General features: G+C 40.8%; 40 protein-coding genes and 1 rRNA gene. 21 read left to right on the top strand and 20 right to left on the bottom strand.

Translation table 11 applies throughout. The features are described 5' to 3' along the window. From ACJAZP_RS15310 to ACJAZP_RS15285, 6 genes are all read left to right on the top strand, one after another. A partial coding sequence (locus ACJAZP_RS15310; RefSeq protein ID WP_415231613.1) for a TRAP transporter small permease occupies positions 1 to 337 on the top strand: 337 nt, incomplete at its 5' end. Positions 338 to 345: 8 nt separating this feature from the next. Further along, on the top strand, positions 346 to 1,629 hold the full coding sequence (locus ACJAZP_RS15305) for a TRAP transporter large permease (RefSeq protein WP_415231612.1): 1,284 nt from the start codon (positions 346 to 348) through the stop codon (positions 1,627 to 1,629). A 15-nt stretch (positions 1,630 to 1,644) separates the two neighbouring features. Then, complete coding sequence (locus ACJAZP_RS15300) at positions 1,645 to 2,448, top strand: HAD-IIB family hydrolase (RefSeq protein WP_415231611.1); 804 nt, start codon at positions 1,645 to 1,647, stop codon at positions 2,446 to 2,448. 215 nt (positions 2,449 to 2,663) lie between these two features. Continuing rightward, complete coding sequence (locus tag ACJAZP_RS15295) at positions 2,664 to 3,056, top strand: DNA polymerase III subunit psi (protein WP_415231610.1); 393 nt, start codon at positions 2,664 to 2,666, stop codon at positions 3,054 to 3,056. A gap of 105 nt (positions 3,057 to 3,161) precedes the next feature. After that, positions 3,162 to 3,635 (top strand): ribosomal protein S18-alanine N-acetyltransferase, encoded by a 474-nt coding sequence (gene rimI / locus ACJAZP_RS15290; RefSeq protein ID WP_415231609.1) that lies wholly within the window; start codon positions 3,162 to 3,164, stop codon positions 3,633 to 3,635. Positions 3,636 to 3,652: 17 nt separating this feature from the next. After that, complete coding sequence (locus ACJAZP_RS15285; RefSeq protein ID WP_415231608.1) at positions 3,653 to 4,396, top strand: RNA methyltransferase; 744 nt, start codon at positions 3,653 to 3,655, stop codon at positions 4,394 to 4,396. Positions 4,397 to 4,431: 35 nt separating this feature from the next. On the opposite strand, the gene ACJAZP_RS15280 is transcribed toward ACJAZP_RS15285, so the two are convergent. Both ACJAZP_RS15280 and metK read right to left on the bottom strand, forming a co-directional pair. After that, complete coding sequence (locus tag ACJAZP_RS15280) at positions 4,432 to 4,920, bottom strand: SprT family zinc-dependent metalloprotease (RefSeq protein ID WP_415231607.1); 489 nt, start codon at positions 4,918 to 4,920, stop codon at positions 4,432 to 4,434. An 18-nt stretch (positions 4,921 to 4,938) separates the two neighbouring features. Beyond that, positions 4,939 to 6,087, bottom strand: coding sequence for a methionine adenosyltransferase (gene metK / locus ACJAZP_RS15275; protein ID WP_415231606.1), 1,149 nt, complete (start codon positions 6,085 to 6,087; stop codon positions 4,939 to 4,941). A gap of 582 nt (positions 6,088 to 6,669) precedes the next feature. Here metK and ACJAZP_RS15270 point away from each other — a divergent pair. Then, positions 6,670 to 8,004 (top strand): peptidoglycan DD-metalloendopeptidase family protein, encoded by a 1,335-nt coding sequence (locus tag ACJAZP_RS15270; RefSeq protein WP_415231605.1) that lies wholly within the window; start codon positions 6,670 to 6,672, stop codon positions 8,002 to 8,004. Positions 8,005 to 8,218: 214 nt separating this feature from the next. Here the strand turns inward: ACJAZP_RS15270 and rsd are convergent, their stop codons facing one another. Then, positions 8,219 to 8,692, bottom strand: coding sequence for a sigma D regulator (gene rsd / locus ACJAZP_RS15265; protein ID WP_415231604.1), 474 nt, complete (start codon positions 8,690 to 8,692; stop codon positions 8,219 to 8,221). 160 nt (positions 8,693 to 8,852) lie between these two features. On the opposite strand from rsd, the gene nudC reads away from it, so the two are divergent. From nudC to purD, 5 genes are all read left to right on the top strand, one after another. After that, positions 8,853 to 9,674, top strand: a complete 822-nt coding sequence (gene nudC / locus ACJAZP_RS15260) for an NAD(+) diphosphatase (protein WP_415231603.1) — start codon at positions 8,853 to 8,855, stop codon at positions 9,672 to 9,674. A gap of 96 nt (positions 9,675 to 9,770) precedes the next feature. Beyond that, entirely contained in the window at positions 9,771 to 10,835 is a 1,065-nt protein-coding gene (gene hemE / locus ACJAZP_RS15255; RefSeq protein ID WP_415231602.1) for a uroporphyrinogen decarboxylase, read from the top strand. A 163-nt stretch (positions 10,836 to 10,998) separates the two neighbouring features. Continuing rightward, positions 10,999 to 11,508, top strand: a complete 510-nt coding sequence (locus ACJAZP_RS15250; RefSeq protein WP_415231601.1) for a GNAT family N-acetyltransferase — start codon at positions 10,999 to 11,001, stop codon at positions 11,506 to 11,508. A gap of 175 nt (positions 11,509 to 11,683) precedes the next feature. Next, positions 11,684 to 13,276, top strand: coding sequence for a bifunctional phosphoribosylaminoimidazolecarboxamide formyltransferase/IMP cyclohydrolase (gene purH, locus ACJAZP_RS15245; RefSeq protein WP_415231600.1), 1,593 nt, complete (start codon positions 11,684 to 11,686; stop codon positions 13,274 to 13,276). Positions 13,277 to 13,490: 214 nt separating this feature from the next. Further along, the gene (gene purD, locus ACJAZP_RS15240) at positions 13,491 to 14,783 is read left to right on the top strand and encodes a phosphoribosylamine--glycine ligase (protein ID WP_415231599.1); all 1,293 of its coding nucleotides are present in this window, start codon (positions 13,491 to 13,493) and stop codon (positions 14,781 to 14,783) included. 76 nt (positions 14,784 to 14,859) lie between these two features. On the opposite strand, the gene ACJAZP_RS15235 is transcribed toward purD, so the two are convergent. From ACJAZP_RS15235 to gpmM, 10 genes are all read right to left on the bottom strand, one after another. Further along, positions 14,860 to 15,882 carry a 2Fe-2S iron-sulfur cluster-binding protein gene (locus ACJAZP_RS15235; protein WP_415231598.1) on the bottom strand — a complete coding sequence of 341 codons (1,023 nt, stop codon included), beginning with the start codon at positions 15,880 to 15,882 and terminating at the stop codon, positions 14,860 to 14,862. Positions 15,883 to 15,949: 67 nt separating this feature from the next. Then, positions 15,950 to 17,611, bottom strand: coding sequence for a hydroxylamine reductase (gene hcp / locus ACJAZP_RS15230; protein ID WP_415231597.1), 1,662 nt, complete (start codon positions 17,609 to 17,611; stop codon positions 15,950 to 15,952). Positions 17,612 to 17,968: 357 nt separating this feature from the next. Continuing rightward, positions 17,969 to 18,244, bottom strand: a complete 276-nt coding sequence (locus ACJAZP_RS15225) for an HU family DNA-binding protein (RefSeq protein ID WP_415231596.1) — start codon at positions 18,242 to 18,244, stop codon at positions 17,969 to 17,971. A 274-nt stretch (positions 18,245 to 18,518) separates the two neighbouring features. Next, positions 18,519 to 19,100 (bottom strand): YjaG family protein, encoded by a 582-nt coding sequence (locus tag ACJAZP_RS15220; protein ID WP_415231595.1) that lies wholly within the window; start codon positions 19,098 to 19,100, stop codon positions 18,519 to 18,521. A 126-nt stretch (positions 19,101 to 19,226) separates the two neighbouring features. Further along, the gene (fis, locus tag ACJAZP_RS15215) at positions 19,227 to 19,526 is read right to left on the bottom strand and encodes a DNA-binding transcriptional regulator Fis (RefSeq protein WP_415231594.1); all 300 of its coding nucleotides are present in this window, start codon (positions 19,524 to 19,526) and stop codon (positions 19,227 to 19,229) included. 13 nt (positions 19,527 to 19,539) lie between these two features. After that, a complete protein-coding gene (gene dusB, locus ACJAZP_RS15210) occupies positions 19,540 to 20,499 on the bottom strand; it encodes a tRNA dihydrouridine synthase DusB (RefSeq protein ID WP_415231593.1) in 960 nt (319 codons plus the stop codon). A 274-nt stretch (positions 20,500 to 20,773) separates the two neighbouring features. Beyond that, positions 20,774 to 21,673, bottom strand: coding sequence for a 50S ribosomal protein L11 methyltransferase (prmA, locus tag ACJAZP_RS15205; protein ID WP_415231592.1), 900 nt, complete (start codon positions 21,671 to 21,673; stop codon positions 20,774 to 20,776). Positions 21,674 to 21,972: 299 nt separating this feature from the next. Then, positions 21,973 to 22,395, bottom strand: coding sequence for an aspartate 1-decarboxylase autocleavage activator PanM (panM, locus tag ACJAZP_RS15200; RefSeq protein WP_415231591.1), 423 nt, complete (start codon positions 22,393 to 22,395; stop codon positions 21,973 to 21,975). Between the two features lie 241 nt (positions 22,396 to 22,636). Further along, positions 22,637 to 23,848, bottom strand: a complete 1,212-nt coding sequence (locus ACJAZP_RS15195; RefSeq protein WP_415231590.1) for a murein hydrolase activator EnvC family protein — start codon at positions 23,846 to 23,848, stop codon at positions 22,637 to 22,639. Between the two features lie 109 nt (positions 23,849 to 23,957). Then, a complete protein-coding gene (gene gpmM / locus ACJAZP_RS15190; RefSeq protein WP_415231589.1) occupies positions 23,958 to 25,487 on the bottom strand; it encodes a 2,3-bisphosphoglycerate-independent phosphoglycerate mutase in 1,530 nt (509 codons plus the stop codon). A 363-nt stretch (positions 25,488 to 25,850) separates the two neighbouring features. Here gpmM and ACJAZP_RS15185 point away from each other — a divergent pair, with 363 nt between their 5' ends. The 4 genes from ACJAZP_RS15185 (at position 25,851) to gpsA (ending at position 28,272) form a co-directional block, all read left to right on the top strand. Next, entirely contained in the window at positions 25,851 to 26,279 is a 429-nt protein-coding gene (locus ACJAZP_RS15185; RefSeq protein ID WP_415231588.1) for a rhodanese-like domain-containing protein, read from the top strand. A gap of 3 nt (positions 26,280 to 26,282) precedes the next feature. Beyond that, on the top strand, positions 26,283 to 26,534 hold the full coding sequence (gene grxC / locus ACJAZP_RS15180; RefSeq protein ID WP_415231587.1) for a glutaredoxin 3: 252 nt from the start codon (positions 26,283 to 26,285) through the stop codon (positions 26,532 to 26,534). Positions 26,535 to 26,614: 80 nt separating this feature from the next. Continuing rightward, entirely contained in the window at positions 26,615 to 27,100 is a 486-nt protein-coding gene (gene secB, locus ACJAZP_RS15175) for a protein-export chaperone SecB (protein WP_415231586.1), read from the top strand. Between the two features lie 164 nt (positions 27,101 to 27,264). Continuing rightward, positions 27,265 to 28,272, top strand: a complete 1,008-nt coding sequence (gene gpsA, locus ACJAZP_RS15170; RefSeq protein ID WP_415231585.1) for an NAD(P)H-dependent glycerol-3-phosphate dehydrogenase — start codon at positions 27,265 to 27,267, stop codon at positions 28,270 to 28,272. 80 nt (positions 28,273 to 28,352) lie between these two features. Here the strand turns inward: gpsA and asd are convergent, their stop codons facing one another. Together asd and nadE are read right to left on the bottom strand one after the other, a co-directional pair. After that, positions 28,353 to 29,465 (bottom strand): aspartate-semialdehyde dehydrogenase, encoded by a 1,113-nt coding sequence (asd, locus tag ACJAZP_RS15165; protein ID WP_415231584.1) that lies wholly within the window; start codon positions 29,463 to 29,465, stop codon positions 28,353 to 28,355. Between the two features lie 169 nt (positions 29,466 to 29,634). Further along, positions 29,635 to 30,462, bottom strand: coding sequence for an ammonia-dependent NAD(+) synthetase (gene nadE, locus ACJAZP_RS15160; RefSeq protein ID WP_415231583.1), 828 nt, complete (start codon positions 30,460 to 30,462; stop codon positions 29,635 to 29,637). 325 nt (positions 30,463 to 30,787) lie between these two features. On the opposite strand from nadE, the gene glmU reads away from it, so the two are divergent. Beyond that, the gene (glmU, locus tag ACJAZP_RS15155) at positions 30,788 to 32,146 is read left to right on the top strand and encodes a bifunctional UDP-N-acetylglucosamine diphosphorylase/glucosamine-1-phosphate N-acetyltransferase GlmU (RefSeq protein WP_415231582.1); all 1,359 of its coding nucleotides are present in this window, start codon (positions 30,788 to 30,790) and stop codon (positions 32,144 to 32,146) included. Positions 32,147 to 32,473: 327 nt separating this feature from the next. Here the strand turns inward: glmU and ACJAZP_RS15150 are convergent, their stop codons facing one another. The 3 genes from ACJAZP_RS15150 to ACJAZP_RS15140 form a co-directional block, all read right to left on the bottom strand. Next, positions 32,474 to 34,222 (bottom strand): DEAD/DEAH box helicase, encoded by a 1,749-nt coding sequence (locus tag ACJAZP_RS15150; RefSeq protein ID WP_415231581.1) that lies wholly within the window; start codon positions 34,220 to 34,222, stop codon positions 32,474 to 32,476. 477 nt (positions 34,223 to 34,699) lie between these two features. After that, a complete protein-coding gene (nfuA, locus tag ACJAZP_RS15145; RefSeq protein WP_415231580.1) occupies positions 34,700 to 35,281 on the bottom strand; it encodes a Fe-S biogenesis protein NfuA in 582 nt (193 codons plus the stop codon). Positions 35,282 to 35,597: 316 nt separating this feature from the next. Beyond that, complete coding sequence (locus tag ACJAZP_RS15140) at positions 35,598 to 36,350, bottom strand: ComF family protein (protein ID WP_415231579.1); 753 nt, start codon at positions 36,348 to 36,350, stop codon at positions 35,598 to 35,600. Between the two features lie 30 nt (positions 36,351 to 36,380). On the opposite strand from ACJAZP_RS15140, the gene bioH reads away from it, so the two are divergent. Beyond that, positions 36,381 to 37,160, top strand: coding sequence for a pimeloyl-ACP methyl ester esterase BioH (gene bioH / locus ACJAZP_RS15135; protein WP_415231578.1), 780 nt, complete (start codon positions 36,381 to 36,383; stop codon positions 37,158 to 37,160). Positions 37,161 to 37,331: 171 nt separating this feature from the next. Here the strand turns inward: bioH and slyD are convergent, their stop codons facing one another. Together slyD and ACJAZP_RS15125 are read right to left on the bottom strand one after the other, a co-directional pair. Further along, a complete protein-coding gene (slyD, locus tag ACJAZP_RS15130; RefSeq protein ID WP_415231577.1) occupies positions 37,332 to 37,949 on the bottom strand; it encodes a peptidylprolyl isomerase in 618 nt (205 codons plus the stop codon). Positions 37,950 to 37,975: 26 nt separating this feature from the next. Continuing rightward, positions 37,976 to 38,191 carry a YheV family putative zinc ribbon protein gene (locus tag ACJAZP_RS15125; RefSeq protein ID WP_415231576.1) on the bottom strand — a complete coding sequence of 72 codons (216 nt, stop codon included), beginning with the start codon at positions 38,189 to 38,191 and terminating at the stop codon, positions 37,976 to 37,978. Positions 38,192 to 38,328: 137 nt separating this feature from the next. On the opposite strand from ACJAZP_RS15125, the gene ACJAZP_RS15120 reads away from it, so the two are divergent. From ACJAZP_RS15120 to ACJAZP_RS15110, 3 genes are all read left to right on the top strand, one after another. After that, positions 38,329 to 40,245: an ABC transporter ATP-binding protein gene (locus tag ACJAZP_RS15120; protein ID WP_415231575.1), complete on the top strand. Its 1,917-nt coding sequence runs from the start codon at positions 38,329 to 38,331 to the stop codon at positions 40,243 to 40,245. A gap of 67 nt (positions 40,246 to 40,312) precedes the next feature. After that, the gene (locus tag ACJAZP_RS15115) at positions 40,313 to 40,600 is read left to right on the top strand and encodes a pyrimidine/purine nucleoside phosphorylase (protein WP_415231574.1); all 288 of its coding nucleotides are present in this window, start codon (positions 40,313 to 40,315) and stop codon (positions 40,598 to 40,600) included. Between the two features lie 678 nt (positions 40,601 to 41,278). Then, a 16S ribosomal RNA gene (locus ACJAZP_RS15110) occupies positions 41,279 to 41,349 on the top strand; the annotation flags it as partial.

The raw sequence follows: 41,349 nt of genomic DNA, 5'->3' as shown, positions 1-41,349 counted from the left end.
TTGTTTTATTTGGTCCGTCTATTTTGGTATCAGTTCATGCTACAAGCATAAGTTACATATGGGTGTTGATGTGGTTATTGCATTATTACCTGAAAAAGCAAAAGTGCCATTTAACCTGGTGATTTCACTTTTCTTGCTGGCGATAAATTTGGTTTTAACTTACCTAAGTTACGATTACATGATGTTGTCTAACAAAGTCACACCGGTGATGGGAATGTCTTATTTCACCATTAACGGCGTTTTGTTTGTTTGTTTTTTCCTGATGTCTATTCACACCGTGAATTTCATTCGAAGTGATTTAAAGCTGCTGCGTAGCAAGTCGCTAAATACTATATAGGTGACACAGTGGAAATCTATCTTCCAATTATTATTTTATTCGTTTTATTTTTGTTAAATGTACCGATTGCATTTTCTTTAATATCTTCCTCGTTGGTTTATTTTTTATTTATTAATACTTCAATTCCAGTGACCTTAGTGATGCAGCGCTTTATTTCATCGGCCTCATCATTCCCATTATTGGCGATACCCTTCTTTATTATGGTTGGCTCGGTGATGAACTATTCCGGGATAAGTCGTAGCCTACTGTCTCTTGCGGATTCATTAATTGGCCATAAATCCGGTGGACTTGCGCATGTTAATGTTGCATTAAGTACTTTAATGGGCGGAATTTCAGGTTCAGCTAATGCTGATGCTGCAATGCAATCTAAAATTCTTGCTCCTGAAATGACCAAAAGAGGTTATGACTTGCCTTTTACCGCTGCAGTTACAGCGGCATCATCAAGTATTAGCCCGGTCATTCCACCGGGTATTAACCTTATTATCTATGCATTATTAGCCAATGTATCGGTACATGAAATGTTCATTGCAGGTTATGTTCCTGCTTTTATGATGGCGTTGTCTTTAATGATAACCATCGCTTTCATTGCTAAACGTCGAAACTATGCACCTTCAAGATCTGCAGCTGCACCGGCAAAAGAACGTCTGCATTATTTAGGCAAAGCGGTGCCCGCATTATTCATCCCGTTTGGTATTATTTTAGGGATGCGTTTCGGCCTGTTTACACCAACAGAAGCCGGTGCTATCGCTGTCTTATTATGTTCTATTATTGGTTTATTTATCTATCGCGAATTAAAGATCCATCACTTTCCTGCTATTTTAAAAGAAACCATTCAGGGTACTAGCAGCGTCATGTTTATTATTATCGGTGCGATGATTTTTGGCTATTACATGACCCTGGAGCAAATACCACAAAATGTAGCATCAGCATTAATCTTGGTAACAGATAACAAAATAGTGCTATTAATGCTTATAAACTTATTGTTATTAATTGTGGGCATGTTTATCGAAGGTGGGGCTGCGATGATAATATTAACGCCGCTACTATTGCCTGCGGTGCTTAACCTCGGAGTGAACCCTATTCATTTTGGTATTATTGTTATCGTTAATATTATGATTGGTGGAGTAACCCCTCCATTTGGTTCAATGATGTTTACGGTTTGCTCGATACTTAAAGTTAAATTGATCGATTTTGTGCGTGAAGTGATGCCTTTATTATTTGCACTGCTGGTGGTGTTAATGATTTTAACTTATTCGGAAGGTTTAGTGATGTTCTTACCTAACTTATTATAAATACAAAGGGATAAAATGAAGCAAATAAAAAGCACCTTAAGCAATGATTGGAAAGAGGTGCAATGGGTATTAACTGATGTTGATGACACCTTAACCTGGCAGGGAAAGTTACCACCGGAAACATTAATCGCACTGGCCGCGTTACAACAAGCAGGTTTGAAAGTTGTTGCTGTGACTGGGGCTTGTGCAGGTTGGTGTGATCACATTGCACAACTTTGGCCCGTTGATGCTGTTATTGGCGAAAATGGGGCATTTATCATGGAGAAAAAAGAGGGGTATTTAACACTCAACGCTGATGCTCCAATGCCAACCATTGCGCAAAATCAAGCTAAGTTAAAAGCACAGGTCATTGACGTTTTAGCAGATTACCCTGAGCTGCATTTAACCCTGGATCAGTCTTATCGTTTGTGCGAAGTGGCCATTGATATCGGCCAGAATCGTGCTCCTGTCTCATCGGAGATCATTGCGGAAGTGGTCTCTAAACTTAACAAGTTGGGTGCTAATGCAACGGCAAGCTCAATTCATATTAATAGCTGGTACGGTGATCACTCCAAAAAAACAACCTCGCTGAAGTTTTTAAAAGAGAAAGGTTTATCACCGGCTGAAATAGTCTCACAAGCTTGTTATGTAGGGGATTCGGTGAATGATCAATTTATGTTTGCTACGCTACCGAAAAGTGTTGGTGTTGCGAATATTAAACACTATTGGGATAAACTACTGCATCACCCGGAATTTGTAATGACCGAGCCCGGTGGCTATGGCTTTGCCCAGTTTGCTAAACAGTTATTAGCCATTAAAGCAGCGGGAACTATCAACTAATAGCAAGGGGGTGAAAAAAGGATTGATGAATTTTTGCTACGCAATGCAAGATCAGATCTTTAATACATTTAGTCTGACAATAGAGAGTTTATATTTTCTAAATTTTTTCCCCGTGGGTTATTGACCATTGATTATTGGTTATTGCTTCGACTGACCTTCATTCAATGTTATTATTTGTTTTATTTTTAGACCTCAGATAATTGATTGGATTTTCAATGAAAGATCAACAAGCACTTTATTTACAGGAGATGGGCATAACCCGTTGGCAAGTCCGTAAACCTGAATTATTCCCCTTCTCATTTAATTGCGCTATTGATTTAAGTCATTATAAATTGCTGCTGGTGGCCTCGACAGCCGACTTTGCACACCCTCTTTTACTGAGCATAGTAAATGCCTTTAACCTAAAATTAAGTGAAGTATATTGCTGCTCAATGGCGCAATTTAAAAACCTGCAGGGACAGTTACCCGAGCTTATCTGGTCAACTCAGGGGGAAATAAATCAACCCCAGGGGCATAAGTTATTAACCTCAGTAACCATTGATCAACTTGTTAACGATGCAAAAGCAAAAAAATCATTATGGAAACAGTTTTGTGCTTTTAATCAATAGGATTGAGACTCGAAGGCTCGAAGGCTCGAAGGCTCGAAGCTCGAAGCTCGAAGCTCGAAAGTTATGAGTCACGAGTATGAAAATGAAATCAATATGGAAACCGTTATGCCTACACCTTTAATCGATAAAGAAAAATTACAAATAGTGCCCATGGGCCTGGCTGATTTAGAGAGTGTTTTTAACATTGAATCCCGTTGCCATAGTCATCCCTGGTCAAAAAAATTATTTTTAAGTAACTTTGGCAGCCGTTATTTCAGTCACTTGTTACTCGCTGATGAGCAAGTGATCGGTTATTTTGTTGCCAGCTCGGTCGCCGGAGAGGTAACCTTGATGAATATTGCTATTGCACCCGAAGCGCAGGGGCAGGGGTTAGGAGGGGTTTTATTAAAGTTTCTAAAAGACTACTCAAAGGCAAAGGATGAAGAGCAGATCTGGTTAGAGGTTCGCGCTTCTAATACTTATGCATTAAAACTTTATCAAAAATTGGGTTTTGTTGAGGTCGACAGGCGTAAAGATTATTACCCTTGCGAAAAGGGCAGAGAAGATGCTGTTATTATGTGTTGTTACCTTTCACTTTAAAGAACGAGAAATAAATTATGATCTCAAAAAATCAGTTAAAACTTATTCATGCACTTGAGCAAAAAAAACAGCGTAAAAAAAATGGTCTGTTTTTAGTGCAGGGTGAAAAAAATGTGGGTGAATTGTTTAATTCTGATTTCACGGTAAAACAACTTTTCGCAACCAGCAGTTATATCAATAAAAATAGTCAGACACTTAATGAGTTTGGCCTTGTCAGTATTACCACTGAAGCAACGCAAGAAGAGTTAAAAAAAGCCGGGACTTTATTATCAAATAACAGCGTGCTTGCAGTTGCCGAATGTAAAATAATGGCGCTTCCGCAAATCCAAGAAAATGAGTTGATTCTGGTACTGGATCAGGTGGGTGACCCCGGAAATTTAGGCACTATTATTCGCGTTGCTGACTGGTACGGTATTAAACATATTATTTGCAGCCCGGACTGTGCTGATTTTTATAATCCTAAAGTGATCGCCGCCAGTATGGGATCATTTGCACGAGTACAAGTGAGCCATACGGACTTATCCGAATACCTGAGTCAACAATCAACGGCGATTTATGGGGCTTTTTTGGAAGGGGAGAATATCCATAAAACAACTTTAAATAAGAGTGCCTTTATTGTTATGGGCAGTGAATCTCAGGGGATTTCACCAGAGATTGCCAAATTTATCAGCAATAAAATTACTATCCCCAGTTTTGGAGGTGCAGAGTCATTAAATGTGGCCATGGCAACGGGTATTATTTTAGATAATTTTAAACGTTGAACTTAGTTTAGGTTTGCTATTAGTGCCTGGGTCCATTATGTATTCTTAATTTTCAATTCTACCCGGCACTTTTTACACGAATATTTAACCCCTTTTAAAATCTTATTATGACGTCTTATGGTTAGCTGGTGGGTGGTGCAGTCACATTGATAAGCAAACTGTTTACCCATAACATCACTGATATCTAATGAATGGGTGGTATCAGCGGGGCAGTTGAATATGTTCTGCATTACGTATTGCCACTCTTTACCATGCGGGCGCACTTTTCCGTAATGTTGGTAGGTTATCAGATGGGCAACTTCGTGGGGTACTACCTGGGCAAAAAAATCAGCTGAATTTTGGCTAAACAAGGTAGAATTATATTTAATCAGATTCAGCTGTAAATGTGCGCTACCGGCACTTCTTCCCCTTTGGTTAAAAAGGTAAGTCGGGCGTTTGAAAGCGCGATCAAAAAAGCACTCGGCCAAAATGAAACATTCTTCACTTCGGCTAATGAGTGCTTTTTTATGTGCATTACTTAGCATGGTTAATTTAACAAAGTGTTAAAATGCGCTGGCTTTTAACGCTTCGACTTTATCTAACGCTTCCCATGGAAATTCATCACGGCCAAAGTGCCCGTAAGCTGCTGTTGATTGGTAAATCGGCTGAATAAGATTCAACATCTCGATCAGGCCATAGGGGCGCAAATCAAAATGTTCACGAATCAATTGAATGATTAAGTCTTTTTGAACTTTTTCTGTGCCAAATGTTTCGACGCTGATAGAAGTTGGCTCTGCAACGCCAATGGCATAAGAAACCTGAATCTCACAACGATCCGCAAGACCTGCTGCCACTAAATTTTTTGCCACGTAACGTGCTGCATATGCTGCGCTGCGATCCACTTTTGACGGATCTTTACCGGAGAAAGCACCACCACCATGGCGCGCTGAACCGCCGTAAGTATCAACAATAATTTTACGCCCGGTAAGGCCACAATCACCAACTGGCCCGCCAATGACGAAGCGGCCGGTTGGATTGATAAAGTATTTAGTGTGCTCAGACAACCACTCGGCCGGTAATACGGGCTTGATGATTTCTTCCATTACCGCTTCAACCAAATCTTCCTGTTTGATCTCATCGGAATGCTGGGTTGACAGTACGACCGCATCAATACCGACAATTTTGCCGTGATCATAGGCAAAGGTTACTTGACTCTTTGCATCGGGGCGTAACCATGGAAGGGTCTTATTTTTACGCATTTGTGCCTGTCGTTTAACCAGGCGGTGTGCATAAGTGATCGGGGCCGGCATGAAAACTTCTGTTTCATTCGTGGCGTAACCGAACATTAAACCCTGGTCACCAGCGCCCTGCTCGCGAGGGTCGCTACGGTCAACACCCTGGTTAATGTCGGGTGATTGTTTGCCGATAACATTTAAAATGGCGCATGAATCAGCGTCAAAGCCCATTTCTGAACTGGTGTAACCGATGTTGCGCACGGTATCACGGGTGATTTCTTCGATATCAACCCAGGCATCGGTGGTAATTTCACCGCCGACCATGACCATACCGGTTTTTACGTAAGTCTCACAAGCAACGCGTGCTTTTGTATCTTGTTTTAAAATTGCATCAAGTACCGCATCAGAAATTTGATCGGCGATTTTATCTGGATGACCTTCAGATACTGATTCTGAAGTAAATAAGTCACGTGACATGTGAGCTCCTAACTAGTTACAGGTTTAAAATGTTTGGATGTTTTTACATCTAGACGTCTATCTTACATTTATTTGTGACGGAAAACACCTTAATTATTTAAGCATTCAGGATAAACAAACAAAAAAGAATGTATTTTTCTTTTAAAAATAAGCGCTGTTTTTTATAAATAAAAGGAAAAGCTTGATATACTTTCTATTTTATTTTTATTGATTTCTTTTCTCCGTCTAAGTTGTATTAAGTTATGCCATTTTTGTTACGTTTAAAGGCGCTTTTTAAAACGCCCATTGATTTTGTAAATAATCTTCCCCGAAAACATTTTTTCGCCCTAATTCTATTATCTGTCTTTCTGCTGGTTGTGTCCTTAGTTCCCATGCAGCCGGAAACCGGAGAAAAAATTTACCGCTCATTGGAACTACCTGAGAGAGTTGTTGTCAAAGATGAGCATGTGGTCACGGACCCTCTTGATGTCATAAAAACGAATTAAAATGAGATCTTTTTTTTATAATAATAATAAAAAACTTGATATACTTTTCTATTTTATTTTCATTGCTCCCTTTTCCCTGTCTGAGTTATATTAAGTTATGCTATTTTTGTTACGTTTAAAGGCGTTTTTTAAATCGTCCATCGCTGTTGTCAATAATCTTCCTCGAAAACATTTTTTCGCCCTGATCCTCTTATTTGTATTTCTGTTGGTTGTCTCTCTTGTTCCCCTGCAGCCAAAAACCAAAAAAACAGTTTACCGTTCATTAGAGCTACCTGAGAGAGTTGTCATTCACAATGAGCGTGCTAGCGCAGAGCCTCTTACTGCAATAAAAGACGAATACGGCAAACTATTTCCTGACTTTTCAGGAAATAGAGAAGTAGAATTTGAGGTTGGCGAAGGTGATTCCCTAAGCAATATTTTTGAAAAAGAGAGCTTGTCGGCAGCTGCATTACAGAATTTGTTAGAAGCCGATACAGAATATCTACGCCTCGGCAACCTGATCCCCGGGCAAAGCATTAAGTTATTGATTGGTCCCGACAACAACCTGCTCTCCTTAAAAGTATTTTTAGATATTGCGAATACCTTAACTTATACCCTGAAAGAGGATCACTATGATGCTCTTTTAGAAACCAAAAAGGGGCAATGGCGTACCAGTTTATATAAAGGCCGTATTATTGGCAGCTTCTATAATACAGCCAAAGCTTCAGGTCTTACGGCAGCGCAGATTCAGCAGGTATCCGTGACGCTGCAGGATAAAATTGATTTTAATCGTCAGCTCTATGCCGGAGATACTTTCCGCGTATTAGTGTCCAAACAATATATTGATGGACAATACAGTTCGGAAAGTGATGTGCTGGCCATCCTGATTAAAAGTCGTAATAAAAGTTATACGGCTTTCCTTCATGAAGACGGGCGCTATTATGATATAAACAGACAAGGGTTAAGCAAAGCTTATCGACGCTACCCGGTCAATGGAAGGCCTCGGATCAGCTCTCCTTTTAATCCAAGGCGACTGCATCCGATCACCAAAAGAATTAGTCCTCATAACGGCACTGATTTTGCTGTCTCAACGGGCACAAAAGTTTATTCTGTTGGTGATGGTGTTGTTTTACGGGCAGGTTATCACCCTGCCGCCGGTAACTACATTGTTATTCAAAATAGTCGGAAGTACACCACGCGCTTTTTACATCTAAGTAAAATTTTGGTCCGTAAGGGGCAGAGAGTCTCAAGGGGCGATTTGATTGCTAGAAGTGGTAATACCGGACGTTCAACTGGTGCGCATCTTCATTATGAATTTCAAATAAATAACCGCGCGGTAGACGCAATGAAAGTGTCGTTGCCTCTTTCAACTGCCGTATCTAAAAAAGAGCAGGGTAGTTTTGATAAAAGACGCGATCTTTACCTGAAGGAGATGGGGGTTAACGATATATAATAGGCATTTAGTGATAAGGCGAGCAAGCGGTCTCGATTTTAAAGCGCTGTTCGCGGCCTACAATGTTTTTCAGAAAAATACTTTTCAGAACAATATTTTATAACTCATATTGTTCAATTATTTAATTGCTCAATTAAGTATTGTGCAATTAAATAATGAAGGTTTTATTCAGGATAAGTAAAGCAGCGCTATAAATTAATAGCGCTGTCAGTTTTTATGCCAGAGTGTGGTGCAGATGAACAACTTCAAGCAACTGATCTTCGCGTTCAAAACGCGCTTCCATTACTTGCCCCAAGTTAGAAAGATCTCTGTCAAAATCAAGTAAGGCTTGATCATTTGCTGATTCTGCATACTTATCATTAAAATTCAAAGCCGCATCTGTTGTGGTGGTGATACGTGAATATAACTCCTGGGCAATTTTCAAATTATTTTCCCCGTCTAATTTGCACTGTGCAATTATCTGTTCGTAGATTCCAAAGTGTCCGGTTGAGGCATAATCAAGCAGAAGCTGGCAAAAACGAGTGATTTTTTCCTGCGCAGGCAAGCTGTGATTTGTGTCTTGATAAGGGGGTAAACCCGCCAGTTCGCAATACGCAACGACCAGGTTCTGACGCTCTGCAAGCCAATGATCAATAACTAAAAGTCTGCCGCCCCATTCATCTTTTGCATGTTCTAATTTGCGTAGCATATTCTGTACCTCATAATGAGTAGACTGAAACTGTTATATCAAAAATAAAGAAAATCGCACTTAGGGTCAACATGAATTTGAATTTGTGGATAACCTTACTGTATAACTGTGAAGTAATCCCTGTCCCTGTAATTAAAGTTCCGATAAATAAGGAAGCATGATGCCACCGGAAAAAAATAACGTTAACCCGCAAGAGAATGCTTGGTGGTTTATTATCGCAAAAGATCAAATTGTTTTACAGCCGCAGGGGAATTTTATTCCTTACGGTAATCTTGATGATTTACCCTTTCCTGAAAAACTCGCTAATAATGTCATAAAAATAGCAGACTACCACTCCAGTCCTTGTTATCTTGTTGTATTGCAGGAGCAATTAGATATCGGCCTGGGAGAATATTTGTCATTACGTTCTTTGTTAGGGCGGATTGATGACCTCTTATTTGATCTGACCGGTCGTGCCTTTCAACTCGCTTTGTTTTATCAAACACATCAGTATTGCGGAAAGTGTGGCCATAAGATGCACGCCATAAACTGGGAAACTGCAATGAAATGTTACCATTGCCAGCACCGCTGTTACCCGCGTATTTCACCTTGTATTATTGTCGGTATTCGTAAAGACAAGGAAATATTATTAGCAGTGCATCACCGCCATCTGAAACAAAACAACCCGGTTTTTACCGTATTAGCCGGATTTGTAGAAGCCGGAGAAACACTGGAGACCTGTGTTGAACGTGAAGTCTATGAGGAATCAAAGATCAGGGTCAAAAATATTGAGTATGTCAGCAGTCAACCCTGGCCTTTCCCACATTCGCTAATGATGGGCTTTCTGGCTGATTATGAATCAGGTGAGATCCAGATTGATAAAAGTGAGCTGGTTGAAGCTGCCTGGTATCACATTGATAATCTGCCTGTTTTGCCTAATAACGGCACCATCGCTAGAAAGTTGATTAACAAAATGGTCGAACAAGGCAACACCGAAATATGACGAAGTAAAAAACATTTAAAAATGGTAGCATATTTGCGTATTTTCATAGTTATATAATTATTATTAAATGTTTAAAAAGATAGGATAGAGATAAGCATGACTGAATTAAAAAACGATCGTTATATTCGCGCCTTATTAAAACAATCCGTTGATAAAACTCCAGTATGGATGATGCGTCAGGCGGGCCGATATTTACCTGAATATAAAGCGGTGCGCGCACAAGCCGGAGATTTTATGTCTTTGTGCCGCAATGCAGATTTAGCCTGTGAAGTAACTCTGCAACCTTTGCGCAGATTTGACCTTGATGCTGCTATTTTATTTTCTGATATTCTCACTATTCCTGATGCAATGGGACTGGGTCTTTATTTTTCGGAAGGGGAAGGACCTAAGTTCAAACGTCCGATAACCTGTAAAAAAGACGTTGAAAATTTAATTATGCCGGATCCCGAAGGTGAACTGCAGTATGTGATGAATGCGGTGCGCACTATACGCCGCGAGTTAAAAGGCGCCGTGCCATTGATTGGTTTCGCGGGTAGTCCATGGACATTAGCGACCTATATGGTCGAAGGTGGCAGCTCTAAGGCGTTCACTAAGATCAAAAAAATGGCCTTTTGTGAGCCACAACTGTTACATACTTTATTAGATAAACTTGCCGACTCTGTCATTGATTATTTAAATGCGCAGATAGCCGCAGGCGCGCAATCGGTAATGGTCTTTGATACCTGGGGCGGAGTATTATCTCCTCGGGATTACAAAGATTTTTCATTACAGTATATGAGTAAAATCGTTGCCGGATTACAGCGCAGCTACGAAGGTAAAAAAATTCCCGTCACTCTGTTTACTAAAAATGGTGGACAGTGGTTAGAAGCGATTGCAGATACCGGTTGTGATGCTATCGGTCTTGATTGGACGATTGACATGGCAACGGCTAAAGCGCGTGTCGGAGACCGTGTTGTGTTACAGGGCAATATGGATCCTTCGATGTTATATGCCTCGCCGCAGCGCATTCGCGAAGAGGTTGCGACCATATTAAAGAGTTTTGGTAAAGGAGGCGGACATGTCTTTAATCTCGGCCATGGTATCCATTTAGATGTGCCACCTGAGAATGCTAAAGTCTTTGTTGATGCAGTTCACGAGTTGAGTCCGCAATACCATCTTTAAGCACTGTGCTTATTTTTGATAAAAACCATGCAGTTGCATGGTTTTTTACTTTTCTGTCAGTAATAAGTAGTCATTTTTAGTTTTTTTGCAGAAAACGATTTGTTGCTTTTTTGTGCGATTTGAGTATAAAGGTTGTATGATAAATAACCGCAGAAATTAAAATATGACGTTATTTGCAGAAAATAAAGACCTCGCTGTTCGGCAATTTATCGTATCTGATCTCACTGATTTCAGTACCCTGGTGGGTAATGCCAAGAGCATGAAATATTGCCCAACGGGTAAATTAAATCCTCAACAAGCAGAACAATTATTCACCAATATCATCACCCAAGCACAGCGTAACAAGTATTGCCTTTACGCAATTGAAGATAAAAAACACAGTCAAGTGATCGGTCTGGTCGGTCTGCAGGAGTGTGCTATGGAAGACGACATCGGCCTGAGTTTTGTGTATCGTATTCTGCCGGAATATAATGATAATGTTTCTATTCCCGCTTTATTTTCCCAATTTATTAAACACCTTCTGGTGATCCACAAGCTTTCAAAAATGAATGCGGTCATTGCCAAAAAAAACCTGCCAACATTAACCCTGATGGCGTCTTTAAACTTTAAACCGATATCTGTGGTCGTTTGCCGCGGTATTGATAGTTTTTTGTATCGATATTCCCCAGAGTAAATAAATTTATCTTTTAAAGGTTCCATTCAAAGGAATATTTTTATTTTTTTATTCAATAAAACAGCTCAAATTGCCATCGTTTTCGGGTAGAATGCTCACCTTAGTTCTATTTAAGTTAAAAAAACCAATGACTGGTTTTGCTTATTGATCAATTAACCGAGGTATTTATAAGACGATGGAAAATAGCCGACCAATTAAACGTGCGCTGCTCAGCGTTTCTGATAAAGCTGGAATTATTGAATTCGCCAAAGAGTTATCTGCAAAGGGCGTTGAAATCCTTTCTACTGGTGGTACTTGTAAACTGCTTGCCGAGAATGGCATCAAAGTGACCGAAGTATCTGACTATACTGGATTTCCTGAAATGATGGATGGACGAGTTAAAACCTTGCATCCTAAAATTCATGGTGGGATTCTTGCCCGTCGCGGTATTGATGAAGCCGTTATGTCTGCAAATGATATTGCACCTATTGATATGGTAGTGGTCAATCTTTATCCGTTTGCTGAAACCGTTGCCCGTCCAGATTGTTCTTTAGAAGATGCTATTGAAAACATCGACATCGGTGGTCCAACCATGGTCCGCGCTGCTGCAAAAAATCATAAAGATGTGGCAATCGTGGTTAACGCCAGTGATTACGCCCGTGTTCTTAAAGAGATGCAGGAAAATAACGGTAGCTTAGCTTATAAAACCCGCTTTGATCTTGCTATCGCAGCCTATGAGCATACTGCGCAATATGACGGCATGATCGCTAATTACTTCGGTACTATGGTGCCAAGTTATGGTGAGAATAGCGAAGGCGATCTTGAATCTAAATTCCCTCGTACCTTCAACATGCAGTTTAAGAAAAAGCAAGATATGCGTTACGGTGAAAACAGCCACCAAAATGCCGCTTTTTATGTGGAAGATGCTATTCAAGAAGCTTCGGTTTCTACCGCGACTCAGTTACAGGGTAAAGCCCTTTCTTACAATAATATCGCCGATACCGATGCGGCTCTTGAGTGTGTTAAAGAGTTCTCGGCGCCGGCTTGTGTGATTGTTAAACATTCTAATCCTTGTGGTGTTGCTGTTGCTGATAATATTCTTGATGCCTATGAAGGTGCTTACAAAACTGACCCGACATCTGCTTTCGGTGGCATTATTGCTTTTAACCGTGAGCTCGATGCAAAAACTGCTGAAGCCATTGTTTCCCGTCAGTTTGTTGAAGTGATTATTGCGCCTGCCGTTAGCCCTGAAGCTGCACAAATTGTAGCGACTAAGAAAAACCTGCGCTTGTTAACCTGTGGAGAATGGGCTGAAAAAACTACCCAGTTTGATATCAAACGCGTTAATGGTGGTTTATTAGTACAGGACAGAGATCAAGGCATGGTTGGTTTAGGCGACCTTAAAGTGGTTACTAAACGTCAACCTACAGAAGCGGAATTAAACGATCTGTTATTCAGCTGGAAAGTGGCTAAATTTGTTAAATCAAATGCCATTGTGTATGTTAAAAACAGCGCCACCGTTGGTGTTGGCGCAGGACAAATGAGCCGCGTTTACAGTGCCAAAGTGGCAAGCATTAAAGCGGCCGATGAAAACCTCGAAGTGGCAGGTTCTGTGATGGCATCGGATGCATTTTTCCCTTTCCGTGATGGTATTGATGCGGCGGCAGAAGCCGGTATTAGTTGCGTAATCCAACCAGGCGGCTCAATGCGTGATAATGAAGTTATCGCAGCAGCCGACGAACATGATATGGCAATGGTATTTACGGGAATGCGTCATTTCCGTCATTAATTCTATTTTGCTTTGTGCTTTTATCCGCACTCTGCGTTGAAAGTGCTCAATAATTCTTCGGGAAAGAATTATAACATCCGTAGGATGACCCTTTGGGGCGTAGCACTGGATGTGCGCAGTACTTGCAGGAGCAAGCTGCGCGCTTTCGCCTTGATTGCGAATTAAATCACTTAGCAAGATATGATTAATCTATTTGATTGAATAAGGTTACTGTATGAATGTTTTAATTATTGGTAGTGGCGGACGTGAGCACGCGCTTGCGTGGAAAGTTGCTCAAAATAAGCAAGTTAAAAATATCTTTGTTGCCCCGGGTAATGCCGGTACCGCGCTAGAAGCAAAAGTGACTAACGTTGCCATTGACGTTGAAGATATTGACGGCTTAGTTAAATTTGCTAAAGAAAACCATGTTGAGTTAACTATTGTCGGCCCTGAAGCGCCATTGGTTATCGGTGTGGTTGATGCCTTTACCGCTGCCGGCCTTGCTTGCTTCGGTCCCACTAAGGGCGCAGCCCAGCTAGAGGGCTCAAAAGCGTTCACGAAGGACTTTTTAGCGCGTCATGATATACCAACGGCCTGGTACCAAAACTTTACTGAAATTGAGCCTGCATTGGCTTATGTTCGTGAAAAGGGTGCCCCGATTGTTATTAAAGCTGACGGTCTTGCGGCGGGTAAAGGCGTTATTGTTGCGATGACCCTTGCAGACGCGGAAGAGGCTATTCATGACATGTTAGCAGGTAATGCATTTGGCTCTGCCGGACACCGTGTTGTTATTGAAGAGTTCTTAGACGGTGAAGAAGCTTCATTTATTGTTATGGTTGATGGTGAAAATGTTGTTCCCATGGCAACCAGTCAAGATCATAAACGTGTCGGTGATGGTGATACCGGACCTAATACGGGCGGCATGGGAGCCTATTCTCCTGCGCCTGTAGTAACGCCTGAAATGCACGATCGTATTATGGATCTTGTTATTAATCCAACCGTTAAAGGCATGGCGGCGGAAGGAAATACTTATACGGGTTTCTTATATGCGGGTCTGATGATCATGGCCGATGGAACACCTAAAGTGATTGAATACAACTGTCGTTTTGGTGATCCGGAAACCCAGCCGCTGTTGCTGCGTATGAAGTCTGATCTTGTAACCTTATGTCTGGCGGGTGTGAATGGCGAATTGGCTGATATGACAGCTGAATTTGACCAACGTGCCGCGATCGGTATTGTCCTGGCTGCTGACGGTTACCCAGATGAGTACAAAAAAGGTTTAGTGATTAAAGGCTTGCCTGAACAGGAGACCGAAGGCCTTAAAGTTTTCCATGGTGGTACCAAAGAAGTTGATGGCCAAATTGTCACCAATGGCGGGCGCGTTTTGTGTGCCACTGCATTAGGCAATAGCGTCACCGAAGCACAGCAGAAAGCCTATGCGCTGGCCAAGACAATCAGTTGGGATGGTATGTTCTATCGTCATGATATTGCGCATCGCGCGATTGCTCGTGAGCAGAACAAAAAATAAACTGACAAGTTGAAAGGCTAGAAGCTAAAAAGCCGATGTTTTATAACATCGGCTTTTTTGTTTTCAGATTGTGCTGTTAGAGCTCTACGACCAAATCAGAATAAGCTTTGGTACTGCAGCTGAGTACATAACCTTGTGCTATCTGCTCGGCGGTTAAGGTTGCTTGGCTGGTTGATTTAACTTCGCCTGTCACCTTACATTTACAAGAGCCGCAAATACCCGAACGACAAGCGCCTATTACAGGTACACCGGCGGCTTCTAATGCCTCAAGCAGGCTTTGATTTTCTGCAACTGTAAAGTTTTTGCCATATTGCGGTGCGACAGCCTGATAACTCAGCACCGATTCAGCGCTTATTTGATCGTCATTAGCCGCAGGCACAAAACTCTCTTTATGGAACAATGCCATATCAAAACCGCTTTGCTTGGCGACTAGCTCAACAGCCTGCATATAGGGCGCTGGACCACAGATAAAGATGGTTCGGCCGTGTCGCTCAGGTACCAGCTTTTCAAACATGTCGAGATCTAATCTGCCGTGCAGATCATCGCTATTGTCAGTTGTTTCTAAAATCCGTGTTAAACGAAAATTGTCATATTGAGCATCTAGTGCCTTTAGCGTATCGGCCATAATAATATCAGCTTCGCTGCGGGCGCTATAGATAAAGTGAATGTTAACCTGTTGTTTGGTATCTAATAACCAACGCGCGATCGACATACAAGGCGTAATGCCGCTGCCTGCGCTCATTAATAACAGCTCAGGTGTTGTCGGGTTATCCTGCAGAGTAAATTCACCGGCGGGTGCCATCGCCGGTAAAGCGATACCGGATTGCAGATTATCTAATAAATAATTAGACACCTTGCCGCCCGGTACGCGTTTAATAGTGACCGCAACGGATTGCGGTTGAGAGGGCGTCGATGATAATGAATAGGCGCGATATTGAAGCTCACCGGCAACGTCAACTTCAAAGGTTAAAAATTGTCCCGCCTGGTATTCAAACAGCGTATCATCCGCTTTTTTAAATTCAAAAGTGGCGCTATCAAGTGTTTCTTCAATACGCTTAATACAGATAAGCGGCTCAAATAAGTTTGATTGGGTTTGCATAGTTATCTCTTTGCTTGCAGAGTGATCTGATTAGCCTTGGCATCATCAGATCACTCATTATTAAAACTTATTTAGCTAACATCGCCTTTAAATCAGACTCAACATCATCGATAAGATTGAGGCCAAATTGTTCATTAAGCACGTTAAGCAGGTTATCGGTTAAAAATGCCGGTTTACTTGGTCCTACGCGGATATTTTTAACACCCAGTGATAACAGTGTCAGCAAGACCACAATCGCTTTTTGTTCAAACCAGCTTAGTACCAGACTAAGCGGTAACTCATTAACGCCGCAATCGAACTCTTTAGCCAGTGCTAAGGCTAATTGAATGGCAGAGTACGAATCATTACATTGACCCACATCTAAAAGGCGAGGAATACCATTGATATCACCAAAATCAATTTTATTGAATTTAAACTTACCGCAGGCCAGCGTCAGAATCAGACAATCATCGGGAATGGCTTTGGTGAGATCGGTGTAATAGCTACGTTCCGCTTTGTCACCGTCACAACCGCCAACCAGGAAGAAGTGGCGAATATTGCCGGCTTTTACCTGTTCAATCACAGCAGGCGCTGCATTCATCAATGCATTACGACCAAAACCAACGGTGATCTCATGCGGAATCTCACTGTATTTAAAGCCCTCCATCTCCTGTGCACATTGGATAACTTCACTGAAATCATCACCTTCAATATGCGGCACACCGGGCCAGCCAACGATGCTGCGGGTAAACATTCTTTGTGCGTAGTCGCCTACATTAGGATCAATCAAACAGTTTGAGGTCATCACGATAGGACCCGGGAAACAAGCAAACTCTTTCTGCTGGTTTTGCCAAGCGCTACCGTAGTTGGCAACAAGATGAGGGTATTTTTTCAGCTCAGGGTAACCGTGGCCAGGTAACATCTCACCGTTAGTATAAACATTGATGCCGGTACCTTCTGTTTGCTTAAGGATCATTTCCAGATCGCAAAGATCATGACCGGAAACTAAAATAGCCTTACCTGCGACAGATTTAACATTAACCTGGGTTGGCTGCGGATGACCAAATTTAGTGGTTTCACCGCGATCCAGCATCTCCATGACTTTATAGTTAAGAGTACCGATGGCCATGCTGGTTTCCAGTAACTTACCGAGATCGTCACTGTCTGTTGCCAGCCATGCAAAAATCTGGTGGAATTCCGCACTGACAAGCTGATCTGTCTGTCCAAGAATATAAGCATGCTCCATATAAGCAGCAGCGCCTTTAAGGCCGTATAAACACAGCAGGCGCAGCCCCATGATATCCGCATTAACCAGTTCTTTGCCGCGGTTTACCGCAACGCTTTCAGCCTGAGCTAATAAACCGGCATGATCGGCCGCTAACTCAAATTTAGCAGCAGCACTCGGCTCTGCGGGTTGTTGTCCGGCAAGTAAACAAGCTGTTTCATATTGTGCTTTTAATTGCTCACGATAGGCTTGTGCCAAACGTGCATAATCAGCAATACGATCGGCTTCAAAATTAACATTGGTCAAGGTCGCAAAAAAAGCTTTAGGAACAAAGGCATCAATTTCTGCATTGATAATCTCAAACTCACGTGCTTTTTCCGCATAAAAGGAGGTGCCCTGCAAAGCATAGATCAATACATCCTGCAGATCTGAAACCTCTTCTGTTTTACCGCACATACCTTGAGAGTATGAGCAACCATCTCCAACAGGAGTTCTCATTGTTTGTTCACATTGAATACAAAACATAAATAGCCTTTTTAATATAAATAAGTTAATCAATCAAAAACCATCACCAGATGTTAAAGGTGGTTAAATTTATAGATGAATAGTTTAGTGTTTTAGTCAGGTATTCAAAATAACATAGTAATTTAGTCAACTATTGATCTGGAATAGGTTTTGGTGAAATATTAATCTTAAGCAGATTTTATTCATATTAAAGGAGAGCATGGATAGTTTTTTAGACGCTGATAATTATTTTCATTTGCAGCTGATGTAACAGGGGATTACTAAAAATGTATATGGGGTTATTAATAAAAAGATTAAAACGAAAGGCGGGATAAAAAGAAAGGAGCAAGCTAGTTTGCATCCTTTCTATTAAAGCTGTTATTTATTAACGGCTTCTTTAAGCGATTTACCGGCAACAAAAGCAGGCACATTAGCCGCTTTAATTTGAATCTCTGCTCCGGTCTGCGGATTTCTACCTGTACGGGCTGCACGGTGGTTTACTTTAAAAGTACCAAATCCAATTAGCTGTACTGGCTCACCATCTTTTAGACTTTCTGTGACGCTGGTCATTATTTGTTCTAAAGCCACTTTCGCTTGAACTTTTGTGAGTTCTGCTTTATCTGCAATATCAGCAATAAGTTGAGTTTTGTTCATCTTAGTATTTCCATTTTTATAGGTAGTTAGAATTAGCTTTAAGAGGGATACCCAGCCATTCTGAGATCCCTATTAAGCTGGTGTGTCTGCAAAAAGTATATTTTAACTTTCTGTCTAAAATTCAGTCGCTAATCGACTAACTGAAATCTATATTTTCAAGAGATTCTAGTATCTTATCAATAGATTGCCGTTGTAAAGACTATTACTTATAAAAGTAATAGAAATATCCCTTTATTTTGCACAATGTGTTAAAAATCACACAATAAAGACGAATTTAATCATTAAGCGCGATGCCTAAATTAGTTATTCCAAGATCGAGCACAAACTGTCTGATTGATTTTATGAGCTCAGGACTGCGCTGATTGTCTAATTTTTCAAGTAACGTTTGTTGAAAAACTAACTCAGACTGGATCAGTGGAAGTTCAGTTAATGACAGCTCATCAACTTCGCCGTCATTTTGTAATTCAATGAAACTTGCGATAGTTGCAAATGAGGTTTGACTGGCATTAAAAGCTTCGTCTTTTGATTCAGTTAAAAAACTATTAAAAGCACAACTTAAAATAACACAGTGATCCAGCGCCGGATAAACGCCGTAAAAATCAAATTCACGCGTATCGGGAATAATGTCCTCAAAACGATCCTGTTGTATGGCAAAATTTATTTTTGCACCTTTTACTGTCATTTTTTCCCAAAACAGTTGGTTGAGGGTATCAATGGTTTGCCCATGCTCACTTTTAATTGCTTCAGAAAAAAGGTGAAAATGTAAAAGACTGTGTTGCGCCAGTGCCATGCAGAAAACACTTTGCTGCCATGACTGCAAATTTTTTAACTGTTCATTAATGGGTAATAAGAGCATAGATTTCCCTGTTCTGTAATGGATAAAGCGAATCGTTTAGTGGCAAATAACTTTTGATATTATTTATTCTAGACATAAAAAAAGCGACCTTTGAGTCGCTTTTTCGATTAAATAATGACTGAGCTATCAACCCATGCCATATTTTTTCAGTTTTTTGCGTAATGTACCACGGTTAATGCCCAGCATAGTTGCCGCACGGGTCTGATTACCACGAGTATACTGCATAATAATATCCAATAATGGCGCTTCAACTTCAGATAAAACAAGTTCATATAATTCAGTTGGATCTTGACCATTAAGTTGTGCTACATAACCTGACACCGCTTGACGGACTGAATCACGAAGTGGTCGTTGAGTTATCTGCCCGGTAGCAGGAATACTGGTTGTTGTTGTAAGTGCTTCTGAAGAAATATTTTGTTCAAACATGGCTATTAACTCTTTATTTATTTAAGTAAGTTTCTAACGTTTTTAATTGCTCGTACGGGCAGTCAATTGTATTGAATTGTCGCTTAAAGTGACCTAACTGATCCTGCTCTTTTAAATACCATCCAACGTGCTTCCTAGCAATTCGAGGTCCCATTACTTCCCCGTAAAAACCATGTAAAGCTTGTACATGGGCAATAAGGATCTGGGCAATTTCCAATTTATCCGGAGGGGCAAGTTGCTCTCCCGTTGTTAGATAATAATTAATTTCATTGAATATCCAAGGAGCACCTTGTGCGCCTCGTCCAATCATAATGGCGTCAGCACCGGTGTAATCAAGCACAAATTTTGCCTTTTCCACTGAGGTAATATCACCATTTGCAATCACAGGAATAGTTACATTTTGTTTAATTTTTTTTATGGTGTCGTATTCAGCAAATCCATTATAAAAACATTGCCTGGTACGACCGTGCACTGCAAGTGCTTGGATACCCGATTGTTCTGCTATTCGTGCGATTTCCAGACCGTTTCTACTGTCGGGATCCCAGCCAGTGCGAATTTTTAAAGTAACAGGCACGTCAACGGCATCAACCACACTTTCTAAAATTGCCCGTACAAGTTCAGGGTGAGGTAATAATGCTGAGCCAGCCTTCTTTTTATTCACTTTTTTAGCGGGACAACCCATATTGATATCAATGATCTGAGCGCCTTGCTGCACGCTCAATTGTGCAGCTGCCGCCATTGCCAAAGGCTCTGAGCCAGCAATTTGCACTGATCTAATGCCAGATTCATTATGGTAGTCCATTCTTAACTTCGACTTCCTGCTGTTCCATACGCGCGGATTCGATGACAGCATCTCGGACACTGCAAGTCCTGCACCTTGTTTTCGACAAAGCTCACGGAAGGGGCGATCTGTTACCCCTGCCATGGGTGCTAAAATGATTTTGTTATCTAGTTGATACTGCCCGATGCGCATATATTAAGCAATTCTCTTGGTCAAGGCGGCGTAGTGTACGCATTTTTGTGATGAGAATAAAGGCTATTAATTAAGCATTTTGCAATTATTTTGCTTGCAAACTAGGCTGTTTTAAGTTTTATTAATTGAAGGTCACTTTTTAGCTTTAAAAGTCTTGTTACTGATCAATATTTATGCTTTTTTTGCGATAAAGGCTTGCGAGTGTTCTTTATTTATGTTTTTCAACAGCAAAGAATCACTCACTTTTTATTTTAGAATTACGATTGTTAACTCTTTAAGCAGATTGCTCTGCGATGTTTTTTACCCCGGATAGTCTTGCCCACTCTTCTTTAATGGTGGCTTTATCCATGCTGAACCACTGTCCGTAAACGCCAATCAATTCATCGGCCTGTTGCTCAAGAATGCCAGATAAGGCAAGTAATCCATCATTTTTTACCAGAGCTTTAATGCTTGTTGACAGTTCACGAAGCGGGCCGGCAAGAATATTAGCCACTAAAACATCGGCTAAAATACCTTCGGGCAGATCAGCGGGTAAATATAATTCTAGTTGCTCAGACACATTGTTACGTTGGGCATTGTCGCGGCTCGCGGTAATAGCCTGCGGATCAAGGTCAATACCAATCACTCTTTTAGCGCCTAATTTTAAGGCTGCAATGGCTAAAATGCCGGAGCCGCAACCAAAATCGATAATCACTTTATCCTGCAAATTCAGGCTGTCTAACCAGGTCAAACATAAAGCCGTAGTTGGATGCGTGCCGGTACCAAATGCAAGCCCGGGATCAAGCATCACATTGACCGCATTTTCATCGGGAACAGGCTTCCAGCTTGGGCAGATCCATAAACGTTCACCAAATTTCATGGGATGAAATTTATCCATCCATTCACGTTCCCAATCTTTGTCCTCCAGCGCTTCAATTTTGTAGGAAAAATCATCCATTAAAAGCGGGCTGTTACGTAATTGCTCAATGATCGGTAACATATCCGTTTCTGCTTCATAAAGACCGGTAATATCGGTATCACCCCAAAGGCGGGTTTCACCCGGTGCCGGCTCAAAAATAGGGACGTCATGCGCGTCGGTAAAGGTCGCCGATAATGCACCATTTTCCATTAATAGTTCACCGATACTTTCTGCATTTTTTGCAGTCGCATTTAATTTTAATTGTATCCAAGGCATGATTTTTTCCTTTCAAGATGGTTTTAACAATGACACGAAGAATAAGCGCTGACCTTGCAAACTGCCAGGGTTGAGCTGTTAATTCATCTGATTGTGGTTATTAGGGGTTTTTCTCTTTACGCCTTTTTACACATTCGGCAAAGTCAAAAGAGCGTTTCTGTCATCCAGTTACTTTTAACCTGCTTATTTATGCATACTAAGTGGCGAGATAGACAAGGGCGCAAGAATACAGGGGAAAAAGGTAAGAATATAGTTGTACTTAAAGAATCACTCAATTCTTTAAGTACAACAGGAGCGGATTATAGATTCTTACTGAACAGGCCATCAGTCAATGAATAACCGCATGCCAGCATAAATAGAGTCAGCCCCTCTTTCTCTTGTTCGGGAAATTTATCTAAGCACATTTTAACCACTGTCATATTTTTATTTTTGAGGTGTTTTTCAACTTCCTTAAGCAGATTTTTGGCGATGCCACGGCGGCGAGTCAGGTCGCGCACGGATAATAAACTTAATGTCGCTTCGTGCTCTGTTGCACATACTCTTACCGCGCCGAGGTGACGCGCATTAAATAAGGTCACAAATAACTGTGATTGCTTATCTTCAATTAACGTCTGCAGGGATTCTGTGGTGAGCTCTTCCGGGCTAAAGTAAGGCTGATAAATTTTTTGTAAATCAATTAATAATTGTGTTGAATATTCGGGTGAAAATACAGACAAGCGCATAATAAATACTCTTTTGATTGGATTTTGGCAGCATGCTCAGATATTTTGTACTATGGCCTAATGTAATAGTGGGTGTCATTATTTGGGACAAAAACATTCCACCTCTTTACATTTTTTGTGAATCGCTGTTGGTCATAGTATTGCTTATTTTAAGCTGAGTATCCTGCAGCCGTTTTATAACCAAACCCCTTTTTCAACTGTTCATTGTGGAAGTGGTTTGGGATTCTCTGAAGTGGAGTTTTTATTTCCAGTTATGTTTATTTTTAAGCCACAGCAGGGGATCTTTGGCTGTGCCTTTGTAGCTCAATTCAAAATAAAGACTGTTCTTATCCTGTCCCCCGCTGTGCCCGGCCAGCGCGATCGCATCACCCTGGAAAACTAGATCACCGGTTTTCTGTAATAGGGTTTGGTTGTAGCCATACAGGCTAATATAACCATCACTGTGATCTAATGCGATGACCATGCCGTAACCTTTAAAATATCCGGCAAATAAAACGCGTCCGCTTGCGACAGCCCGTACTTTTTCACCTTCATTTGCCTCAATGGTGATGCCTTTCCACTTTAACTGGCCGCTACGCTGACTGCCAAAGGCGGATAAAACCTCACCTTGAATTGGCCAGTTTAATTGCCCTAATTGTTTGCTAATACTGGAATAGGTTTTCTCTTTTAATTTGCTTTGTCTTTTTTTAAGCGCTTTTGCTGCCGCTAACTCACGTTTTTGTCGTGCTTCACTCTCTTTTTTGAGTTGCGCTTTTAAACGTTTTGCCTGATCATCCAGTTGGGCAAGTAGGACATTTTGATAATTTAAGTCCTGATTTAACTCTCTTAAGGCGGTGCTTCGCTGAAGACGTTGTTCAAGTAATTTTTCTGCAGCTGTTTTCTGTTTTGCATACAATCCTTTTAAGGCGAGCAAAGACTCGGCTTGTTCAGATCGGTTGTTTTCTAATTGCTGTTGTGTTTCATAGAGTGCGTTAATGCTTTCCAGACGCGCTTTATTAAGGTATTGGTAATAACTTTTTGCTCGGATTATTTTGCTGATATCTTGTTGATTTAAGATTAACGTTATTAAATCATTTTGCCCCGTCATGTAGGAGCTGATCAATTGCTGTTCAAGCAGTTTTTGTTGTTTTATTTTATCTTCTTCAAGCAGAGCCGTTTGTTTTATTAATTTTTTGAGACGGCTGTCTTCACGTTGGATTGCCTGTTCGCTCTGCTGCACGTTAAGAGTTGCAATGGCGGTCTCTTTTTCAGCATCGGCAACCAGTTCTTCTAATAATTTTTGCTGTTTAGTTTGTTGGTTTTGGGCGCCTTTGGCGGTTTTTATCTGGTGTTCAATCGTTGCAAGCTTATCAGCTGCAAAACTGTTTTGTATTGAAAGGGGAAAGCAGAAAAGAAAGCAGCTGACTAACACTGCTGAAATGCTCTTTTTTTTGCTAAGACGCGTGTTGGTCATTAATTTCCTGCACTTATTTTAGATAGTTCAGCATTTAGAAATTTTACCAATTTTGCTTGAATAAAATAACTAAATACTGAGCTGTTAATAGCATTATGCTGTTATCAGTTTATTTTAATGTAATAAGTGGGGTACCCGTCATTTCTGCTGGGATTTCCATATCCATTAATTTCAACATAGTCGGTGCAATGTCACATAAACGTCCGCCTGATGCCATTTGTGCATTCCGACCGACATAAATGAACGGTACTGGCAAGTTGGTATGTGCCGTATGAATACCGCCTGTTAGCGGGTCAATCATCTGCTCTGCATTACCGTGATCGGCCGTAATTAAACACTCACCACCCACTTCTTTTAATGCAGTGACAACTTCACCAATACAACTGTCAACGGCTTCGCAGGCTTTAACAGCAGCATCATAGATACCAGTATGGCCAACCATATCACCATTTGGATAGTTACAAATGATCACGTCGTATTTTGTGCTTTTGATTGCGCCAACTAATTTTTCGGTCAGCTCGGCAGAGCTCATTTCGGGTTGCATATCATAGGTTGCAACCGCAGGTGATTTAATCAAAGTACGATCTTCGCCTTTAAATTCAGATTCAACGCCGCCGTTGAAGAAGAAAGTGACGTGTGCATATTTCTCGGTTTCCGAGATACGCAACTGTGTTTTACCATGATCGGCTAACCATTCACCCAGGGTGTTGGTTAATGACTCACTTGAAAAAGCCGCAGGTGCAGTAATGTCATCGGCAAACTCGGTCAGTGTGACGAAGTGAACCTTTGGCAGTGCCGCACGTTTGAAGCCCGAAAAGTTGGAATCCGTAAATGTATAGGTTATTTCACGTGCACGGTCTGCACGGAAGTTCATAAATAAAACCGCATCACCATCTTCGATAGCTGCTGCTTCACCAATCACGGTTGCTTTAACAAATTCATCATTTTCGTCACGCGCATAAGCATTTTCTAAACCAGCCAGTGCATTATCTGCAGTGAACTCAGCTTTTGCCTGGGTTAACAAGTTATAGGCTTGCTCAACACGATCCCAACGGTTATCTCTGTCCATTGCGAAATAACGGCCCACTAATGTCGCCGTACGGCCAACACCAAGCTCTGCGTATTTTTCTTCATAGAGTGCCAGAGTACCAGCTGCACTTCTTGGCGGTGTATCGCGACCATCCAGAAAAGCATGAACTAAAATATTTTTTGCGCCACGCTTAGCGGCCAATTCGACAGCAGCAACAATATGTCCATCGTGGCTATGTACGCCACCGGGAGAGGCAAGACCCATGATATGTACGGCTTTACCGGCTGCAACCGCTTTATCAACCGCATCGACAAAGTTTTTATTGTCAAAAAAATCACCATCGGCAATAGACTTGGTCACTTTGGTTAAGTTTTGATAAACAGTACGGCCAGCGCCAATATTGGTATGGCCAACTTCTGAGTTACCCATTTGACCGTCCGGTAAACCCACATCCATTCCAGATGCAGAGAGAAGGTCATTGGCGTAATCTTTACAGAGCTTATCAAGTACCGGCGTATTTGCATTTGCAACAGCATTGTCCGGCATATTGGGGCGGTATCCCCAACCATCCATAATTAATAAAACAAGTGGTTTTTTAGCAATAGTCATGTGGAGCCTCTTTGAGATTAATGTTGAAAATATGTTTATATCCAAATTACTTAAATCTGCATTCTTAAGTCTTTTGGGTAACCATACCAAAATAACCTGGAAATGATCTTTACTTTTTCCTAAGTTGCTTTGGTATTGTTACTTATTATACCCGTGCAGGAATAACTGACTTAATGATAGAGCGCATGATTTTACAACATTGCAGCTCATTGTCACTGAAAAAGCTTTTCATCGTCTGTATCGGGTGGAAAAATAACTAAATTTATTCATTTTATAACTCATTGAATAATACTTTGGCTGATTTTATTCATTTCACAAGGTATAATCGCGGCAAATAAACCTTACAGAAGATGATCATAACCTATGCAACAATATATAGATTTTTTTTCCAGCGAACCAATATTATCGATAGCGTGGGTTGCAATTGCAGCTATGCTGCTGCAAAGCCTTGTTAAGAGTAAAATCTCGGGTGTTAAAAGTATCGAAGCGCAGGATGCGATTATGATGATAAATAAGCAAAATGCGATCATTGTTGATGTCCGCCCGGTTGATCAGTACAAAAAAGGCCATATTGTAAACGCAAAAAACATACCTGTGTCACAAATTGACGAAGGGAATTTTTCAGATATTGAAAAACATAAAGAGGCCCCCATCATATTAGTCTGTGCTTCAGGTGACCGTTCATCGGGTGCCGCGGGTAAATTGAGAAAAGCTGGTTTTACACAAGTAAGCAATTTACTTTCTGGCATGAATGGCTGGGCTGAAGCTAAATTACCAACAACGAAGAAGTAAATTATGGCAACAATAGTTATTTATACAACATCATGGTGCCCGTTCTGTACTCGTGCCAAAAAATTGTTGGACCAGAAAAACGTCGCTTACACTGATATTGATGTTTCCTCTTCGGACGCGCGTGCCAAAATGGTTGCGCTAACCGGCGGAAGTACGGTTCCTCAACTTATCATCAATGATCAGCCTACGGGCGGTTGTGATGAACTTTATGCGCTGGAACGAAGTGGTAAACTGGATAAATTATTAAGCAAATAGAGTATTCGGCAAACATCACCGCGCGAGCAGTTAATACTCAATGAATTCACATTAGCACAAGCTAACTTTAAGGGATTATAATGGCAGAACAACAGGATCAACCAGAACAACAAGCTAAAGCAGAACAAGTTGAATTTAATATCCAACGTGTCTACGTAAAAGATATTTCTTTTGAATGCCCAACCTCACCGACTATTTTCAAAAAGGAATGGGCACCAGAGGTGTCAATGGACATTGATACAAAAAGCCAAAAATTAGAAGATAATGTTTTTGAAGTGGTGTTGACCTTAACAACGACGGCAAAAGTTGGTGAAGATGTTGCGTTTTTATGCGAAGTTCAACAGGCGGGTATTTTCTCCGTTGGAAATTTAGAAGGCGAGCAGATGGCACATTGCTTGAATGCATTCTGTCCTAATATTTTATTTCCCTACGCACGTGAAACCGTCTCAAGCCTTGTTACCCGTGGTACTTTCCCGCAGTTAAACCTCGCGCCGGTCAACTTTGATGCTTTATTCCAACAGGCTGTATTACGTAAACAAGCAGAAGAAGCTAAATTAGATTCTTAATCAATTGCTGAGCCGTTAAGTCTATTTCTAGTGATGATAACGGTTTAACTTTAATGAAGCAGGCTGTATACGTAAACAAGCAGAAGAAACTAAATTAGATTCTTAATCAATCATTGTGCAGCTTAATATGCTGCCGGTGATTATAAAGTGAAGTAGGTATTTGTATGGCAGATAATATAGCCATTACAGTCTTAGGAGCGGGATCATATGGCTCCGCCCTTGCTGTATCTTTGGCTCGAAACGGTCACCCCACCTTGCTTTGGGGGCATCAAGCAGATCATATCAAACGCTTACAATCGGATCGCGAAAACAAAGCCTTTTTGCCCAATATTAAATTTCCGGAACTATTAATCCCTGAAGTTGATTTAGAGGTTTGTTTAGCCGCAACTCAAAATATTCTATTGGTGGTTCCAAGTCATGTGTTTGCACTGGTTTTACAACAAATCAAACCCTTTCTTACTCCGCAGCATCGAATTGCCTGGGCGACAAAAGGCTTAGAAGCTAAAACAGGGCGTTTATTGCAGGAAGTGGCCATTGATGTGTTAGGAAAGCATTATCCTTTAGCGGTTCTTTCCGGTCCGACATTTGCGATGGAAGTTGCGAAAGGCTTACCGACCGCAGTCGCTATTGCTGGATCTGAAAGCAAGTTTACTCAGGATATCGCCGATCTCTTTCACAATAACCGTAATTTCAGAACCTATATTTCAGATGATTTCACAGCAGTACAACTGGGCGGAGCTGTGAAAAATGTGATTGCAATAGGCGCCGGTCTGGCCGATGGTTTAGGTTTTGGCGCAAATGCCCGTACCGCACTGATTACGCGCGGTTTGGCTGAGTTAACGCGTTTGGGTGTGGCACTGGGCGCTAAAGAATCCTCTTTTATGGGCATGGCGGGTCTGGGAGATCTGGTATTAACCTGTACCGATAATCAATCTCGTAATCGTCGTTTTGGACTTGCTTTGGGGCAGGGCAAAGGGATCGATGAAGCGCAAATTGAAATAGGGCAAGTAGTCGAAGGTTATCGAAACACTGAAGAGGTGTATAATTTGTCACATCGTATTGGCATTGAAATGCCCATTTGTGAACAAATTTATTATGTCTTGTACCAGGGTAAAGGTGTCAAACAGGCGGCGATGGATTTGTTATCCCGCAGTCCAAAGGATGAACGCTGATTCTTTTCTAATGACCCTTATGGTTTTATATATTAAAAAAGGCTTCTAAAAAGAAGCCTTTTTTGTGTGCCGAATAAAATTTACGACGCTTGTAAAATGTTTAGCATACGGCGAAGCGGTTCGGCGGCGCCCCATAATAATTGGTCACCAACAGTAAACGCTGTAACGTATTCCGGTCCCATTGCTAATTTGCGAATGCGGCCGACAGGCACCGTTAAAGTACCCGTTACTTTAGCAGGAGAAAGTTCACTGATAGTAATATCACGTTCATTTGGAATTACTTTAACCCACTCATTATGCGCGCCTAAAATACGTTCAATTTCAGCAACTGAAATATCTTTTTTGAGTTTCATGGTGATCGCCTGGCTATGGCAGCGCATTGCACCAATACGCACACATAAACCGTCAATCGGGACCTGCTTGTCACTTGTACCTAAAATTTTATTTGCTTCAACCTGGGCTTTCCACTCTTCTTTACTTTGACCCGATGGCATCGGCACATCAATCCAGGGAATTAAACTACCGGCCAAGGGAGCGCCAAACTGCTCTGTTGGCAGCGCATCACTACGAATATGTTCAGCTACCTGCTGATCTATTTCTAAAATTGCAGAGGCAGGATCGGCTAATTTATCGGCAACCGAGGCGCTGATAGAGCCCATCTGACTGATAAGTTCACGCATATTTCGTGCACCGGCACCTGACGCTGCCTGGTAAGTATGCGGGGTTACCCACTCGATTAGTTCGGCTTCAAATAAACCGCCTAACGCCATTAATAATAATGAAACCGTACAGTTACCACCAACGAAGGTTTTAACTCCGTCTTTAATGCCTTGTTGTATAACATCTTTGTTGACGGGATCTAATGCGATAATACTGTCATCCTGCATCCGTAATGAAGATGCGGCATCAATCCAGTAACCTTTCCAGCCTGCTGCGCGCAGTTTTGGGTAAACTTCATTCGTATAATCACCACCTTGGCAGGTGACGACGATATCCATCTTCGCCAGTTCATCAATGGCGAAGGCATCTTTTAATGTGGCGCTCGGTTTTCCAATTTCTGGAGCTAAAAGGCCAACTTGCGAGGTGGTAAAAAACACAGGTTCAATCGTTGCAAAATCATTTTCATCACGCATTCTTTGCATAAGCACAGAACCAACCATACCGCGCCAACCAACTAAACCTACTTTTTTCATGATTTATCAATCCTTTCTGTTAAAAAAATAAAAGAGTCGCGGTTAATGATTAACCGGAGCCCTGAATTTACCATTTTCTGCTTTGTTCTGGCTAGTGTTTTGCTTGATCTGGCTTAATAAAACCCAAAGCTAATGTTCCACTTGATCCTTTAGGTTGAATCTTGACGACTCAATCATAAATAGTGGGAACAGCTTGACGCTTGTGTTGGGTACGTAAATAAATTGCGATTAACTTATCTTCAATTTCTTGATTGACACTTTTACCCTCTAAGAAATCATCAATTTGATCATACGTCATGCCTAATGCGTGTTCATCCTGCAGCTGAGGTTTATCCTCTTCGAGGTCTGCCGTGGGGGCTTTTTCAACTAAAATTGCCGGTGCGCCGAGATGTTTAGCTAATGCGCGAACCTGACGTTTATTTAAACCGAATAAGGGCGCTAAATCACAAGCCCCATCCCCGTGTTTGGTATAAAAGCCGGTAATATTTTCAGCACTGTGATCCGTTCCAACCACTAAACCCCCGGTTAATCCGGCAATTTCATATTGTGCAATCATGCGCATCCGCGCTTTGACATTACCTTTAATAAAGTCGATATTAGTATTCAAAAGCTTGATTCCACTGCTCTGAAGTGCCTCTAAGGTGCTTGCATGAATGCCATCGGCACCATTTTGTATATTGACGGTCGTAACATGTGAAGGTTGAATAAATTGTAATGCCAATTGTGCTTCATCTTCGTCTTTCTGAACCGCATAGGGCAGCCGAACGGCAATAAATTGGTATTTGTCCGTATTCTCAGATTGATTTAATTGCTCAATGGCGAGTTGGCATAAACGCCCAGTAGTACTTGAGTCAACACCGCCACTGATACCTAAAATTAATGAATGACAGGCGGCTTGCTGTAATTTGTTTTTGATGAAGTTGATACGACGCTTGATTTCCATTTCTTCATTAATAGTTGCTAAAACCCGCATCTCTTGCAATATTTGTTGTTTCATAAAATAGCCTATATTTTAGGGAAAAGTGAGGAGTTGGTGATCTCTGTGTTAGATTATGATGAAAAACAATGGATTTTTATAGTGTTAATAGCAAATGTATCAAAGATATGACCTTGTATGCGCAGGAAAAACCAACACTAGCAAGGCTGATCACTTATTTTATGCGTTTGCTATAACTATCATCTCATCAAATTATCTGAATAGTAATATTAATTTTTTAGCTTAATTCATTCCTTAAATAGGAGCATGTCATTTTATTATTCGTTAAATGTAAAAACTCCGTTAGAATGGTATTTTTAATTTTTTAATTATTGAGGTTTCCTCTATGTCTTTAAGTGTTGTTATCCTTGCCGCCGGCAAAGGTACGCGTATGTGTTCTGAACTTCCCAAAGTGCTCCATAAAATTGCCGATAAACCGATGGTTCAGCACGTGATTGATACGGTTAAAAGTATCGGTTCTGACAGTATTCATTTAATTTACGGTCATGGCGGAGAGCAGCTGCAGGCAAAAATATCCGATGGCAGTCTTAATTGGATCGAGCAAGTCGAACAATTAGGCACCGGACATGCAATGCAGATTGCACTGCCTCATTTTAAAAATGATGAGAAAATCCTCATGGTTTATGGTGATGTGCCACTGCTTGCAGAAAAAACCTTAGCAGATTTAATTGCGGCACAACCGCTCGGTGGTATCGGACTGTTAACCGTTGAGCTCGATAATCCAACCGGTTACGGTCGTATTGAACGGATCAATGGCGATGTTGTTGGTATCGTTGAGCAAAAAGATGCAACCCCGGCGCAATTAACCATTAAAGAAGTTAATACCGGTATTCTGGTTGCAGATGCAAATGATTTAAGTCGTTGGCTGCCTGCGCTGAGTAATGAAAATGCGGCCGGTGAATATTATATTACCGATATTATTAAAATGGCGCATTTAGACGGGCGCACTATCTGTGCTGTCCAGCCACAAAGTGCAACAGAAGTGGAAGGTGTTAATACCCGTCTGCAGCTGGCCAATTTAGAGCGTGCCTATCAGCTTAACAAAGCCAATGAACTACTGCTCAGCGGCGTTATGCTGCGAGATCCGCACCGTTTTGATTTACGCGGAGAATTAACCTGTGGTGTTGACGTTGAAATTGATATCAATGTTATTATTCAGGGTAAGGTTCATTTGGGTAACGGTGTTGTTATTGGTGCAAACTGTATTCTGATTGATTGTGATATCGCCGATAATGCCGTGATTCAGGCCAATTCAATTATCGAAGCCAGTAGCATTGGCGCCCGCGCAACTATCGGCCCATTTGCCCGCATTCGTCCCCAGAGCGTGCTTAAAGAAGAGGTGCACGTTGGTAACTTTGTGGAGATTAAAAAATCAACCCTGGGTAATGGCACTAAATGCGGCCATTTAACTTATATCGGCGACAGTACTTTAGGTGAAAGGGTTAATATCGGCGCTGGTACTATTACCTGTAATTATGACGGCGCGAACAAATTTCATACGCATATCGGCGACGATGTGTTTATCGGCTCCGACTGTCAGCTGATCGCACCTGTGACCGTCAACAATGGCGCAACAACGGGCGCCGGTTCAACGATAGTGATGGATGTGCCGGAGAATGCCCTAGCGGTTGGCCGTACTAAGCAACGTAATATTAATAACTGGAAACGGCCGACTAAAAAATAAAGAAGGGTTATTTTCCGCTACCAGCACATTTGAGGATGTTTTTTTCTGCAAGGTAGATAGGCAGATAATATTGCCGTAATAAACAAACCCTTTGCAGATTTGAGCTTCTGAAAAGGGTTTTTCTTGATATTAAGATCGCTATTTTTCCCCTAACCCTTTTTCGTCCCGTCACAGTTACAACTCTTACGTTTAAATATAACCTTTTATTGATAATCACTCGCTAACTATTTGTGCGTTTCAACGTTGGATTTTATATTTTTGGGTATAAAAAAAGGGTGCTAAAAAGCACCCTTGATTTTAAACTAAAACGCTATTTAGAAACGTTTTTTAGTTCTTTTTAATATTCAACTGACGTTTACAAACATAAACATTTTCAAGATGTTTAAGTGTTTCAGCCGGCATACCTTTTGGTAATTCAATGGTTGAATAATCATCAGCCAGTTTGATATCACCAATAAAACGGCTATTGATATCTGCTTCATTAGCAATGGCACCGACAATGTTTTTAACTTGAACACCGTGAGAACGACCTACATCGATACGATATACTTCTAATTCAACATCAGTCGGGCGACCACGTCCACGGGGTTTATCACCACCTTGTTCACTACGGTCAGGGCGTCCACGGTCACTACGTTCAGTACGATCATTACGGCCACCACGGTCGTTACGATCATTGCGGTCGCGACGGCCACGATCTTCACGGTCATTTGAACGAGGTTCAACAAATTTTTCTTCAACTGGCTGTAGAGGTTTTTCTTTCTGTGCCATATAAAGAAGAGCTGCTGCTAGGTCTTGCTCATCAATATCGGTATTGTTTTCGATCTGTCCGAATAAAGTACGGTAGAAAGTAAGGTCTTCACTTTCAATAACAGATAAAAGTTGCTTCTCAAAATTAGCAATACGTGTTTTGGTAACTTCATCACGGCTAGGCAGATCCATAATAGCAATCTCTTGACGGGTTGCGCGTTCAATCGCTTTTAATAAACGACGTTCACGTGGCGCTGCAAATAAGATTGCTTTACCTTTACGACCCGCACGGCCTGTACGTCCGATACGGTGAACATAAGACTCTGTATCCGTTGGAATATCATAGTTGACCACTAAACTTAAGCGCTCTACGTCAAGACCACGTGCAGCAACATCCGTTGCGATTAAGATATCTAACCCGCCTGATTTCAAACGTGCAATAGTACGTTCACGCACTTGCTGATTCATATCACCATTTAATGCTGCAGTACGGTAACCGCGTGCTTCTAAGCGTTCGGCTAATTCAACTGTTGCTGTTTTAGTACGAGCAAAGATGATCACACCATCATATTCTTCAGTTTCAAGCATACGTGTTAAGGCATCAAGCTTATTAACACCACGTACTATCCAACATTTCTGTTCAATATTTGCAACAGTCGAGGTTTTATTTTGGATTTTAACCTCAGTTGGATTGTTCATATAACGTTTTGTAATACGTTTAATCTGATCCGGCATCGTTGCAGAGAAAAGCGCTGTTTGACGCTGATCCGGCATATCTTTCATGATTGTTTCAACGTCGTCAATGAAACCCATGCGTAACATTTCATCAGCTTCATCAAGTACCAGTGTTTTAAGGTGTGATAAGTCTAATGTTTTACGTTTTAGATGGTCCATGATACGACCGGGTGTACCGACAACAACTTGAGGTCCACGTTTTAACTGCTTGAATTGGATGTCGTAACTTTGACCGCCGTAAATAGGAAGTACATGAAAACCACGTAAATGCCGTGCATAGGTTTGGAATGCTTCTGCAACCTGGATAGCTAATTCGCGTGTTGGCGCAAGCACTAATACTTGAGGTAGCTTTGCATTAATATCAATGTTTGCCAGTAAAGGCAAAGCGAATGCAGCTGTTTTGCCTGTACCTGTTTGTGCAAGACCTAAAACATCTTTGCCTTGTAACAATAGGGGAATACATTCAGCTTGAATTGGAGAGGGGGTTTCGTAACCTAACTCAGTAACAACTTTGAGGAGTTCTTCTGGTAAGTTTAATTCATTAAAATTTGGTAATACAACTTCTTTATCGGTAATTGTTGACTCTGACATATTGGCCTCATGAGTTCGGTTTAAGTATGTATTTAAGATATAACTTAAGTACAATAAATTCAGCCTATACCTACATCACCTCAACCATTTCAGTTTGATCACTGAAACCATCTATTAATTTTTGTATTATCAACCGCGTAGTAGGTTTAATCTGAATGTTTCGCAGGGATAAAAATGAATCCGTTTGCGAGGGTGGCGCATTCTACTTGATTTGTTCATAAAATGCTCGTGTTATTTGAAGCTACACACAAAATAAAAAAATAATTGCAGCTGAGCATGTTTCTATAAAGATAATTCTTGCCAATTTATCATATCTACTGTTATTAAGTTGCTTAAAAATAATACAATTATCTTGCAGAATGCTTGAATATTATTTTATTGGCTGAATAAATTGAAAAAAGGGTATAAATTATGAGGATTATTTCACACTTGTAAACAAGGGCTAAGTTTGCTTCAGCCCTTGTTAAATCATTTTCTTTATTTATAAAAAGAGTGATCACCACTTTCATGTTCAGTGATATCCCGCACGGCATTTAACTCGCCAGAAAATTCTTCTAAGAGCTCTTTTTCAATGCCTTCTTTGAGTGTTAAGTCAACTTGAGAACAACCGTTACAACCACCACCAAATTCAATGATAGCAACATTATCTGCTGTTATTTCTATCAATTTAATAAAACCACCGTGGCTTGCCAGTTGCGGATTTATTTGAACCTGAATAACATATTCAACGCGTTCGATGAGTGGTGCATCGTCTTTTACTTTACGCATTTTTGCATTAGGCGCCTTAAGTGTTAGCTGAGTTCCTGTATCTTCTTCAACCAAATCAACAAAGGCATCTTCTAAAAAGGGGACGCTAACTTCATCAACCAAGGCATCAAAACCATCAAATGTTAAACGTGTATCGCTGCCTTCAACGGCTTCTGGCGGGCAATAAGAAACACCGCATTCTGCTTTAGCTGTGCCGGGATTAATAACAAACACGCGAATGTTTGTACCTTCTTTTTGTGGCTCAAGTAATTTTTTAAAATGTGCTTGTGCAGTTGGAGTGATTTCAATCATAGTTGGACCTTTATTCTTGAGTGATTTACTCAAGCATTATAAATAATTAAGAAAAAAATAATAGTGATTATTTTATATCCTGCCGGATTCGCTCTCATTGACATGCGGAAAAATGAATCAAAGCAAGGCGTTGATGAAACAACTCGGTGTTTTAATTACACAAAACCTAAGTAATGACTTGGAACAGCTTCAGCTGGCCACAAGGTGATAAACGATAGGGTGTCATGAATCAAATTAATAACAAAGTCTAAAACCTATTATTATCCTCGGTATTCATTTTAAGCAGTATAAAAAAACAGTAAATTAAGCTGTGTTATTACTTTTGAGTGGATAATGACGTTCTGCAGCAACACCAAATATCAATTCGTTGTGCGCCTGCTTTTAAAAGTGTTTGGCACAGGCTGTTAGCTGTCGCCCCGGTGGTGACAACATCATCGATAATGACAATATGAGCGCCTGTTATTTCCTGCTGCACGGCAAGGCTGATAGAAAAAGCTCCGTTTAAATTCTTTTTTCTGTTATTTAACGTAAGCCCTTCCTGCGCTCTGGTGTTTATCTGGCGATTAACCCCCTCTAATATCAGAGGGATGTTTAAATGTTTGCCTACCACCTGAGCAATTATTTGTGCCTGATTAAAACCGCGAGTACGCTGTTTCTTTGTATGTAACGGCACGGGCAGTAAATAATCGACTCTACTTAGCTGTTGCGCGGATAAATTCAGCACTATAGATTCGCTGAGTAATTCTCCCAATAGCTCTCCGTAAAGTAACTGTTTTGTATATTTTAATTTTTTAACCATTTGCGAGTAGGGGGGCTGGTAACTTCCAAGGGCGTGTAATTGCTCAAATAGGTGCGCTTGTTTTAAACAATCACCGCAAAATGGTAAACAGATATTCAAGGCTAAGCCGCAGCGTTGACAGCAGGTTCTTGCTTCGAGTAGCGCTGTTTGGCAAGGTCCACAGATAAGCCTATCGTTACTTGATAATTCGCACATTAAACAGCGGGCAGGTAAGAATAGCTCGATTAATTGTTTTAATTTTTGTTTAATAAAGGCAGTAACTGTTTGCACCTGTATTTATCCAATAAAAAGAGAGAGACTGTGATTATAGAACAAAGTGTAACTTGCCGTGTGCTGGGTGAAGGGCCTGATTTGATATTATTACATGGCTGGGGAGTGAACTCGGTGGTTTGGACCCCTGTATTGGAAGGCTTATCGGCGCATTTTCGAGTGCATTTAATCGATCTGCCTGGATTTGGCGGCAGTGAAGGTTTAGCTGAATATTCTCTGGATGCAATAGTAGATCGTATTATGGAAAGGGTACCGGCGCAGTCGATCTGGTGTGGTTGGTCTCTGGGCGGTTTAATTGCAAGCCATGCCAGTTATTTATACCCCGATAAAATTGCCAAATTAATTCAAGTTTGCGCTTCGCCTAAATTTGTTGGCGATAAGCTTTGGCCGGGCGTTGAGACGGCAGTGTTTGAGAACTTCAAATCGGGATTATTAAAAAATACCGATAAAATATTAGCACGCTTTATCAGCATTCAAGCGATGGGCTGTAAAAGTGCACGTAAAGACGCGCTCATATTAAAAAAACTTTTGAGCGATACAAAACCAGCCTCTTTGATTGCTTTAAGTGAAGGGTTAGATCTTCTCAATGATAGTGATTTACGAAGGGAATTTTCTCAGATTAATATCCCCTGCTTATCCATTTTTGGTCAGTTTGACAGTTTAATCCCCATCGAAACAAGTTTTGCGATGCAGCAATTACTGCCGGGATCCCAGCAAAAAGTATTTAAAGATTCATCGCATGCCCCCTTTGTTAGCGAACCCGATGAATTTGTTGATAGTATTGTTGGTTTTTCATTCAATGAAAATTAATATTTTGACTTTGTTGCTGGTTATCACAGTGGAATTTATAAGGCTTGGTTTAACTTATGAACAGAGGATGTCAGTTTTTTTTAACAGAGAGAAGAAATTTAAGTGAGGGGAATTGATTGAAGGCCAGTGCAATAGAAAAATCACACTGTCATTCAATCAATAAATCAGATGCTAGTGTTGTCCGCCGCAGCATTCATGATCTGATTTTTTTTCTTCATGCTTGTCACCGCAACAACTATCACCTTGCGCGTGTTTACTTTTATCTCCACCGCAGCATTCGTGCGCTGTTTCTTTTTCTTCGTTATCTGCATCACAACTGCTGTCAGTAGGATGGATATGACCATGCGCCATTTCTTCTTCGCTTGCGACGCGAACGCCAACAACTTCACCTACAAATCGCAAAGCCATGCCAGCCAGAGGGTGATTTGCATCAATACTGACATTTTCCTCACCGACTTCTGTTACTTCAACGGAGCGTGGTCCCTGATCTGTTTCAGCCTGAAACGACATGCCGACTTCAATTTCATCAACACCTTCAAATAAAGAGCGGGGTACCTGTTGTACTAATTCTTCCTGGAAAATGCCATATGCATCTTTAGCTTCTAATTCAACGTCAAATTTATCACCAACCTGTTTGCCTTCTAATTCGGATTCTAAGCCTGGCACTAAATAATGTGAACCTTGAATGAATTCAAGTGGAGCACCGTTTTCAGTGCTGTCTAATGCGTTACCATCAACTTCTGAAACGCCGAAGTGGATTGAAACCACCGAGTCATTTGTAATTTTCATATTATTTCTCATTATTTAAGTTTTATTCAATTTTCATTCGGATCAAACACACCTATAATTTGCTCAAATTGGCGGGTTGCCGATGTTGCTTGTTTAGGTGTTTGTGATTGTGTGTAACCACAAGATACACACCTTAAAGTTTCAACTGCATTTTCCAGTGTCAAAGCTATGCTGTCAAGCTCATTGCATTTTGGGCAGGTTGCACCCGCGATAAAACGTTTTTTATTTTTTGATAATGCCATTTTGAATACTCTGTCTGATCCATCATTGATCCATGGTAACCAAATTGTATTTGATTACCAACTGCTATGGCTCAACTTTACAAAGTCCGTTATTATTAGTTTTATCTTTACTTGTATAATATCGAGAATATTTTTTTATGATTGTGGCCAGTAATATTGAATTAATTCGCGGCGGTAAATCTTTACTTAAAAATGCCAGTGCAACAATCAACCCACGCCAGAAAGTGGGATTAGTCGGCGCTAATGGCTGTGGTAAATCAAGTTTTTTTGCGCTGTTAAAGCAAGAAGCACAGATTGATAATGGCGATTTGAGTATTCCACAGCATTGGCGGATGGCCAGTGTTGCTCAAGAAACCCCTGCGCTGGATATGAATGCACTGCAATACGTTATTGACGGTGATCGTGATTTCAGAGCCTTGCAGCATCAACTCCGAGAGGCTGAAGCCGCTGATAACGGCAACAAAATAGCAGAGCTGCATATTAAATTGGACCAGGCGGGCAGTTATACTATTGAGTCCCGCGGAGCTGAATTACTCGCCGGTTTAGGCTTTCCGGAGCAAGCTCAAAGTCGCTCGGTCAGTGATTTTTCGGGTGGTTGGCGAATGCGCTTGAATTTAGCGCAGGCATTACTTTGTCCTTCTGACTTGTTATTACTTGATGAACCAACCAACCACCTTGATTTAGACGCGGTTATTTGGCTGGAAAAATGGTTGCGGCAATATACTGGTACATTAATTTTAATATCACATGACCGTGATTTCATTGATACTATCGTTGATAAAATAATCCACATAGAGCAGCATCAGCTCCATGAATATACCGGTAACTATACGAGCTTCGAGCGCCAGAGAGCTGAAAAGCTAGCACAGCAGCAATCTTCTTTTGAAAAGCAGCAAACGCAAATGAGTCATATGCAAAGTTATATTGACCGTTTCCGTTATAAAGCCAGCAAAGCCAAACAAGCCCAAAGTCGTATTAAAGCATTAGAAAAAATGGAGCAGTTATTACCCGCACATTTGGATAATCAATTTAGTTTTTCCTTTAGAGAGCCAGATGCTTTGCCGATGCCGATATTAACTTTGGAAAAAGTGAGTGCCGGTTATGAAGATTTATTGATCCTTGATAAAATAGAATTAAATCTTGCGCCCGGTAGTAGAATCGGTTTGTTGGGGCGTAATGGCGCAGGTAAATCAACCCTCATTAAACTATTATCAAGCCAGCTTCAGCCCCTCTCGGGTAAGCTTGAGATCAATCCAAAGGCTAAAATTGGTTATTTTGCCCAGCATCAATTAGAGTTTTTGTCCCTGGATGAAACACCACTTCAACATCTTTCCCGGCTTGCACCGGATGAAAAAGAATTACCACTACGAAATTTTTTGGGCACTTTTGGTTTTCAGGGGGAAAAGGCATTAGATAAAGTCAGACCATTTTCCGGTGGAGAAAAGGCGCGTTTAGTGTTGGCCCTATTAGTGTGGCAAAAACCCAACCTATTATTACTGGATGAACCAACCAACCACCTCGATTTAGAAATGCGCCACGCATTAACCATGGCACTGCAGGAATTTGAAGGTGCAATGGTGGTCGTCTCGCATGACCGTCATTTGTTACGCACCACAACGGATGATTTATATTTAGTACATGACCAGAAGGTAGAGCCTTTTATTGGTGACCTTGATGATTATCATAAATGGTTATCTGACCAACAACGAATTGAAAAGCAGCCGCTACAAGATGTTGAAAGTGTTAATTCATCCAGCGTTAATCGTAAAGAGCAAAAACATTTACAAGCTGAATTTCGTAAAAAATTAACGCCCTATAAAAAGCAGTTAAACAGTTCAGAAAAATTAATGGATAAATTGAGCCAACAAATAGAAGAGATAGAAAAACAGTTGGCAGATTCTGAATTATATGAACATGCACAAAAAGCGCGTTTAACCGAGTTATTAAAGCAGCAGGGAGACTTAAAAGAGTCATTGCAGGAAGCGGAAATGGATTGGATGGATGCACAGGAAAATATTGAGCAGATGGAAGCTGAATTTGAATCGGTAATTTAATCACTTGAATTTTAAATTTGCCTTGTTCATAATCATTTACACATAAATGGCATACAAAGGAAATAAAATGAGTTTTCAAAGCAATGAGTACTTCGATGGCAATGTGAAATCAATTGCATTCCAAAGCGAAACATTACCAGCAACACTTGGCGTGATGAATATCGGTGAATACACCTTTGGTACTGATGCTTACGAGTTCATGACAGTTGTAAGCGGTGCTTTGACGGTCAAATTGCCTGGCGCAACGGACTGGAAAACATTTAACGCGGGTGAAACATTTGAAGTAGAAGCAAATGTGAGCTTTGATGTTAAGGTAAAAGTACAAACTGCATACCTTTGTCTTTACAAAAAATAGTCGCCACAAAAATTAATGAATAAAAAAGGAGCTTAGCTCCTTTTTTTATGTCCAAAATTTACAAAAATAAATTTTTCGATTTAAAAAAAGAATAAAAAAAGAAAAAATCATACTTAACAGTTAAAAAAACAGCGCTATTTAGATGATAAGTGAACACATCGATTGTTAAGTAATCAGTCGATCATTTTATTGAAATAATCATCAATAAAGCCTTGCTAGTGTGATCAAAGTCTCTATAATGCGCCCCACGGAAACGGGAAAGACGCAAGTCAGTCCGGTTACTTAGAACGAAAGAGATTAGGTTTTTAACAACGTAACACGTTGATTAGAAACGCAAATTAATCATTGACATCGTTTGTAGGTAGCGTAATATACGCACCTCGCCGAAAGGCACGCTCTTTAACAATTTAATCAAACAATCTGTGTGGACACTTATTGTTGATGTGATTTCAAAAAAAATCAAAGTCCTTTGTTATTTATATAGCACAAGGCAGTAACTTTTCACTTCGTGAATAGATTACTCATCAATAAAAGTGACACACGAATAAATTTATTTATTCAGAATAATAAGTTATTCATTGTTTTGATACTGAAGTTTTTATACTTAGGTGTTGAGATAAGAGTAATTAGTTTTAGTCAGTTATATTGAGTCGCAGCGCAAGCTGCAAATTAAACTTTAAATTGAAGAGTTTGATCATGGCTCAGATTGAACGCTGGCGGCAGGCTTAACACATGCAAGTCGAACGGTA

The organism is Psychromonas sp. (assembly GCF_047632955.1).
Classification (GTDB): Bacteria; Pseudomonadota; Gammaproteobacteria; order Enterobacterales; family Psychromonadaceae; genus Psychromonas.
This window is presented reverse-complemented; position numbering and strand designations above follow the sequence as displayed.

What these genes read in the sequence shown, in the direction of transcription:
- ACJAZP_RS15300 (WP_415231611.1), top strand. Translation starts at nt 1,645, where the DNA reads ATGAAGCAAATAAAAAGCACCTTAAGCAATGATTGGAAAGAGGTGCAA.
- ACJAZP_RS15295 (WP_415231610.1), top strand. Translation starts at nt 2,664, where the DNA reads ATGAAAGATCAACAAGCACTTTATTTACAGGAGATGGGCATAACCCGT.
- rimI (WP_415231609.1), top strand. Translation starts at nt 3,162, where the DNA reads ATGCCTACACCTTTAATCGATAAAGAAAAATTACAAATAGTGCCCATG.
- ACJAZP_RS15285 (WP_415231608.1), top strand. Translation starts at nt 3,653, where the DNA reads ATGATCTCAAAAAATCAGTTAAAACTTATTCATGCACTTGAGCAAAAA.
- ACJAZP_RS15280 (WP_415231607.1), bottom strand. Translation starts at nt 4,920, where the DNA reads ATGCTAAGTAATGCACATAAAAAAGCACTCATTAGCCGAAGTGAAGAA.
- metK (WP_415231606.1), bottom strand. Translation starts at nt 6,087, where the DNA reads ATGTCACGTGACTTATTTACTTCAGAATCAGTATCTGAAGGTCATCCA.
- ACJAZP_RS15270 (WP_415231605.1), top strand. Translation starts at nt 6,670, where the DNA reads ATGCTATTTTTGTTACGTTTAAAGGCGTTTTTTAAATCGTCCATCGCT.
- rsd (WP_415231604.1), bottom strand. Translation starts at nt 8,692, where the DNA reads ATGCTACGCAAATTAGAACATGCAAAAGATGAATGGGGCGGCAGACTT.
- nudC (WP_415231603.1), top strand. Translation starts at nt 8,853, where the DNA reads ATGCCACCGGAAAAAAATAACGTTAACCCGCAAGAGAATGCTTGGTGG.
- hemE (WP_415231602.1), top strand. Translation starts at nt 9,771, where the DNA reads ATGACTGAATTAAAAAACGATCGTTATATTCGCGCCTTATTAAAACAA.
- ACJAZP_RS15250 (WP_415231601.1), top strand. Translation starts at nt 10,999, where the DNA reads ATGACGTTATTTGCAGAAAATAAAGACCTCGCTGTTCGGCAATTTATC.
- purH (WP_415231600.1), top strand. Translation starts at nt 11,684, where the DNA reads ATGGAAAATAGCCGACCAATTAAACGTGCGCTGCTCAGCGTTTCTGAT.
- purD (WP_415231599.1), top strand. Translation starts at nt 13,491, where the DNA reads ATGAATGTTTTAATTATTGGTAGTGGCGGACGTGAGCACGCGCTTGCG.
- ACJAZP_RS15235 (WP_415231598.1), bottom strand. Translation starts at nt 15,882, where the DNA reads ATGCAAACCCAATCAAACTTATTTGAGCCGCTTATCTGTATTAAGCGT.
- hcp (WP_415231597.1), bottom strand. Translation starts at nt 17,611, where the DNA reads ATGTTTTGTATTCAATGTGAACAAACAATGAGAACTCCTGTTGGAGAT.
- ACJAZP_RS15225 (WP_415231596.1), bottom strand. Translation starts at nt 18,244, where the DNA reads ATGAACAAAACTCAACTTATTGCTGATATTGCAGATAAAGCAGAACTC.
- ACJAZP_RS15220 (WP_415231595.1), bottom strand. Translation starts at nt 19,100, where the DNA reads ATGCTCTTATTACCCATTAATGAACAGTTAAAAAATTTGCAGTCATGG.
- fis (WP_415231594.1), bottom strand. Translation starts at nt 19,526, where the DNA reads ATGTTTGAACAAAATATTTCTTCAGAAGCACTTACAACAACAACCAGT.
- dusB (WP_415231593.1), bottom strand. Translation starts at nt 20,499, where the DNA reads ATGCGCATCGGGCAGTATCAACTAGATAACAAAATCATTTTAGCACCC.
- prmA (WP_415231592.1), bottom strand. Translation starts at nt 21,673, where the DNA reads ATGCCTTGGATACAATTAAAATTAAATGCGACTGCAAAAAATGCAGAA.
- panM (WP_415231591.1), bottom strand. Translation starts at nt 22,395, where the DNA reads ATGCGCTTGTCTGTATTTTCACCCGAATATTCAACACAATTATTAATT.
- ACJAZP_RS15195 (WP_415231590.1), bottom strand. Translation starts at nt 23,848, where the DNA reads ATGACCAACACGCGTCTTAGCAAAAAAAAGAGCATTTCAGCAGTGTTA.
- gpmM (WP_415231589.1), bottom strand. Translation starts at nt 25,487, where the DNA reads ATGACTATTGCTAAAAAACCACTTGTTTTATTAATTATGGATGGTTGG.
- ACJAZP_RS15185 (WP_415231588.1), top strand. Translation starts at nt 25,851, where the DNA reads ATGCAACAATATATAGATTTTTTTTCCAGCGAACCAATATTATCGATA.
- grxC (WP_415231587.1), top strand. Translation starts at nt 26,283, where the DNA reads ATGGCAACAATAGTTATTTATACAACATCATGGTGCCCGTTCTGTACT.
- secB (WP_415231586.1), top strand. Translation starts at nt 26,615, where the DNA reads ATGGCAGAACAACAGGATCAACCAGAACAACAAGCTAAAGCAGAACAA.
- gpsA (WP_415231585.1), top strand. Translation starts at nt 27,265, where the DNA reads ATGGCAGATAATATAGCCATTACAGTCTTAGGAGCGGGATCATATGGC.
- asd (WP_415231584.1), bottom strand. Translation starts at nt 29,465, where the DNA reads ATGAAAAAAGTAGGTTTAGTTGGTTGGCGCGGTATGGTTGGTTCTGTG.
- nadE (WP_415231583.1), bottom strand. Translation starts at nt 30,462, where the DNA reads ATGAAACAACAAATATTGCAAGAGATGCGGGTTTTAGCAACTATTAAT.
- glmU (WP_415231582.1), top strand. Translation starts at nt 30,788, where the DNA reads ATGTCTTTAAGTGTTGTTATCCTTGCCGCCGGCAAAGGTACGCGTATG.
- ACJAZP_RS15150 (WP_415231581.1), bottom strand. Translation starts at nt 34,222, where the DNA reads ATGTCAGAGTCAACAATTACCGATAAAGAAGTTGTATTACCAAATTTT.
- nfuA (WP_415231580.1), bottom strand. Translation starts at nt 35,281, where the DNA reads ATGATTGAAATCACTCCAACTGCACAAGCACATTTTAAAAAATTACTT.
- slyD (WP_415231577.1), bottom strand. Translation starts at nt 37,949, where the DNA reads ATGAAAATTACAAATGACTCGGTGGTTTCAATCCACTTCGGCGTTTCA.
- ACJAZP_RS15125 (WP_415231576.1), bottom strand. Translation starts at nt 38,191, where the DNA reads ATGGCATTATCAAAAAATAAAAAACGTTTTATCGCGGGTGCAACCTGC.
- ACJAZP_RS15120 (WP_415231575.1), top strand. Translation starts at nt 38,329, where the DNA reads ATGATTGTGGCCAGTAATATTGAATTAATTCGCGGCGGTAAATCTTTA.
- ACJAZP_RS15115 (WP_415231574.1), top strand. Translation starts at nt 40,313, where the DNA reads ATGAGTTTTCAAAGCAATGAGTACTTCGATGGCAATGTGAAATCAATT.